General features: G+C 66.6%; 57 protein-coding genes and 1 pseudogene (2 of these 58 cut by a window edge). 28 read left to right on the forward strand and 30 right to left on the reverse strand.

From position 1 onward, the window contains the following. The 3 genes in view from mutA to meaB are tightly spaced (at most 1 nt apart) and all read left to right on the forward strand, a layout consistent with a single transcriptional unit that may run on beyond the window. Positions 1-1,856: the 3' portion of a methylmalonyl-CoA mutase small subunit gene (mutA, locus tag R4P95_RS10020; RefSeq protein WP_213572011.1), read on the forward strand. It extends 61 nt beyond the left edge of the window; 1,856 of the gene's 1,917 nt are visible here — the last part of the coding sequence; its start codon lies off the left edge, out of view; the stop codon is at positions 1,854-1,856. Then, the gene (scpA, locus tag R4P95_RS10025; RefSeq protein WP_109330158.1) at positions 1,853-4,117 is read left to right on the forward strand and encodes a methylmalonyl-CoA mutase; all 2,265 of its coding nucleotides are present in this window, start codon (positions 1,853-1,855) and stop codon (positions 4,115-4,117) included. The genes mutA and scpA overlap by 4 nt, the downstream gene beginning before the upstream one ends. A 1-nt stretch (position 4,118) precedes the next feature. Then, the gene (gene meaB, locus R4P95_RS10030; RefSeq protein WP_317744982.1) at positions 4,119-5,123 is read left to right on the forward strand and encodes a methylmalonyl Co-A mutase-associated GTPase MeaB; all 1,005 of its coding nucleotides are present in this window, start codon (positions 4,119-4,121) and stop codon (positions 5,121-5,123) included. 9 nt (positions 5,124-5,132) lie between these two features. Here the strand turns inward: meaB and R4P95_RS10035 are convergent, their stop codons facing one another. Continuing rightward, a complete protein-coding gene (locus tag R4P95_RS10035; RefSeq protein WP_317744980.1) occupies positions 5,133-5,912 on the reverse strand; it encodes a DUF899 domain-containing protein in 780 nt (259 codons plus the stop codon). Positions 5,913-6,129: 217 nt separating this feature from the next. On the opposite strand from R4P95_RS10035, the gene R4P95_RS10040 reads away from it, so the two are divergent. Further along, on the forward strand, positions 6,130-6,654 hold the full coding sequence (locus R4P95_RS10040) for a YceI family protein (protein ID WP_317744978.1): 525 nt from the start codon (positions 6,130-6,132) through the stop codon (positions 6,652-6,654). Between the two features lie 38 nt (positions 6,655-6,692). On the opposite strand, the gene R4P95_RS10045 is transcribed toward R4P95_RS10040, so the two are convergent. Continuing rightward, positions 6,693-7,382, reverse strand: a complete 690-nt coding sequence (locus R4P95_RS10045; RefSeq protein WP_213572015.1) for a hypothetical protein — start codon at positions 7,380-7,382, stop codon at positions 6,693-6,695. Between the two features lie 152 nt (positions 7,383-7,534). Here R4P95_RS10045 and R4P95_RS10050 point away from each other — a divergent pair, with 152 nt between their 5' ends. Next, positions 7,535-8,131, forward strand: a complete 597-nt coding sequence (locus tag R4P95_RS10050; protein WP_317744977.1) for a hypothetical protein — start codon at positions 7,535-7,537, stop codon at positions 8,129-8,131. Positions 8,132-8,355: 224 nt separating this feature from the next. On the opposite strand, the gene R4P95_RS10055 is transcribed toward R4P95_RS10050, so the two are convergent. Beyond that, positions 8,356-8,850, reverse strand: coding sequence for a polyketide cyclase (locus R4P95_RS10055; protein ID WP_397517634.1), 495 nt, complete (start codon positions 8,848-8,850; stop codon positions 8,356-8,358). Between the two features lie 205 nt (positions 8,851-9,055). On the opposite strand from R4P95_RS10055, the gene R4P95_RS10060 reads away from it, so the two are divergent. After that, a complete protein-coding gene (locus R4P95_RS10060) occupies positions 9,056-9,634 on the forward strand; it encodes a dihydrofolate reductase family protein (RefSeq protein WP_213572016.1) in 579 nt (192 codons plus the stop codon). 278 nt (positions 9,635-9,912) lie between these two features. Here the strand turns inward: R4P95_RS10060 and R4P95_RS10065 are convergent, their stop codons facing one another. After that, positions 9,913-10,530, reverse strand: coding sequence for a DUF1109 domain-containing protein (locus R4P95_RS10065; RefSeq protein ID WP_317744976.1), 618 nt, complete (start codon positions 10,528-10,530; stop codon positions 9,913-9,915). Between the two features lie 128 nt (positions 10,531-10,658). Between R4P95_RS10065 and lexA the strand changes: the two genes are divergently transcribed. Further along, on the forward strand, positions 10,659-11,297 hold the full coding sequence (gene lexA / locus R4P95_RS10070; protein WP_317745129.1) for a transcriptional repressor LexA: 639 nt from the start codon (positions 10,659-10,661) through the stop codon (positions 11,295-11,297). Between the two features lie 100 nt (positions 11,298-11,397). On the opposite strand, the gene R4P95_RS10075 is transcribed toward lexA, so the two are convergent. The 8 genes from R4P95_RS10075 to R4P95_RS10110 form a co-directional block, all read right to left on the reverse strand. Next, complete coding sequence (locus tag R4P95_RS10075) at positions 11,398-11,883, reverse strand: SRPBCC domain-containing protein (protein WP_213572019.1); 486 nt, start codon at positions 11,881-11,883, stop codon at positions 11,398-11,400. 3 nt (positions 11,884-11,886) lie between these two features. After that, a complete protein-coding gene (locus R4P95_RS10080) occupies positions 11,887-12,228 on the reverse strand; it encodes an ArsR/SmtB family transcription factor (RefSeq protein ID WP_213572020.1) in 342 nt (113 codons plus the stop codon). A gap of 345 nt (positions 12,229-12,573) precedes the next feature. Next, positions 12,574-13,134, reverse strand: coding sequence for a dihydrofolate reductase family protein (locus R4P95_RS10085; protein ID WP_317744974.1), 561 nt, complete (start codon positions 13,132-13,134; stop codon positions 12,574-12,576). A gap of 167 nt (positions 13,135-13,301) precedes the next feature. After that, entirely contained in the window at positions 13,302-13,916 is a 615-nt protein-coding gene (locus R4P95_RS10090; RefSeq protein WP_317744973.1) for a maleylpyruvate isomerase family mycothiol-dependent enzyme, read from the reverse strand. A gap of 55 nt (positions 13,917-13,971) precedes the next feature. After that, positions 13,972-14,103, reverse strand: coding sequence for a hypothetical protein (locus R4P95_RS10095; protein WP_283254007.1), 132 nt, complete (start codon positions 14,101-14,103; stop codon positions 13,972-13,974). 244 nt (positions 14,104-14,347) lie between these two features. After that, entirely contained in the window at positions 14,348-15,424 is a 1,077-nt protein-coding gene (locus tag R4P95_RS10100; RefSeq protein ID WP_213572023.1) for an ABC transporter ATP-binding protein, read from the reverse strand. 94 nt (positions 15,425-15,518) lie between these two features. Continuing rightward, complete coding sequence (locus R4P95_RS10105) at positions 15,519-16,448, reverse strand: glycoside hydrolase family 68 protein (RefSeq protein ID WP_249353729.1); 930 nt, start codon at positions 16,446-16,448, stop codon at positions 15,519-15,521. Further along, positions 16,445-17,569, reverse strand: a complete 1,125-nt coding sequence (locus tag R4P95_RS10110) for a LacI family DNA-binding transcriptional regulator (RefSeq protein ID WP_249353732.1) — start codon at positions 17,567-17,569, stop codon at positions 16,445-16,447. The genes R4P95_RS10105 and R4P95_RS10110 overlap by 4 nt, the downstream gene beginning before the upstream one ends. 102 nt (positions 17,570-17,671) lie before the next feature. Here R4P95_RS10110 and R4P95_RS10115 point away from each other — a divergent pair, with 102 nt between their 5' ends. From R4P95_RS10115 to R4P95_RS10135, 5 genes are all read left to right on the forward strand, one after another. Beyond that, positions 17,672-19,021 (forward strand): ABC transporter substrate-binding protein, encoded by a 1,350-nt coding sequence (locus R4P95_RS10115; protein WP_317744972.1) that lies wholly within the window; start codon positions 17,672-17,674, stop codon positions 19,019-19,021. After that, positions 19,018-19,965 (forward strand): sugar ABC transporter permease, encoded by a 948-nt coding sequence (locus tag R4P95_RS10120; protein ID WP_317744971.1) that lies wholly within the window; start codon positions 19,018-19,020, stop codon positions 19,963-19,965. Before R4P95_RS10115 ends, R4P95_RS10120 begins: the two co-directional genes overlap by 4 nt. Positions 19,966-19,967: 2 nt before the next feature. Beyond that, on the forward strand, positions 19,968-20,792 hold the full coding sequence (locus R4P95_RS10125; RefSeq protein ID WP_109335115.1) for a carbohydrate ABC transporter permease: 825 nt from the start codon (positions 19,968-19,970) through the stop codon (positions 20,790-20,792). Between the two features lie 51 nt (positions 20,793-20,843). Next, complete coding sequence (locus tag R4P95_RS10130) at positions 20,844-22,493, forward strand: glycoside hydrolase family 13 protein (RefSeq protein ID WP_317744970.1); 1,650 nt, start codon at positions 20,844-20,846, stop codon at positions 22,491-22,493. A gap of 1,194 nt (positions 22,494-23,687) precedes the next feature. Next, positions 23,688-24,038, forward strand: coding sequence for a hypothetical protein (locus R4P95_RS10135; RefSeq protein WP_317744969.1), 351 nt, complete (start codon positions 23,688-23,690; stop codon positions 24,036-24,038). A 296-nt stretch (positions 24,039-24,334) separates the two neighbouring features. On the opposite strand, the gene R4P95_RS10140 is transcribed toward R4P95_RS10135, so the two are convergent. Both R4P95_RS10140 and R4P95_RS10145 read right to left on the reverse strand, forming a co-directional pair. Continuing rightward, positions 24,335-24,775 (reverse strand): SRPBCC family protein, encoded by a 441-nt coding sequence (locus R4P95_RS10140; RefSeq protein ID WP_213572029.1) that lies wholly within the window; start codon positions 24,773-24,775, stop codon positions 24,335-24,337. Between the two features lie 230 nt (positions 24,776-25,005). After that, on the reverse strand, positions 25,006-25,251 hold the full coding sequence (locus R4P95_RS10145; RefSeq protein WP_317744968.1) for a hypothetical protein: 246 nt from the start codon (positions 25,249-25,251) through the stop codon (positions 25,006-25,008). Positions 25,252-26,023: 772 nt separating this feature from the next. Here R4P95_RS10145 and R4P95_RS10150 point away from each other — a divergent pair. From R4P95_RS10150 to R4P95_RS10200, 11 genes are all read left to right on the forward strand, one after another. After that, the gene (locus tag R4P95_RS10150) at positions 26,024-26,302 is read left to right on the forward strand and encodes a hypothetical protein (protein WP_317744966.1); all 279 of its coding nucleotides are present in this window, start codon (positions 26,024-26,026) and stop codon (positions 26,300-26,302) included. Between the two features lie 429 nt (positions 26,303-26,731). After that, the gene (locus R4P95_RS10155; RefSeq protein WP_317744965.1) at positions 26,732-27,439 is read left to right on the forward strand and encodes a hypothetical protein; all 708 of its coding nucleotides are present in this window, start codon (positions 26,732-26,734) and stop codon (positions 27,437-27,439) included. A 109-nt stretch (positions 27,440-27,548) separates the two neighbouring features. Next, positions 27,549-28,892, forward strand: coding sequence for a TIGR03118 family protein (locus R4P95_RS10160; RefSeq protein ID WP_317744964.1), 1,344 nt, complete (start codon positions 27,549-27,551; stop codon positions 28,890-28,892). A gap of 12 nt (positions 28,893-28,904) precedes the next feature. Continuing rightward, on the forward strand, positions 28,905-30,287 hold the full coding sequence (locus tag R4P95_RS10165; RefSeq protein ID WP_317744963.1) for a hypothetical protein: 1,383 nt from the start codon (positions 28,905-28,907) through the stop codon (positions 30,285-30,287). A 199-nt stretch (positions 30,288-30,486) separates the two neighbouring features. Next, a complete protein-coding gene (locus R4P95_RS10170) occupies positions 30,487-30,849 on the forward strand; it encodes a cupin domain-containing protein (protein WP_109335112.1) in 363 nt (120 codons plus the stop codon). 211 nt (positions 30,850-31,060) lie between these two features. Next, positions 31,061-31,645, forward strand: coding sequence for a biotin transporter BioY (locus R4P95_RS10175; protein ID WP_213572035.1), 585 nt, complete (start codon positions 31,061-31,063; stop codon positions 31,643-31,645). Next, on the forward strand, positions 31,642-32,763 hold the full coding sequence (locus R4P95_RS10180; RefSeq protein WP_317744961.1) for an AMP-binding enzyme: 1,122 nt from the start codon (positions 31,642-31,644) through the stop codon (positions 32,761-32,763). Before R4P95_RS10175 ends, R4P95_RS10180 begins: the two co-directional genes overlap by 4 nt. Then, on the forward strand, positions 32,760-33,887 hold the full coding sequence (locus R4P95_RS10185) for a thiolase family protein (protein WP_317744959.1): 1,128 nt from the start codon (positions 32,760-32,762) through the stop codon (positions 33,885-33,887). The genes R4P95_RS10180 and R4P95_RS10185 overlap by 4 nt, the downstream gene beginning before the upstream one ends. Next, complete coding sequence (locus tag R4P95_RS10190) at positions 33,884-34,564, forward strand: energy-coupling factor ABC transporter ATP-binding protein (protein ID WP_109330116.1); 681 nt, start codon at positions 33,884-33,886, stop codon at positions 34,562-34,564. The genes R4P95_RS10185 and R4P95_RS10190 overlap by 4 nt, the downstream gene beginning before the upstream one ends. Further along, on the forward strand, positions 34,561-35,163 hold the full coding sequence (locus R4P95_RS10195) for an energy-coupling factor transporter transmembrane protein EcfT (protein ID WP_317744957.1): 603 nt from the start codon (positions 34,561-34,563) through the stop codon (positions 35,161-35,163). The genes R4P95_RS10190 and R4P95_RS10195 overlap by 4 nt, the downstream gene beginning before the upstream one ends. Next, positions 35,156-36,550, forward strand: a complete 1,395-nt coding sequence (locus tag R4P95_RS10200; protein WP_317744955.1) for an AMP-binding protein — start codon at positions 35,156-35,158, stop codon at positions 36,548-36,550. The genes R4P95_RS10195 and R4P95_RS10200 overlap by 8 nt, the downstream gene beginning before the upstream one ends. A 4-nt stretch (positions 36,551-36,554) precedes the next feature. Here R4P95_RS10200 and R4P95_RS10205 read toward each other — a convergent pair whose 3' ends face one another. Together R4P95_RS10205 and R4P95_RS10210 are read right to left on the reverse strand one after the other, a co-directional pair. Continuing rightward, positions 36,555-36,716: a hypothetical protein gene (locus R4P95_RS10205; RefSeq protein ID WP_249353736.1), complete on the reverse strand. Its 162-nt coding sequence runs from the start codon at positions 36,714-36,716 to the stop codon at positions 36,555-36,557. A 32-nt stretch (positions 36,717-36,748) separates the two neighbouring features. Then, positions 36,749-36,913 (reverse strand): annotated as a pseudogene (locus tag R4P95_RS10210) (ABC transporter substrate-binding protein); the annotation flags it as partial. Positions 36,914-36,940: 27 nt separating this feature from the next. On the opposite strand from R4P95_RS10210, the gene R4P95_RS10215 reads away from it, so the two are divergent. Then, complete coding sequence (locus R4P95_RS10215; protein ID WP_317769430.1) at positions 36,941-37,219, forward strand: LysR substrate-binding domain-containing protein; 279 nt, start codon at positions 36,941-36,943, stop codon at positions 37,217-37,219. Positions 37,220-37,452: 233 nt separating this feature from the next. Next, complete coding sequence (rox, locus tag R4P95_RS10220) at positions 37,453-38,880, forward strand: rifampin monooxygenase (protein ID WP_317744954.1); 1,428 nt, start codon at positions 37,453-37,455, stop codon at positions 38,878-38,880. A gap of 232 nt (positions 38,881-39,112) precedes the next feature. On the opposite strand, the gene R4P95_RS10225 is transcribed toward rox, so the two are convergent. Both R4P95_RS10225 and R4P95_RS10230 read right to left on the reverse strand, forming a co-directional pair. Beyond that, positions 39,113-39,874 carry a MerR family transcriptional regulator gene (locus R4P95_RS10225; protein WP_317744952.1) on the reverse strand — a complete coding sequence of 254 codons (762 nt, stop codon included), beginning with the start codon at positions 39,872-39,874 and terminating at the stop codon, positions 39,113-39,115. Between the two features lie 57 nt (positions 39,875-39,931). Continuing rightward, positions 39,932-40,441 (reverse strand): DUF6194 family protein, encoded by a 510-nt coding sequence (locus R4P95_RS10230; protein ID WP_317744950.1) that lies wholly within the window; start codon positions 40,439-40,441, stop codon positions 39,932-39,934. A 244-nt stretch (positions 40,442-40,685) separates the two neighbouring features. On the opposite strand from R4P95_RS10230, the gene R4P95_RS10235 reads away from it, so the two are divergent. The 3 genes from R4P95_RS10235 to R4P95_RS10245 are packed head-to-tail and all read left to right on the forward strand — an operon-like array spanning position 40,686 to position 43,183. Further along, positions 40,686-41,552: a metal ABC transporter substrate-binding protein gene (locus tag R4P95_RS10235; protein ID WP_317745126.1), complete on the forward strand. Its 867-nt coding sequence runs from the start codon at positions 40,686-40,688 to the stop codon at positions 41,550-41,552. Beyond that, the gene (locus R4P95_RS10240) at positions 41,549-42,286 is read left to right on the forward strand and encodes a metal ABC transporter ATP-binding protein (RefSeq protein WP_317744948.1); all 738 of its coding nucleotides are present in this window, start codon (positions 41,549-41,551) and stop codon (positions 42,284-42,286) included. Before R4P95_RS10235 ends, R4P95_RS10240 begins: the two co-directional genes overlap by 4 nt. Positions 42,287-42,292: 6 nt before the next feature. Beyond that, positions 42,293-43,183 carry a metal ABC transporter permease gene (locus R4P95_RS10245; RefSeq protein ID WP_213572044.1) on the forward strand — a complete coding sequence of 297 codons (891 nt, stop codon included), beginning with the start codon at positions 42,293-42,295 and terminating at the stop codon, positions 43,181-43,183. On the opposite strand, the gene R4P95_RS10250 is transcribed toward R4P95_RS10245, so the two are convergent. The 12 genes from R4P95_RS10250 to R4P95_RS10305 all read right to left on the reverse strand — a co-directional run. Then, a complete protein-coding gene (locus tag R4P95_RS10250) occupies positions 43,149-43,355 on the reverse strand; it encodes a hypothetical protein (protein WP_317744947.1) in 207 nt (68 codons plus the stop codon). The genes R4P95_RS10245 and R4P95_RS10250 overlap by 35 nt on opposite strands. Before the next feature lie 80 nt (positions 43,356-43,435). Further along, a complete protein-coding gene (locus R4P95_RS10255; RefSeq protein WP_317744945.1) occupies positions 43,436-44,473 on the reverse strand; it encodes a nucleoside hydrolase in 1,038 nt (345 codons plus the stop codon). Further along, complete coding sequence (locus tag R4P95_RS10260) at positions 44,470-44,640, reverse strand: hypothetical protein (protein WP_317744943.1); 171 nt, start codon at positions 44,638-44,640, stop codon at positions 44,470-44,472. The genes R4P95_RS10255 and R4P95_RS10260 overlap by 4 nt, the downstream gene beginning before the upstream one ends. 61 nt (positions 44,641-44,701) lie before the next feature. Beyond that, a complete protein-coding gene (locus R4P95_RS10265) occupies positions 44,702-46,048 on the reverse strand; it encodes a CoA transferase (RefSeq protein ID WP_397517633.1) in 1,347 nt (448 codons plus the stop codon). Positions 46,049-46,077: 29 nt separating this feature from the next. Beyond that, the gene (locus R4P95_RS10270) at positions 46,078-46,986 is read right to left on the reverse strand and encodes a 3-methyladenine DNA glycosylase (protein ID WP_249353743.1); all 909 of its coding nucleotides are present in this window, start codon (positions 46,984-46,986) and stop codon (positions 46,078-46,080) included. A 2-nt stretch (positions 46,987-46,988) separates the two neighbouring features. Then, positions 46,989-48,077, reverse strand: coding sequence for a hemolysin family protein (locus R4P95_RS10275; RefSeq protein ID WP_109330098.1), 1,089 nt, complete (start codon positions 48,075-48,077; stop codon positions 46,989-46,991). Continuing rightward, entirely contained in the window at positions 48,070-49,431 is a 1,362-nt protein-coding gene (locus R4P95_RS10280) for a hemolysin family protein (RefSeq protein ID WP_213572047.1), read from the reverse strand. Before R4P95_RS10280 ends, R4P95_RS10275 begins: the two co-directional genes overlap by 8 nt. Positions 49,432-49,715: 284 nt before the next feature. Further along, positions 49,716-51,152 (reverse strand): GuaB1 family IMP dehydrogenase-related protein, encoded by a 1,437-nt coding sequence (locus tag R4P95_RS10285; protein WP_317744941.1) that lies wholly within the window; start codon positions 51,150-51,152, stop codon positions 49,716-49,718. Between the two features lie 3 nt (positions 51,153-51,155). After that, positions 51,156-52,034, reverse strand: a complete 879-nt coding sequence (locus tag R4P95_RS10290; protein ID WP_317744940.1) for a DMT family transporter — start codon at positions 52,032-52,034, stop codon at positions 51,156-51,158. 5 nt (positions 52,035-52,039) lie between these two features. Continuing rightward, the gene (locus tag R4P95_RS10295) at positions 52,040-53,431 is read right to left on the reverse strand and encodes a DEAD/DEAH box helicase (protein WP_317744938.1); all 1,392 of its coding nucleotides are present in this window, start codon (positions 53,429-53,431) and stop codon (positions 52,040-52,042) included. An 88-nt stretch (positions 53,432-53,519) separates the two neighbouring features. After that, positions 53,520-54,968 carry an NADP-dependent phosphogluconate dehydrogenase gene (gene gndA / locus R4P95_RS10300; protein ID WP_213572051.1) on the reverse strand — a complete coding sequence of 483 codons (1,449 nt, stop codon included), beginning with the start codon at positions 54,966-54,968 and terminating at the stop codon, positions 53,520-53,522. A gap of 152 nt (positions 54,969-55,120) precedes the next feature. Beyond that, a protein-coding gene (locus tag R4P95_RS10305) for a DEAD/DEAH box helicase (protein WP_317744937.1) crosses the window boundary here: on the reverse strand, positions 55,121-56,647 show its 3' portion. Its footprint extends 354 nt past the window's final position; 1,527 of the gene's 1,881 nt are visible here — the last part of the coding sequence; the start codon falls outside the window, past its right edge — the gene reads right to left on this strand; its stop codon occupies positions 55,121-55,123.

The raw sequence follows: 56,647 nt of genomic DNA on the forward strand, positions 1-56,647 counted from the left end.
TGGCGGGAGTCCTCGCGAAATCGCGGCGAGTCGACGCGGCAGACCTCGGTCCGGAACCCGAGAAGCTCCTCGAGACCACCACCTACGACGGTGTGACCGTCGCGCCGCTCTACAGCCCCCGGGACGAGCGTCCCGAGCAGCCGCTTCCCGGCGCATTCCCTTACGTTCGGGGCGTCGACGCCACTCGGGACGTCAACTCCGGCTGGCTCGTCAGCGCCCGATTCGGTGCGGGCGCCGATCCGGCGGACGTCAACCGGTCCATCCTCGACGCCTTGGAAAACGGGGTCAGCGCGGTCTGGCTCACCGTCGGTGAGAACACGCTGCCCGTCAGGTCGCTGGAGACGGCGCTCGACGGCGTGCTGCTCGACCTCGCCCCGCTCACCCTCGATGCCGGAACCGAGGTGACAGCCGCGGCCCGTGCATTGTTCGCCCTGCTCGAGGCGCGTGCGTCCGCCGGTGACGGCGTCACCGATCGCACCACGGTGCGCGTCCACCTCGGTGCGGCGCCGCTGACGAGTGCCTTCGCCGGTGTGACGGATATCGATCTCGGTGACGCGGTGGCACTGGCCACCGAGGCGTCGACCCGACCGGAACAGGTGCGCGCGATCACCGTGGACGGCACCGTCTTCCACGACGCGGGCGCCTCCGACTCGGAGGAGCTCGGTGCGTCCGTCGCCGCCGGGCTCGAGTACCTGCGGGCGCTCACCGCGGGTGGGCTGCCGATCGGAAAAGCGTTCGGCCAGATCGATTTCCGGTTTGCGGCGACCGATGACCAGTTCCAGACCATCGCCAAGTTCCGCGCCGCCCGGTTGGTGTGGGCCCGGATCGCCCAGGTATGCGGTGCCTCCGACTTCGGCGGCGCGCCGCAGCATGCGGTCACGTCCGCCGCGATGATGTCGCAGCGTGATCCGTGGGTGAACATGCTCCGCACCACCCTCGCCGCGTTCGGCGCCGGGGTGGGCGGTGCCGACGCGGTGACGGTGTTGCCGTTCGATGCCGCGCTGCCCGCGGGGGCGCTGGGGGTCTCGCAGACCTTCGCCGATCGGATCGCCCGCAACACCCAGTTGTTGCTGCTCGAGGAATCGCACCTCGGCCGCGTGCTCGACCCCGCCGCCGGATCGTGGTACGTCGAGGATCTCACGCAGCGGATCGCGGAGAAGGCGTGGGAATTCTTCCAGCAGATCGAGTCGGCCGGCGGATATCTCGCGGGCCTGGACGCCGGACAGATCACCGAGCGAATCAACTCGACGCGGGCGCAACGCGAATCGGACATCGCACACCGCAAGACCGCGGTCACCGGGGTCAACGAGTATCCCAATCTGGAGGAGGCGCCACTGCCTCCCGGTGCCGCGGACACCGGACGGGTGGCGCGATACGCCGCCGCCTTCGAACGGCTCCGCGACCGCTCCGACAGCTATCTGGCGGCCCACGGGGTCCGGCCCACCGCGTTCCTGGCTCCGCTCGGACCGGTCGCCGAACACAACGTGCGCACCACCTTCAGCACGAACCTGCTGGCATCGGGTGGCATCGCCGCAGTCAATCCCGGACCCCTCGCGGTCGGTGACGGCAGCATCGCGGCCGCAGCGGCACAGTCCGGGGCCGGTATCGCGGTGATCTGCGGTACCGACAAGCGGTACACCGCCGACGCCGCGGCCGCGGTCGAGGAACTGCGCGCTGCGGGTGTGGGCACCGTTCTCCTGGCGGGTCCGGAGAAGGTCGTTGCCGACGTGGACGGGGCAGCCCGTCCCGACGGATTCGTCACAGCACGCATCGATGCAGTCTCGGTCCTGTCCGATCTGCTCGACATCATCGAGAGCGCGGGGAACACCTCGGGCGACACAGGGAGCAAGAAGTGACTACTCGCGAGGTCAAGCACACGATCGGCAGCTTCGCCGACGTGCCGCTGGAGGATCCTCAGTTTCCGCAGCCGGCCGCACCGACCGCGGAACAGACGGACGCATTGATCGCCGCCGCCGCGGCGGCGAACCACTACACCCCGGAACAGGTGGTGTGGTCCACGCCCGAGGGAATCGACGTCAAACCGGTCTACACCAAGGCCGACCGCGACGCCGCCGAGTCCGAGGGTTACCCGGTGGGCAGCTTCCCCGGTGCCGCGCCGTTCGTGCGTGGGCCGTACCCCACCATGTACGTCAACCAGCCGTGGACCATCCGTCAGTACGCCGGATTCTCGACGGCCGCCGAGTCCAACGCCTTCTACCGCCGCAACCTTGCGGCGGGGCAGAAGGGTCTGTCGGTGGCGTTCGACCTGGCCACCCACCGCGGCTACGACTCCGACCACCCGCGCGTCGCCGGTGACGTGGGCATGGCCGGTGTGGCCATCGACTCGATCCTCGACATGCGGCAGCTGTTCGACCACATTCCCCTCGACAGCGTCAGTGTGTCGATGACCATGAACGGTGCCGTTCTGCCGATCCTGGCCCTGTATGTGGTGGCGGCGGAGGAGCAGGGTGTCGCTCCGGAACAGCTGGCCGGAACCATTCAGAACGACATTCTGAAAGAGTTCATGGTCCGCAACACCTACATCTATCCGCCGAAGCCGTCGATGCGCATCATCTCGGACATCTTCGCGTATACCAGCACGAAGATGCCGCGGTTCAACTCCATCTCCATTTCCGGGTACCACATCCAGGAGGCCGGTGCCACAGCCGATCTGGAGCTGGCGTACACGCTCGCCGACGGTGTCGAATACCTCCGCGCCGGGCTCGACGCCGGCATGGAGATCGACAAGTTCGCGCCGCGGTTGTCGTTTTTCTGGGCCATCGGCATGAACTTCTTCATGGAGGTCGCCAAGCTGCGGGCCGGTCGTCTCCTGTGGAGTGAACTGGTTGCCCAGTTCGAGCCGAAGTCGGCGAAATCGCTGTCGCTGCGCACACATTCGCAGACATCGGGTTGGTCGCTCACCGCCCAGGACGTCTACAACAATGTGGCCCGCACCTGCGTCGAGGCCATGGCCGCTACGCAGGGGCACACCCAGTCTCTGCACACCAACGCACTCGACGAGGCGCTGGCGCTGCCGACGGACTTCTCCGCCCGCATCGCCCGCAACACCCAGTTGTTGCTGCAGCAGGAATCGGGGACGGTCCGCCCGATCGACCCGTGGGGCGGCTCCCACTACGTCGAGTGGCTCACTCACGAGCTGGCGAACCGCGCCCGGGCGCACATCGCCGAGGTCGAAGAGGCCGGCGGTATGGCGCAGGCCATCAGCGAGGGCATCCCGAAACTGCGCATCGAAGAGGCCGCCGCCCGCACCCAGGCGCGCATCGATTCCGGTCGTCAGCCGGTCATCGGTGTCAACAAGTACCGGGCCGAAGAGGATCAGAAGATCGAGGTCCTCAAGGTCGAGAATTCGAGGGTCCGCAAGGAACAGCTCGAGAAGCTCGCACGCCTGCGTGAGGAACGCGACCCCGTCGCGGTGCAGGCGGCACTCGCCGAGCTCACCCGCGCCGCTGCCTCGTCGGAGGGCGGCATGGAGAACAACCTGCTCGCGCTCGCCATCGACGCTGCCCGTGCGCACGCCACCGTCGGCGAGATCTCCGACGCACTCGAGACGGTGTTCGGACGTCACCAGGCCGAGATCCGCACCATCAGCGGGGTGTACCGGGACGAGGCCGGGAAGGTGGACAACATCAGTAACGCAACGGAACTCGTCGAGAAGTTCGCCGAGGAGGAGGGCCGCCGCCCGCGTGTCCTCATCGCGAAGATGGGCCAGGACGGGCACGACCGCGGACAGAAGGTGATCGCCACCGCCTTCGCCGACATCGGCTTCGACGTGGACGTCGGACCGCTGTTCCAGACCCCGGAAGAGGTCGCTAACCAGGCGGCCGACAACGACGTCCACGTGGTCGGTGTGTCGTCGTTGGCTGCAGGTCACCTCACCTTGGTGCCTGCACTGCGGGATGCGCTCGCGGCGGTGGGGCGTCCCGACATCATGATCGTGGTCGGCGGTGTCATTCCGCCCGGCGACTTCGACGAGCTCTACCAGGCGGGCGCCGCCGCGATCTTCCCGCCCGGCACGGTGATCGCCGAGGCGGCCACCGGTCTGCTCGAGAAGCTGGCCGCCCAGCTCGGGCACGACCTGACGGGCACCCCGGAATAACATGGGGCGCCCTCCAGTCGACATCGATGCCCTCGCCCAGGCCGTGCGCGCCAACCAGCGCGCCGGCCTGGCGAAGGCCATCACCCTGGTCGAATCGACACGCACCGACCACCGGGAGGCGGCGCAGCGTCTGCTCCTCGAACTGCTTCCGGAGTCGGGCAACGCGCACCGGGTGGGCATCACCGGTGTGCCCGGCGTCGGCAAGTCGACGTTCATCGACGCACTGGGGATGTACCTGATCGGGAAAGGTCATCGGGTGGCGGTCCTCGCGGTGGATCCGTCGTCGACGCGCACCGGCGGGTCGATCCTCGGCGACAAGACCCGCATGGCGCGGCTGACCGTGGAGAAGGACGCCTACATCCGGCCGTCGCCGACCTCGGGCACCCTCGGCGGTGTCGCGAAGGCGACCCGGGAAACCATCGTGCTCCTCGAGGCAGCCGGTTTCGACGTCATTCTGGTCGAAACGGTCGGGGTCGGGCAGTCCGAGGTGACGGTTGCGAACATGGTCGACTGCTTCTGTTTCCTCACTCTCGCCCGGACCGGTGACCAGTTGCAGGGCATCAAGAAGGGTGTGCTCGAGCTCGCCGACCTCGTCGCCGTCAACAAGGCCGACGGCAAGCACGAACGCGAAGCGAAGGGAGCTGCCCGCGAATTGGCGGGTGCACTGCGGCTGATCTACCCCCACGACGCCATCTGGAAGCCGCCCGTCATCACGATGAGCGGTCTCGAAGGTGTCGGGCTCGAGGAGTTCTGGAACACCGTCCAGCATCACCGTGAGGTGCTCAGCGAGGCCGGACGATTCGAAGAGAACCGTCGTCGCCAGCAGGTCGACTGGACGTGGACCATGGTCCACGATCAGCTGCTACGTCGACTGGCATCGAACCGGCGGGTCAAGGACATTCGCGGGCAGGTCGAACAACAGGTGCGTGACGGTTCCCTGACAGCGGCGCTGGCCGCGGCCCAGATCCTCGACGCCTTCGACGGTTCCGACGCCTCCGTGGAATGACCGGGCAGGTCACTCAGGGCTCTTCGCTCCTGCGATCACGTCTGCTTCGTATTCGTCGTGGCGGCGCAGCCAACTCATGGCAGGGTCGTCGCCGCGGCGGGGTTGTTGTTCCCAGTCCTCCTGCCGGCCGCGGGCGGTGAGGTCGAGCCACTGGTAGGTGCCGAGGAGCGTTTCGGTCGAGCGCGCGTAGCCGGAATAGGTGTGGAAAATTCGATCACCGTGGCGGAGGAAGGCGCTGACACCGTGCTCTTCGCCGGACCAGCCCTTCCAGGCGGGGTTCGTCCGCTCCAGCTCGGCCTGATCCTTGTAGTTGTATTCCACCGGTGCGACCGCCGCGTCGAGGGTGACGTGGAAGTCGTAGTTGAAGTCGCTGCCGTGCGAGGAATACCAGGGGAGGGCCCAACTCATCCGCTGCCGGTAGCGCTCGAGCTCGAGCAGCGGTGCGCGTGACACGGCCGCGAACGAGGTGTCCCGGGCGTACAGGTGGCGGAGGTCGCCCACATTGTCCATCGTGAACGAACAGGACGGGCAACCTTCGTCGGCGTCGGGTTCGAACATGAAGTGGTAGATGAGGAGTTGACTGCGGCCGTCGAACAAGTCCTCGAGTTCGACCTTGCCGTGGGGACCGTCGAATACATACTCCTTGGTGATCTCGACCATGGGTAGCGCGCGTCGGGCGGCGTTGACCCGGTCGCGGTGTCGGGTCAGCTCCTTCTCCTGTGCGAGTAGCTCGCGCCGCGCGATGAGCCATTGCTCGCGGGTGGTGACCTGTGGATCGGACGCTGTCATCGTTCGTCTCCTCTCGTAGGACACACGTAATGGTCTCAGCCGGCACTCGGTTGCGGCTACCTCCAGAACTTCCACGAGACAGTCGGCCCCGCAGCTAGCATGCTTGCCAGAGGGTGTTCGTTGGGGATGGAGTCCAGCCGAGACCGATTTGTCGTGACGCCCCGGCGCTCTCGCGAAACCGTGTCTGGCTACCGATCATCACCTACCGGAGGTACACATGACATCTCCCATGGAGTCCGCCCCGCAACTGTCTACGCTCGCCGGGTCCTGGACTCTGGAACCTTCTCGGACCTCGATCACCTTCCACACGAAGGGATTGTGGATCTTCGGGGTCACCGGCAGCTTCCACACCGTCGAGGGCACCGCAACGGTCGGTGACGACGGAGGTATCACCGGAAGGCTGGTAGTCGACGCCACCTCGCTGAATACCAAGAACGGTAAACGCGACGAGCACCTGCGCTCCGCAGACTTCTTCGATGTCCAGAAGTACCCCACCATTGTCTTCACCGCGGCAGAATCGCGACCAGCCGATCCGGGACACGTACATCTCGACGGCGACCTGACCGTTCACGGGCAGACTCGACCGCTCACCGTGCCCGCAGAGGTTGTCGCCACCGACGACACCGCCACGGTCAGCGCCGAAATACTCCTCGACCGCAGCAACTGGGGCATGACCTACACGAAGAAGGGCTCGCGCCTCGCCACCCGTGTCGTGATCAACGCCGTCTTCGTCAAGTCTTGATTCACCGCGCCTTTCTCTCACTCGCGGGGCTACGCCCGTCACGTCGGCGGTCGACGAAAGGTGCCGTCGGAACTGGTCGGCGGTGAATCCGATTCCGGGCGTCTCGGCGCCTTTTCGGCGGATGCACCGATCGTGGACGCGAGTCGCCATAATCCGGCGGCGGCCAGAACGTGCCACAGCGCGTGTCCCTGAACGACACTGCTCGGCCGACAGATCGGCGTCCGGTCACCGAGGGCGCCGAGCAGGGCGCCGGACGCCAGAAGTACTGCCGCGACGACCGTCGCGCGCCGCAACTGCGGATGGACGCGCGCGCGTTCCATGCTCAGTCCGATAGCGAGCGCGGCGAGCATTGCCTGCACGATTGTGGATACAGTCGATCCGGCAGCCACGGTGGGAACCATCACGAGCGGCACAACGAGCCACCACCCGGGCGACAGCCGACGGCCGAACCTGTCGGACGCGGCCTCGGCGGCGACGTAGGCGAGCAGAGTTGCGATCGGCAAGTCGTGTGCGTAGGCCTGCCACGACGGGTTGGGTCCGTGCTGAACAAGTGACCCGGCACCGACGGCGACGACGAGCAGGCCGTAGATCACGGTCGGCGCACCGTTCCGACGGCGCGCGATCACCGCGACGCCGGCAACCACGAAGGCCAGGCTGGTGACAGCGGCCGCCGGCTGACCGATGAGGCCTGTGCCTCTATAGAGCTCACAGGCATTCGCCAGCATCATGAATCGGAGGTCACCTTCCACGTTGTTCGGTCGACACCTGTTCTTCGAGGTTTCCAAAGGGATCTTCCGACCGCAATCGCATTGGCACCGAATTTGAGCATTCGTCCAACGAAGCGCGGTCCGAGGACGGGGGAGCGGTGATACTTGGTGTCATGCTTGTTCCCGGCGTGGCGCAACCAACGGAGAAATACCGGCCGCGCCGCATCGGCCGTCGCGCGTCTCTCTCCATTCTCTCGATCGTCGTGATCGGAGTGTTGACGGCGGGCGGGTGTGGACAACACCGCACGGAGCCTGGTGGGGAATCGCAGCAGGACGCGACGACCTCCACCACGAACCTCGTGCCTCAGGAGGTCCTGGTCGGGCTGGAAGTCGTTCAGAAGTATTTCCCGGAGATAGATCGACAGGCCACGACCAGTGCGAACGACAGTGCTGCCGGTGTCCCCGAGGCGACGAGAATGGTGATCTACGAAGGCGCTGACGGCAGGCGGGTCACCGTGTCTGTCGATCAGTATTCGATCCCCGACTCCGCATCGACCGCATTCGAGCAAGCGATCGACAACAGCGAAGTGGTTCAGGGTTTCGTAGCGCTACCGACGCCATCCGGTGTGGGCGAGAAGGCGTTTGCCGGCGCCGTCACGCAGGGTGAAGAAACGCACATCGGATACGGCGCTCTCGCAGGCGAGTATGTCATCGGCGTGACCTCGGCCGGCTACCCGGCTAATGCCCGAGAACATCGGAAAATTGACTGATCTCACTCGTGACGCGGTCGAGAAGGCCGACACGGCATAAGCGCGGACGCCGGCATCTACCACTCCGATCAGGACTTGGTGTCGTACTCACCGCAACGTCGACGCCGTCGCGGCCACGGAGCGACGCCACTTGTTCTGCCGTCCGTCCCATGCAAGAGCGTTTCGGTATTCGCTGCAACTCGCCATCGACAGCCGGCCGACTTTACGGGGCGACCGGCAGATGCCTAGGCGTCGGGAGTGAGTACCGCCAGCTCTGCCAGGTGATGCAGCGAGTTGGTGAGGTGCTCGGGACCGAACGGCGGGAACTGGAGGTACTCCCGGATGTAGTGCGGCACCGCCGACCAATCGTAGATAAGCGTGACCTCGGTATCGGACGGACCGAGCGGCACCAGGTCGTAACGCCAGACCCAGCCGCCGAACTCCAGCTGACCGTCGTCCTTCTCCTGCCCGGTCCGCCAGGCAATGGCCCTCGGCGGGTCGAGCACCTGGACCTGGTTGGCCACTCTGTAGTCACCGTTCGGGTGGTTGGGGTGATACATGTCCATCCGAAAGATCTGCCCCACCTCGGTCAGCGGCGCCTGGTCGGCAGCGTCCTGCACCCAACCGGTGCCGTCGATCGCAGCATGGGTCCTCGGGTCGGCCAGCAGCGCGAACACCCTGGTGGCGGGAGCGGCAACAACCACGGTGGCGCAGACGTTCTCTCGGTCCACGGCGTTCACGCTCCTTGTCATCAGATCTCGAGCCTCCCACAGGTGCGGAAGGAACCTTCATCAATGCAGACTGCAAGACGAACCGGAATTCATCGGTCGGGTGGACGGAATAACGTCGCAGCGCGGACTTCCCGTGGGACAGAGCGTGATGAGTTTCGCCGAAAGTTCCAGTCTGTATCCACATGCCCGATCGACCGCACCCGAGGAGCGCATCATGACTGCCACCTACACCTTCGACGTCTTTTCCAGCCTCGACGGCTTCGGCGCCGCCAGCGGCAACTGGACCGGCTACTGGGGCAAGCAAGGCCCCGAGCTGCTCGACCACCGCCTCGCCTTGTACGGCACCGAGCAGCGGATGGTGTTCGGCGCCAATACTTACCGCGCGTTCGCGCAGATGTTGGCCTCGAGCACGGAAGAGTCCGAGGTTCGTGATCCATGGGTCACCCGGATGAGGAGTCTGCCGGCAACGGTGGTATCGACCACCCTGGAAGGACGGCTCGACTGGCCGGACGCGACTCTCGTGAGCGGTGACGCCGTCGACGTCGTCGCCCGGCTCAAGGAGGAGTCCGAGGTGCCGTTGCGCTCACACGGCAGTCTGTCGATGAACCGAGCGCTGATGGCCGCCGGTTTGGTCGACCGCGTCCAGGTGACGATCTTCCCCGTCATTACCGGTCAGACCGGGCTGGACCCGATATTCCAGGGTGCGGCCGACTTCGACCTCGAGCTGATCGAGAGCCGGACACTCGACGGCAACATCCAGGAGCTCATCTACCGGCCCACCCTGCATGCCTGAGAGGGTCAGCGGTCCACGCAGGAGTAGTACGGGGGTTCCCTGTCGGAATCATCGACGACGACCCGCGGGTCGGCCACGAGCCGATCGATCGCGTCCGAACCGGCTTGCGGACCAGGAGCTCGCCGAGCGCAGCTCCCTCGACGAGAATGCGTTTCTGGCGCTCGTCGGGAGCGAACGGTTGTCGAAGCCGGGCAGATGCCACGGTGACCGTAGTTCGGACGCTACCTGCCGGAAATCCTCGTCGCGAGGCTGGATACGATGTGGGACAGGGTGGGCGGTCAGGTTCGCCACACTGAAATAAACTTGTACCACGGCCCGCCCAGGTGAGTCGCAGTGGAATCATCGAACCCGGCGGGCACACCGCGCGGGCTGTACGCCCAACCGCTGCTCACCGTCAGTCCGAGTCCGCCGTCCTCGATGAAGTAGACCACGCCATCGTCGCCCGACATGGCGGTGCGAATATCGAACCGGCCGATCTCGAGATGGCTGTGGAGCGGCTCCGGATCTGCCAGCAACTCGAGCGCCACCCGCTCGAACTCTGCCCGGGTGTCGTCGAACGACGGCCGTGGTGCCAGCATCACCGTGACGACAGCGACGAGTAGGACCGCCGGCGCAGCCGCGATCCACCATGACCACCGCCGGTCTTGGCCGATGACATACAAGGTCTTCACTGCCCACACCGGCCCTAGGGCGGCGAGGATCAGCATCACCGCTGCACCGAACAATATCGGATCGGCCCAACTCGACGTGCCGTAGCGAGAGGGCCACCAGTCGTAGTAGATGCACACCAGGATCAGCAGTGAGGCAGCGGTCAGAGCCAGATGGATCGGTCCGGGAGGCTTGTTCGGCTTGACGTCACTCTGCGCGCGAACGGGCGGTCCGGCGGCACTGCTCATTGGTTCACGTTAGCCGTCGTCCGGCGTGGAAATGCGGCCGGAGCAATTAGGGAGAGAAGTAGAGGCCTTCGCGGCGATCAGTGGCCACCCCCTACCATTCTCCGGTGACCGATTACGACGATCTCGACATGTTCGGCGGCCTCGACGCCTCCACCCTGCCACCCCGCCAGCAGCGGATCCTGGCAACGATCCGGGACTGGGTGGCTGCACATGGATGCCCGCCGAGCACCCGGCAGATCGGGGATGCGGTGGGCCTGCGGTCGACGTCGTCGGTGTCCAAGAATCTGAAAAGTCTCGAGGAGAGGGGCTTTCTTCGCCGGGGTTCGGCCATGGCTCGGCAATTGGACGTGCGCCCGTTCCTCACCGAGGCGAAGCAGGGTCGCTCGTCCGACAACAATGTGACGGTACCGGTGGTCGGCGACATCGCCGCCGGCGCACCGATCCTCGCGGAAGAGCACGCCGATGAGACACTGACACTCCCTCGCGAGCTCGTCGGCTCCGGCACCGTCTTCGGCTTGCGGGTGCGCGGCGAATCGATGATCGACGCCGCGATCTGCGATGGCGATGTCGTCGTGGTGCGCCGCCAGGACGAAGCCCACTCCGGCGAGATCGTCGCCGCGATGATTGATGGCGAGGCCACAGTCAAGGTGCTCCGGCGCCGCGACGGCCACGTCTTCCTCGAGCCCCGCAATTCCGCCTATGCCGCGATTGACGGTGACGACGCAGTCGTCCTGGGCAAGGTGGTATCGGTGATGCGCCGCATCTGAGGTTCGTGCAACTTGAACGATGCAACTCGTGGTGCCGGCTCGTCGCCTCGCACGTGAAAGGCGAGGCGACGAGATCGGCCACTGTGGTGACCAGGCAGCCTCAACTTTTGATGAGGTCGTCGATCTGGCCGATCGCCTGCGAGGCACCCTCGACCACGCCCATGTCGAGCACCTGCTGGAGACCTTCGGCAGTTGCGTAGGTGCTCACGTAGGTGGCGATGGTGCTGCCGTCCTCCTCACGGAAGGAGAAATCGTTGGTGGACACTGGCATTGATTCGATCGGGCTGAAATCCGCATCGGCGAATCCGTCGGTGAAGCTGAAGCCGGTCGGCTCATCGATGGAAATGATATTCCAGTAGCCCGCATGCTTGTCGCCCTCGGGGCCGGTCATGTAATAGGTGACCCGACCGCCCGGGGTGAACTCATGGTCGACCACTGTTGCCGGGTACGTCGGCGGACCCCAAATCTTCTCGAGCTGGCGAGGATCGGCATAGATCTGCCAGATTCGCTCCCGAGGCGCCGCGAACTCGGCGGTGATGGTCAGGGTCAGTGCATCGATGTCGTGGCTGACATTGGTGACAGGCATCGTTCATTCCTTCCGTTGAGGTTGCGTTGCGATCAGTTCGTCGATGCGTGCGATCCGCCCACGCCAGACTTGTTCCAGCTCGACGAGCATGGACGACACCGCGCGCACTGCTTCGACATCGCCCCTGGCGAGTTGTTCACGGCCACTGCGTCGTTTCACGAGTAAACCGGACTTCTCGAGGACTGCGACGTGCTTTTGTACCGCAGCGAAGCTCATGTCGTACTTCGCTGCGAGTGCCGAGACGGAATGCTCGCCGGCCAGTACGCGACGCATGATGTCGCGCCTCGTTCGGTCGGATAGCGCGTGGAACAGGGCATCGGCCTGATCCTCGTCTCTTTCTGACACACTCGAAATATACAACCGATTGGTTGTATGTGCAAGGCGTGGTCGGTTCTCGGATGCGGGTAGGCGGGGGAGCGCCTTCCCATTTGCCGATCGGGGGCTTTCGCCGACGCGAGGCCGTGAAAGAGTGAGCCGTCCTGATCGCCGACCTCATCGCACTACCCGAACGATGTGGCACGGGGCTGGGAGCCAAACAACTCGAGCACCTCCAGGAACAAACCGGCCTTCGTGGCTGCGCCCAACTGCACCTGAACACCGGGCACTCCCGGCGTGCGGCTCACAAATCATTCTCGCGCAAAGGCTTCGACATAATTTGTCACCACCTGGCTTGGAACCCTCAGCGTTGACTCATGTCTTTACGGCATAGCGGAGGAAGACCATGCCGTTGCGGAACCGGCGTTCGTCGAGCAGTTCCAGCGAATGTCGGATGTCGTCCGGGAACATCCGCTTACCGCCACCGACCAGCATGGGCGCAAGGTACAGGTGGCACTCGTCGATCAGCCGTGCCTTCCATGCGGAGGCAGCAAGGGTGGCGCCGGACACGTTGAGGTCCTTCGCCGTAGTGGCCTTGAGGTCCCGCACCAGACCCGGGTCGAAGGTGCGTTCGATCCGCGTGCGTGTCGTGGAAACCGAGTCGAGACTACGCGAGAAGACGACTTTCTCGGCCGCCTGCCAAATCTGGGCGAACTCTGCGCTCATGGGTGACTGGGCGGCCACTGCCGGATCGTTCTCCCACCCAGTCATCATCTCGTACATAGTGCGGCCGTAGAGGTATGTCCCTACCTCCCGCTCGGCGACATTGATGAAGTCGAGTACGTCCTCGTCGGGGACGGCCCAATCGAAGGCGCCGGCACGGTCGGCGATGTAGCCGTCGAGCGACGCCAGGAACGAATAGATCAGCTTGCCCACGCGAGCAACGATAACGCCCACGAGCACGCGCAGCCGTCGTTCAGCCGAAACGCTCTGACTGAGAGACGTATTGGTCCGGAACCATCAGTGGGGCAACCAGGCCGACTTTGCGCGCGCGGACGGGTCGTTCCGCAGGCGGATTGGTGCTGAGGACGCCACGGGCGTGATCACTTCAGCGCAGGTACTCCGGGTCCGTCCAAGTCACCCAGCGCCGACTTGCGCCCCGATATCGCCAAGAGCAGGGAGAGTGCCGGGCCACAGACTTCTGGGCCATCACCGATCGTCACGTCTGCGTCGGTGGCCCGCAATCGGACGGGGGCAATGAGTTGTTTCGCCCCGCCCAGGGACACCGGGGTCCGCGCCTGGTACTGCAACGACCTGACGACCGCCTCCGACGGATAGGTACGGTTGATGCCCAGCGGCCGTCGGATGTCTTCGCCATGGACGACCTCTTCCACCAGTCTGCTGTCGAGCGGTGCCGGCGGCGTCGACGTGTAGTTGGCTACCTGCTGAAGTCGGGCGAGCGTCTGCTGGGGTGTGGCGCCGCGTTCACGTTCGACGCCCTGGGCGTTCTGGCGATTGAAGTCGAAACGCGCTCGGACCATGTTGCGCACGATGCCGAGTCGGGTGGTCTTCGCGTTGTTGATGAGGTGTGCGGCGACGTCGTGCACGGTCCAGTCGCCGCACAGCGAGGGCAGGGCCCATTGGTCGTCGGTGAGGTGGGTGAGGTCATCGATCAGCGCCGCACGCTCCGCATGCACCATCGGCCAGACAGCATTCATGAAGACAGTCTGGCAAAGACTGTCCGTTCCCGGCTGGCCTGGGCCCGTCGCCGTCCTACCAACCGTCGTAGACGATCCCTGTCGAGATCGGGAAGTCTTCGCCGACGGGGGCATCCGCTGGGTGCCTGCCCGCAGTCTGCTGCACGACGACACGCTCTCCCGTCGATCGGGCTGTCGGGCTACTCATGATTTTCTACGGCCACGTTCAGCCAGATCACCTCGCTCACCGACGATGACGGCTCCGCAAACAACAGCGTCGTGCGACTCCACCTCGGTCTGATGCCCCGGCGGGCGGCAGGGGCCGCCCGCCGGCGAGATCGACTGGTCAGTGAAGGTCAGTGCGGGAGACCAATGCTGGGCCGTCCACGTGCTGCGTTCGAAGTCGATGACGGTTGTGACGATGAGGCATGAAGCCCCAGTTGCGGCGTCTGCTATTTCGATAGCCGTGCACCGTCGGGGGTGGTGGCGAAGACGTGGGCGTGGGAGGCGTCGATGCGGGCGTGCACGACCTGGCCTTTCTCCGGGGGGTTGCGCCAGTCGACTCGGGCCACGATTGGTTCGTGCCGTCGGCCCACCCGAGTGCGTCCGAAGATGAAGGCTTCCGAGCCGAGTTCTTCTACTACGTCGATCTCGATTTCGTGCCCGGAGTCGGCGAGTTCGATGTGCTCGGGTCGGATCCCGAGGACCACCTCGCGGCCTGCGGCCGCCAGCGTGTTCCTGGGCACCTGAATGAGCTGATCGCCGAAGCTGATTCCCCCATCGGTAACGGGTAGCGTGAACAAGTTCATCGAGGGAGAGCCCATAAATCCGGCGACGAACACGTTCACCGGGCGCCGGTACAACTCGCGGGGGCTCGCGCACTGCTGCAGGATTCCGCCCTTGAGCACGGCGACCCTGTCACCCATCGTCATCGCCTCGACCTGGTCGTGGGTGACGTAGACGGTGGTGGTGCCGAGACGCCGCTGCAACTGTGCGATCTGGGTGCGGGTTTGTACGCGCAGCTTGGCGTCGAGATTGGACAACGGCTCGTCCATGAGGAATACCTGTGGCTGGCGAACGATGGCTCGCCCCATGGCAACTCGCTGCCGCTGCCCACCCGACAGCGCCTTGGGTTTGCGGTCCAGATAGTCGCGGAGGTCGAGCATGTCGGCGGCTTCCCCGACCCGCCTGCGGATTTCAGACTTGTCTGTGCCGGCGAGTTTGAGGGCGAAACCCATGTTCTCGGCGACGCTCATGTGCGGGTAGAGCGCGTAGTTCTGGAAGACCATCGCGATGTCGCGGTCCTTGGGTTCGGAATTCGTGACGTCGCGGCCACCGATCAGGATCCGGCCGCCGTCGACCTCCTCGAGGCCGGCGAGCATCCGCAGCGACGTGGACTTGCCGCAGCCGGACGGGCCTACGAGAACAAGGAACTCGCCGTCCTCGATATGCAGGTCGAGTTGGTCGACCGCCGGGACGTCGGACCCGGGGAAGAGTCTGGTCGCGCGGTCATAGGTGATTGTTGCCATGAGAAATGAATCCCTCCACCGGCAGGAACGTGCCGGACGATCCGAGTGAGTGAGGTGGGTTGGTGCGCCTGTAGCGCGTGGGGTATGGGTGGTGTCAGGTCGCCGGTGTCGGACTTTCTGTGTCGGTGTGCGGTAAGTAGCTCGAGGACGTGATGGTGCCGAATTGCGGCCCGTCGGTGTTGTCGAATCCCCAGGTCATCCAGTTGCCGTTTCGTGTCCGCCGCATCTGCACCGCGTACAGGTCCGCGGTATCGACATTCGTCGCGTCGGTGACTTTCCACGGTCCGAGCAGGGACTGTCCCTCGGCGATCCAGGTCCCCGCATCGTGCCCCGCGTGAAGGCTGGTGTTCTTGGGTGCGCAGGAAAACAACAAAATCGGCTTCCCGTTGACGGTGTGCGCCTGCAGGACTTCCATCTCGCCGAACCCGGCTGGAGTCGAGAGTGGGGGTTCGATGCGCCAGTGGCTCAGGTCGTCGCTGGTCGCGTGGCCCACGACGGCGCGGCCCTCGGGATCGCCGACATCGGCCCGGGCGGTGATCAGCATGTGCCACTGACCGGCATGTTCGAAGACATACGGATCGCGCCACGCTTCGTCCGGCCAGGTGCCCTCGCCGAGGAGTTCGTACCAGCGGCTGTCGGCCTCGAGGACGAGGTCGGGGTCCTTGGTCCAGCTCAGCAAGTCGGTGGAGGTCGCCCGGCCGATGCGTTGTTTGAGGCCGTTCTCGGCCCGGCTCACCCCGGTGTAGAACATGCTCCAGAGCCCGTCCGCGCCGCGGACGACGGAGCCGGTCCAGGTGGCAAGGTCATCGAAGGCCGGGGCATCGGAGGGCGCCAGCGCGTCGGCGGTGAGGGTCCATGCCTCGCCGTCCGGAGACGTCGCGTGACCGATGGTCGCGCGGTAGTGGCGGCGTTCGCGGTCCTGGAGGGCGCGCGAGGCCCGGAGAAAGAACAGGTGGTAATCGGTGCCGTCGTCGGTCATCCAACTATCCCAGACCCAGTGATCGGGAAGGGCGAGTCGCATCATGTCTCCTTGGGATGCCCGGGAACCGCGGGGCGGCTACCGGAAAGTTCGGGGTGTGGGTCGTCGGAAGAAGCCGCGAGTGACCGAGCGTGATCCGGTGCGGGTCCGGTGCTGCCGCGGACGACGAGTGTGGTCGGTGCGGTGACGGCGGTGGGGGCGTCACCGTCTGGAGTGGGGGCGAGTGTGTCGAGGACGAGTCGGGCGGCGATCTCGCCCTGTTCGCGGACGGATTGGTGCACGGTGGTGAGGTCGGTGAGTGCGGCGAGCGGATGGTCATCGATTCCGACCACGGAGACGTCCTCGGGAATCCGCAAGCCCCGGCGGCGCAGTGTTCGAATCGCTCCGAGGGCGAGTTCGTCGCTGTGCGCGAACACGGCGGTCGGGGGATCCTCCTGGGTGGCCTCGAGGATGTCGGCCATCGCCTCTGCGGCGTTGATACCGCCCCAGTCGACGTCGCGGACGAGCGCGTGGTCCACAGGGATGCCCGCGGCGGTCAGTGCGTCGACATACGCCTCCGATCGACCGGAACGTGCCGGCCACCCGGGCTGATCGGGATCGTGGGCGGCGATCATGGCGATCCGCCGGTGGCCCAACTCCAGGAGGTGGTCGACGGCGAGCCGCCCGGCGTGGTAGTCGTCGATGCAGACGTAGGGGTAGTCGGCGTTCTGGCCGCCGGCGGCGACGATACCGACGCCCATCAGTGCGAGCCGTTCGCGTTCGCGCTGGTCCACTGGAAACGCGACCACCACGACTGCGTCGACCTTCCGCCGAGCGGGCAACCGGGTGAAGAAGTCCTGGCGATCCTCGGGGCCGCCGACCTGGTACAGCAACAGGTCGAAGTTTGCTGATGCGAGCACCCTCTCGATTCCATTGACCATCTCGCCGAAAAACCAGCGCTCGATGTGGGGAACGACCAACGCCACCCGCCGGGTCGGGCCACCGGCCAGGCGCACCGCGTCCGGGGAGATGACGTAGTCGAGGCGGCGGGCGGTGGCGAGAACTTTCGCCTTCGTGGCCGCGGAGACGCCATACGAGTCGTTGAGGGCGCGTGAGGCTGTGGTCAGCGAGACCCCGGCTTCGCGGGCGACGTCACTGAGGCTCAAAGGTGCAGGTCGATCGGACACAAGGCTGATGGTAGCGCGAACGACCTTGATTTCGGAAGCGCTTCCGACATATGCTGCGGAAGCGCTTCCGAAATGTGATGCGCGTCTCAATGCGGAGGAGTTATGGACTCACACCACTCGACCCGGCCCCGGTGGGCGCGCAGGTTCGTCGCCCTAGCGGGCGCCGCGATGCTGCCGACTGTGGTGGCGTGCGCGCCGCCGGGCAGCGGCAACACCGTGACCGCACCGACCGACCCGATACCGGTGAATATCGATCTCGGCATCGACCCGATCGAGTTGACCTTGTACGACGGGGCAGGCTTGAAAAAGATCGATGAGGCGATGATCGCGGCGTTCACCGCACGCCATCCGAACGTGACCATCACGGCGCGCTACGACCCAGACGAGGTTCAGGCCGTCAACGCCCCGCGGGTGCTCGCGTCGGAGAATCCGCCGGACATCGCGCGGATCATCGCGCTGCCCGCCGCGGTGGCCAACCACCAGCTCACCGAACTCGATCCGTGGGCCGACGCCTACGGCTGGAACGAGCTACCGCAGGAGCAGATGGCCATGTACCGCGTCGGTGCGAACGGTGTGCGCGGCACCGGCCCGCAGTACACGATGGCGAGCGGGTTCACCCTGACGGGGCTCTACTACAACAAGGACCTCGCGACCCGCATCGGAATGACCTCACCGCCAACCACCGTCGAGCAATTCGAGCATGCTCTGGCGGCGGCGAAGACTGCCGGACTGATCCCTGTCATGGCCGGTAACAAGAGCGCGCAGGTCACATTCCTGGTGCAGATGATGCTGAACACCGCCCTCGGCCAGGACACGGTCAACGAGTGGGTCTTCAACGCTCCCGGCGCCACCCTCGACACCCCCGCCGGGGTCGACGCGGCTGCGGTCGTTGCCGATTGGGCGGAGAAGGGCTACTTCCCCAGCGACACCAACGGCACCGACGCCACCACCGCCGCCGGACGGTTCGCCGCCGGCGAAGCACTGTTCTACGTCTCCGGGAACTGGGATGCCGCGACCCTGCAGACGAAGATGGGCGAGAACGTTGGCTTCACCCTCCCACCCGCGCCTGCCGGGGCACCCGCCCTTGCCATGTCCGACCCGGTGTCGAACTTCGCGATTCCCGCGGGGTCGGACGACAAGAATGCCGCAGCGGCCTTCCTGAACTTCCTCCGCTCCGACGCCGGCCGGCAGGTCGCGGTCGACGCCGGCTTCGCCCCGTCCGGCACCGGCGAAGTCCCGGCCACCGCACCCGGCTCGCTGGGTTCCCAGATCCAGGTGGCCTTCAGCAGGTTGGTCGCCTCCGGCGGTCAGGTGCAGTTCGTCCAGAACGCCACCAACGGCATGTCTGGCACCTGGTTACCGCAGGTCCAGATGCTCGTCGCCGGACGAACGACGCCCGACGAGATGATGGCCGCCGTCCAATCCGCCTACGAGCAGGACCTCCTGAGATGACCTCCACAGCACATACCCCCCAGGCAGCCCCTGCCGGGGCGTTCCCGCACCGTGCAGCAACCCGGGCAAGGCGGGGCTCCCACGCCAAACGGGCACTGACCGGATGGCTGTTCGTCCTGCCCGCCGCGACGGTGTACACCGTCTTCGTGCTCCGTCCGCTCCTGACTACCATCTGGTACTCCCTCTACAACTGGGATGGGATATCTGTCGGCAGCTGGGTAGGGCTGGGCAACTACCGCCGCGTACTCACCGACCCGCAACTGCTGTCCTCGATCGGGCACGCGTTCTTCCTCATCGCATTCTTCACCGTCCTCCCGGTGATCGGCGGCCTTCTCGTCGCCGCTCTGCTCCAGGAAATCCGCATCCGCGGCCTCGGAACCCTTACCCGCACCATGCTTTTCCTGCCGCAGATCATCCCTGGCGCGGCCGCGGCCGTTGCCTGGGTATGGATGTTCTCGAGCAACGGCACCGTGAACCAACTGCTCTCCGCCGTCGGTCTGGGCGGACTCACCCGCTCCTGGCTCGGCGACTTCGACTGGGCACTGCCCGCTGTCGGGATCATCGGCACCTGGCTGGGACTCGGCTTCTGCACCATCCTGCTCATGGCGGGCATCGGCAAAATCGACATCTCGATCTACGAAGCCGCCCGGATAGACGGCGCCGGCTTCTTCAGCACCTTCCGATACGTCACTGTTCCCGCCCTCCGGGCCGAAATCGGCGTCTGCGTCACCGTCACCATCATCGCCGCTCTCGCCAGCTTCGACATCGTGTTCATGTCCACCCAGGGCGGACCCGGCTACGCGACCACCGTTCCCGGTGTCCTCGTCTACCAACTCGGTTTCACCGAATCCCGGGTCGGCCTCGCCAGTGCGCTCGCCGTCGTCCTTACCGGGCTGATTCTGCTGGTGATCCTGCCGATCCAGCGATTCTTCAGAGAGAAATGAGCATGAAAACCTCCGTTCGTGAACGCATACCCGGACTTGTTCTGCTGTTCGGCACCATGATCTTCTCGATCCTGCCGTTACTCAGCATGCTGACGGCGGCACTGCAGCCCCAGGGCACCGTCCCACTCGGGCTGTCGTGGCCGGCGAACCCGCAATGGCACAACTTCCTCGACGCCTGGCGCGTCGCCGAGGTGACCCCCCTTCTGGTCTCGAGCATCATCCTCGTCGCCGGCGTGGTCCCGGTCGCAGCTCTGTTCGCCGCCATGGCCGGTTACGCGCTCGGGCAGCTGAAGATCCCCGGCGGCACCGTCGTCTTTCTGCTCCTGCTGCTCGGGTTGACCCTCCCGAAGGAAGCAACGATCGTTCCCCTCTACTACCAGCTGCGCGAGATGAACCTGCTCAATACCCGACTCGGACTCATCCTGGTGCTGATCGGCACGTTCATGCCGTTCGCCGTCTTCTGGATGCGTGCCCATTTCCTGTCGATGCCGAAAGAGCTCACCGAGGCCGCAGACCTCGACGGGGCGGGCCCTTGGCAGGCCTTCCGGCACATCCAAATTCCGCTCGCCGTCCCGGCGCTGGCCTCACTGTGCCTACTGCTGTTCCTGTGGACCTGGAACACCTTCCTCCAAGCCATCGTCCTCATCGACGACCCCAGCAAACGCACCATGGCGGGCGCACTGCAGAACTTCGTCGGCCAATACTCCACCGACGTCGTCCTCCTCAACGCTGGATCGCTATTGATCATGGCACCAACTGTCGTGGTGTTCCTGCTGTTTCAGCGCCACTTCGTCAAGGCGATGATCGCAGGCGCCGTGAAGGGCTGACCGCCTCCGGATTTCGAACGCCCACTTTCACACACACCTTCAGGGGAAACCATGCCCACAACACGTCAGTGGTGGCACGACGCCGTCATCTACCAGGTGTACCTGCGCAGCTTCGCCGACGCCAACGGAGACGGGATCGGAGACATCAAAGGCCTCCAGGACCGCTTGCCCTATCTCGTCGACCTCGGCATCGACGCCGTATGGATCACCCCCTGGTACCGATCACCGATGGCGGACGGCGGCTACGACATCGCCGACTTCCGCGACATCGACCCGCTCTTCGGCACCCTCGACGACGCCGACACCCTGGTAACCGCCGCCCACGCCGCCGGACTCCGCGTCATCATCGACCTTCCCGCCAACCACACCTCCGACATGCACCCCTGGTTCCAGGACGCCCTGCACACCGCTCCCTATTCCCGAGAGCGCGCCCGGTACTTCTTCCGCGACGGGCGCGGCGACGAGGGCGAACTTCCTCCGAACGACTGGATCAGCGCCTTCGGCGGACCGGCATGGACCCGCACCACCAGACCCGACGGACAACCTGGCCAGTGGTACCTGCACCTGTTCGCACCCGAACAACCCGACCTCGACTGGACCAACCCTGAGGTCCGCTCCGAATTCACCGACATCCTGCGGTTCTGGTTCGACCGCGGCGTCGACGGCATGCGCATCGACGCCGTATCGGCCATGGCCAAGGTCCCCGGACTCCCGGACGCGGGCCACCCGCCCGGAGCCCGATTCGAATCCAGCACTTGGGTCGACAACCCACACTGGGACGTCGACGAAGTGCACAGCATCCTGCGCGAATTCCGCATCATCGCCGACACATACGGGCCCGACCGCATGTTCGTCGCCGAAGCGATCGTCCGCAGCCCCGAGCGCCTCGCCCGATACGTGCGCCCGGACGAACTGCACACCGCCTTCAACTTCGACTTTCCCCGAGCGGGCTGGAACCCGGCAGCGCTACGCGACGCCATCGACCGCAGCCGCAACGCGCTCCGCGAGGTCGGCGCGCCCGCCACCTGGGTGCTGTCGAGCCACGACGAGACCCGCCACCTCACCCGATTCGGACGCGCCGACACCAGCACCTTGCCCATGACCCTGATCGCCGGCACCGACTCCGACCTCGTTCTCGGCACCCGACGCGCCCGCGCCGCAGCACTTCTCATGCTCTCCCTGCCCGGCGGCGCCTACCTCTACCAGGGCGAAGAACTCGGCCTCGAGGAAGTAACCGATCTCCCCGAAGAGCTGCTGCAGGACCCCACCTGGGAACGCTCCGGGCACACCATCCGCGGCCGCGACGGATGCCGGGTCCCGCTGCCGTGGCACGGTGACCTCCCACCCTTCGGATTCAACAACAGCGGGACCCAACCGTGGCTTCCGCAGCCAGACATCTGGAAATCGAAGACCGTGGCCGCCGAATCCAACGACCCCGACTCGATGCTCACCCTCTACCGCACCGCACTTCACTACCGCCGCACCCTGCCCGCCCTACGCGGCAACTGCTTCGCCTGGCTACCCATGCCCACCGATGTCCTCGCCTTCGACCGCGGGCCGTCGTTTCGGTGCGTCGTGAACCTGTCTCGACAACCGCTTGCAATCGATCCGGACACCACTGTCCTGCTCGCCTCCGCCGACCTGACCGATGTCGGCTATTTGCCACCGGACACCGCCGTCTGGCTGCGCACACACCGATAGGGCGGTGACGCGCCCACACTACCGAAGAACGTGTCGGGCAGAGACAGCCCGAGACCGGACCAGGAAGGACCCGCGGTGAACCCACACCCCCGACCACACCCATCCACCAACCAGCCCCACGACACGGTGGCCGACAATCGCCATAATCACAGCACGCGCCGCCATCGTCGATGGCCGATCAGCTCAGCGTCACCACCACCGCTCGATCGGGAGGTTGAAGAGATCCTCCGCTTCGCCCGAATCTGGGCGCCATATGGTGGAGCCCCCGCCGAGGAGACATTCCACCACTTCGGCATGTCGACATCACGTTTCGTCGACAAACTGTGGGAAATCCTTCGTGGTCGCCGACGCCGCCCGTATGACGCAGACCAACTCGCCGCCGCCTTTCCGCCGCCCGCCACTCGGACAACGGCACGCCCGGAAAGACATCCCAGACGGTGACGAGCAAACACACACTGGCACAACGGCATACAACTCGTCGAACTATGCGCCCTCATTTTGCCCAGCGATCACCTCGACCTTCCAGGGCGGACGGAGACCGCACGTCCCATAGCCACCGGGGCAGCAGCACTTCAGCCACCTCGACGAACCGTTTATCCGACGAAAGGGACCTTCCCGTGATTGTTGTGGCGGATGCGCCGCCAACTCCGCGACTCAACGCCAGTCATCGATCACCTACGTGTCTGTACGGTTGTAGCCGGATTCGTTGGGGACGATGCATCGCCACAACCTGCAGTCCGGTCCGGTAACCGCGGTTGATCATGCGTCCGTAGGCGTAGGTGCGGGGAGGTTCATCCCCGCGTACACCCGATCGGTCAGCGCCCGGCACAACGCCAGGCATTCGGGGCTATCCCGGCGGGGACCGTGGCATACGTCGACGGCGGCGTGCCGCCCGGTCGGCCACGCGCTTGCCCATCACGGCCGTGAGGAACCGTGGCCAAAAGCCGTACCGGTGATACAACTCGAGCTGCTTCGGGCTGTGGGCAAATGTGAAGAGGCCGACATGGCGGGTATCCCACGCCTCGAATCGGCCCATGATCGGGTCCATCAGGTGTCGGCCGACTCCGTGGTCCCATAGATCCACGCTTTTCGTAGGGTGCGCGACGGTCACCCTCGGGTACCTGTCGCAGCTACCGGTTGTGCCGCAGGCTTGCTGCAGCGTCCACATGGCCGCCGAACCTACGGAGCCAACACATGATCCCCACCATCACCGTCCGTACCGCCGCCAACACCTCCTCCTCACGCTGGCGTCGAGTCGCGGCGAGCGCCCTGATCGCCACCGCCGCGACAGTCGGCTCGATGGCCGTGACCGCGCCCGCCGCCCAGGCAGCAACATTCCAGGAAACATGCGTCGCCCATCCCGGGGCATATGCCAGTGGGGCGGTGCTCGGCGTTCACGCGACTAAGAAGGTCGGCAACAACCGGGAAGAATCCTGCAAGGTGTACGACGCATCAAACAAGCTGCTCGGTACCGCGTACCAGACCACTTACGGGTTCTACGGAACGCCGTCGCAGGTAAGACCACCGGCTCAGTCGGCTCGTTGATCAACTGAGCGCGACCGCGACAGCCTTTGGTCGATGTCCGCGCCACCCGGGCCGGACACGGGCGCTGTCGGCTGCTGTCAGCGTTCACCACCGCTGAGCTGACCGTCCGAGCTGAGCAAACCGGCCGTACGCCCCCCTCTTCCTTAGTGATTCGCTTTTGCCAAACGCTGAGCGGGCATGTTTACCGAATCCAGGTCGCTGAGACTCGATCCGGAAGCGGATCCGCTTCGTGGGTGTGCCCACCATGATCGGTGCGGGCATCATCCGGTCTGTCGTGCGGTCCGGGCATTTGCGCGCTAATCTGCTGTGGTTTCGAGAAGGGCCTTGAGATTCCGGAGGTTCGCGGCGAATTCTCGGCGGAGGCTGGCCGCGACCAGCGGGTCACCGAGTTTGAAGAGGCCTTTCTGCTCCATCTGCATGCGGCATGTCAATCGGGTTCCCTCGGCAGTCGTATTGATCAGATACTCCGCCTCGAAACGACTTGGTCCCGAAGCCCCAGTGAAGGTGACCTTCGTGTTCGGTTCATAGTGCACGTACTCGTTCGTCAGCTCGAGCTTCCGCCCCATGAATTTGCGGACAACAACATGCTTGGTACCCACCCCCGGCGGTCCTTCTGTAACTCGGCGGACCTCCGACAGTCCCTCTTGCCATCGGGGAGCGTTGGTCTGGTCCGCTACAAAGGTGAACACTTCGCCGATCGGACGCGCGATAACGATGCTGTCCTCAACCTCGATCATGACGGCCTCCTGTGCGACCTCGCACCGTCGTGACATCAACTGGGCGCGGGTGATAACGACCAGTGTCTTGCACCCTACTCGAGGAACCTCGTGGCACGACACCTCGACGAGGGGCACTCGCAAAGGGGAGATATCGAGCAGACTGCCTCGTCGGTGCTGGCCCGGACCGATCTCGTTGATGGCCGGAATCACCAAACTCCGGCCATCAACGTACGGTGCAGTGTGCTGGGTTACTTGACCATCACGCTCCCGGTGAAGAAGAACGGCGCCGCATTACCGAAGCAGAACACGGTGGCATTGCCTTTCGCGAAACCGCTGAGCTTTCCGAGTCCCGCCCCGAACCCACCGGTCTTGAAATTGAAGGCTGAGTCGAACCCGAAACAGGTCGGTACTGCGGTGGCGGTACCCGCCCCGAATACCATCGCCGGAGCGATCACGGCCGACGCCACAGTCGTCGGCACTGCCATCTTCTTCATCGTGCCCACCTGGTCTCGCACATTGCCGACTCTGGGCGAGCGAGTAACGACCCCGAAGTTTCCATCGGGGCGTTCCCAGTCGCATGACATTCTCGAATTTCCCTGTAGACACGAGATCAAACACATATTCACTGTTTCCGGAACCGCGTATTTGCGCGCATTCAGCTAGTCGGACGTCCAGTAAATCTGGGCGAGTGTTCAAGAAAATTACTTCGAATGTATTTGCCGAAAGGTGAAACGTCCGGGACTGCTGATGGCGATAGAAGCAATAGGTTGGGGATCCACAGAGAACAACGTTCAACAGAAAGAGGTGACCCGATATGGGTTCTGCGGGAATTGACTTCAGTGTGGCTATCGACGCGTTCCTCAAGTTCCTGAGCATCGCGCTCGGGATCGACATCGGCGTGGGCTGACCAGGGATATCGAACGTACCCGAGCGTTTCGGCGCCTCGGAGTCTCCGGGGCGCCGAAACTCGTGTGCCCTAGACATTGCGTGCGTAGCTCGAGGATTGGAATAGCCGCGTACTGAACAAACGCCCATATCAATGGGATGCAAGGGCGGAATGGATTTGGACAACTGATCAATTTATCGAAGCAACCCAAAGTCGTCGACCGTCGGCCTCAGACCCTCGCGTCGACGGATACTGGTACTCCATTGCTCGAGCGATATCTCACGTAAACGGAACGACCCACAAAAATGGTGGGCCGACCGATTGGCTCCGAAATCGCCGACTGTGACGGGCGCCCGAATACGAGGAAGGTCGAGTTCGGTATGAACATGTTTTGGGTGATCGCGGTCCTCGAGGCCACGCTGTTCGTGGTCGCTGTGTCTCTTGCTGCCGCGGTCACCGCGGATGCGATCTCTCGACGCAGGCACGGGCCGGACGGCGTCGAGACTGCGACTGCACGCTCGAAGCCCCCGCTACTGACCATCGAGGTGGTCGACCGCGTTCGGGACTGGCACCGAGTCGCGGTACGGGCATTTGCGGTCTGCATCACTGGCTCTGTTCTCGTGGTCGCGGCCGTCGGGATGCTGCTGATCGTGGGATAAAACTTCTGGCACATCACGCCGACAGCCGTCGGAATCCGACGGATTGACGCTATTCAGCACGTCGCACTGCACATCATGACTGGTGTGACAGGTGCCACAACTGATTGACTTCGGCGAGCCGAAGATTTCTACTTAGCTCCCACAAACAAAGGGCAGCCTTAGCTACACCTGCGAACCGGTCGGGAGGAGTCGCGTGGCCACATCGGAATACCGTTTCTCGAAGGCGGCGCTACCACACCTGCGACCGGGCCCTTTCGTCGGCAGTCTGATCGTCTTTGCCACTGCAGCGCCCGAGCTTTGCGAGGTCTGACAGGAATCTCCTGACAGACCTTCCCATCACGGATTGGCGTCCGGGGCAGCGAGCGCCGACAACCGCACCCAGCGATGCGCGGGCGCTGTTGCGTAACTTCTCACCAGAACCGGATCCCGATGTACACCACCTCCTACGACCCGGCCGACGAGGCCGAGTCACCCACCGTGATCTCACCGGTCACCCCGATCGCCCCCCGACGGCTCCGCACCGACACTGTCTCTTGGGGACCGCTGCACGGCATGCCCCCGCGCGCACGCAAGCGCCTGCTGCCGATTCCGCCGGGCGAGCCGGCGAAACCGCTGGTACTGCACGATTCGTGGGCGATCGTGGGCGCAGCCGCGGTAGTCGCGTCGGCGGTGGTGGCCGCGTCGGTGTGGGTCTCCACGCATATCGACGTCGACCCAGTCCTCCACACTGCGGCGTTGTTCGTCCACCTCGCATCGCTCGTGCTGGGGTTCGGCGGGGTCCTGATCGCCGACTATCTGGTGCTGGTGTGGATTTCTGGCCGATCCACGCTCGCCGAAGCCATCCGGGGCGCGGAACGACTGCACCTGCCGATCTGGGTCGGTCTCGCCGGTCTCATCGGCAGCGGAGCGTTCCTCGAACCGAACCTGAACTCTGCGCTCACCCAGACGAAAGTCGTCCTGGTGTTGGTGCTGACCGTCAACGGCCTGCAGGCGCTGATTCTGAGTCGCCGCATTGCGCACAGCAACGCCCCGCACCTACCCCCGCAGCTGACCGTGTGGGGCGCGGCGACGGCGATGATTTCGCAGGTCTGCTGGTGGGGCGCCGTCTGGATCGGTTTCTGGAACGCCGAACACTGATCCCACTCTCACTGATCCCACTCTCACTGATCAGCACCTCCACTGATCAGCCCCACTTACCGCTCGATTGCTCTTTCCGCTCACCCCCTTGTAAGAAAGGCACCACTTGATGACCACGTCCTCCTTCCGTAGCGGGGTGGTTTGCGCCGCACTGCTCGTCACGGCGATAGCCTCGGCGACTGCCTGCGCTCCGGCGCAATCAGCGGACGTGGCGGCACAATCCGGACACGAAAACCGGTACACCACGGCGACGTTGGCTGCGAATGCCGACTCGCACGGTGCGCCCCTCGTGCTCGATGACATGGTCAACGCGTGGGGTCTCGCGATCCGCCCCCAGGGCGCCGGCGGGCACTTCTGGGTCGGCGCCGGCGGCGCCTCGTTCGAGTTCGTGGGTGATGTGACAGCCTCACCCGTCCCGGCGCTGCGCACGTTGCATCAAGACGAATTGCGGAAGGTCACCGTCCCCGGCGCAGACTCCGACACCTCCGACGCCGGTGGCGGGAAGACCACCGGTGTCGTGTTCAATCCCGCGCCCTCGACCTCTGACAGCTTCGTCGTCTCTGGCCAGCCCGTCGAGGTGGACGGCCACCAGCAGATGTTGGCGGGGTCGTCACGGTTTCTGTTCGCGACCGATTCCGGTCGTCTCTCGGCTTGGACCGAGCAGGGCGCCGACGGCCGGATCGTTCGGCACGACGGACCCGCGCTGGAAATGTTCAACGGCGAGCCGCAGGGCATGAACTTCTTCGGTCTGGCCCTCGCCCCGGGCCGCGACGACACCCTGTGGGCGGCCGATTTCGGGGTCGACCCGCAGATCCGGCAGTTCGACAAGACTTGGCATCCGGTCGTGACCGAAGGGTTCGCGAATCCTTTCGCCACGGGAGAGCTGATCGACCCAGCCGACCCGGGCCGGGGAAGGCATGCACGCCCCGGCGATCCGGCGCCGTTCAACATCGTTGCTCTCGGTGACCGCGTTTTCGTCACCTATGCAGTGACCAAGTCCGCCGAGGGATCGCCCGACGCAACAGAATTCGATGCGGGCGAGGAAGATTCGCTCGACGCTGAGCAAGAAGCCGCGTCCGGTGACCGGCCCGATCGGGGCAAGGTCGCCGAGTTCGATGCGGCCGGCACCCTCGTGCGTGTTCTCGACGACGGTGGGCGCCTCAATGCGCCGTGGGGAATCGCCCTCGCACCCGCCGACTTCGGTGATCTCGGCGGCACGATTCTCGTCGGCAACTTCGGCGGTGCCGGCCACATCGCCGCCTTCGACGATGCCACCGGTGCGTTCGTCGACTACGTCCGCGACGAGGCCGGTACGGTTCTCGGCATCGAGGGGCTGTGGGGGTTGCTGTTCGGAAACGGTGAGAGTCTCGGCGACAGCGACTCGCTGTACTACACGGCCGGACCGGCGGACGAGCGGGACGGTATCTTCGGCCGCCTGCGCGCTGCGAACTGAACGGTCTGGACCATGACACGAGGCCTCGGACTGAGCATCGGGTCTGCACGGGCTATCGCAGTGAGCCTGAGCGAAGACGGCACGTCGACGGTGTCGCGTCGCTCCACCTTGACGTTCGGTATCCAGTCGACGGTGCGACTGGGTGACGATCCTGGCGAGGGGGTGGTAGTGGAGTTCGCGCACCGCCCCGGCGAGGTGCTCGTTGCAGGAGACGGCTACCGCTACACGGGGGAGGATCTGATTGCCGCCGCCGCCTACTGCCTCGTGGCCGAGGCGAATCCGCCGGAGGACGTCCCCATTGTGCTCACCACTGCGGCGGCGCACCCTCGAAGCGCCAGGAACACGATTCGAACAGCGTTGGACCGTGCCGGGCTGGGCCGAGTCGGACTGGTCGCCGAACCCGTCGCCGCCGTTGCGTGCCTCGAGTTCGAACGCGGCCCACTCGGTGACGGTCTCGCCCTTGTCTGCAACGTCGACGCCGGCAGCCTGGACCTCACCGTCGTGGCGATCGGCACGGCGTGGAGGTCCGACCCCATCGTCGGGCGTCCGCTGCGGTTCGACGAGCATTGTGCGACACCACCCGTCACCAATGACCAAATTCCGACCCTAGAACTCGTCGCCGACTGTCTATCCATGGCCGAAGTGACCTGCGACGACCTCGACGTCATCGTCGTGTCCGGCGAGTCGGCCGCCGATCCCACAGTGATGCAGTCACTTTCGCAGTTCGGTAGGCCGATCCTCTCCTGTCCCGAGCCTGGCAGCATGGCCGCTCGGGGGGCGGCCGCTCTCGCAGCGGCGTCGTCCATGGACGATGTTCCCGCAGCGACGAGCCTCCGGAACCCGTGGCCCCGGCGGGTAGCGATCGCCTCGGTCGCAGCTGCCGTCGTGCTCGCTATGCCGTTGTTCACCCGGGGATCGGAACCAGATCCGGTCATCACCACCGCGACCAGTGGCGCACCCGGTCTCGGCGTACGGTTGGTCGAGCAGAGTGCACGACCGCACGTGCCGCCCCGGCGCATGACCCGCGACGCACCATCCCCTCCTGCCGCAGTGGAGGAATCCGTGCTGCCGGAACAGGGATTCGCGGCGGTCGTCCCGATCATCGTCCGCGCACCGGTCGCGGTAGTCCCCGCCGCCCTTGCTGCCTCTGCAGACACCCACCACCCTGACTCCGACAGCACGACCAGCACCACGGCGGCGGCACCGCCGAGACCGCCAGCGCCTGAATCATCGTTCGGCCCGAAGCCGGCACCGCATCCAGAGCAGCCGGTCGACCCCGATCCGACCACGCAACAGCCCGAACCCGATCCGACCGCAGCACCGGAAACACCGGAACCCAGCCCCACCGACGAGAGCGAACCGGATGCCGCGACCGCGGCACCGTCGACCCCCTGACACCCACTCGGCGTATGCGAGAAGGCGGAGGCATAGGGCTGCTCCGGGCGGACGCCGCCGCTCGATATTGCGGTGAACCCCGATCGCCGCTCAGAATTGGAAGTGCCAGGAATTCTGCTTCACCTATGGTTCCCTGCGTTTGCCAGGGCGAAGGTCCGTCGCATCGCGGGTGCCGCCACAACGACGTGGGAGGACAATGATGTCCGGTCTCATCCGTAAGAGTCTCGATTCACCCGAGGAAACCCGCCCCTTCGAGGATGACAAGGGCAAACTCGAACTCGTCAACGTCCCTTCCGGCGCTGTGGGTAGGGCCACCTTCCAGCCCGGCTGGCAGTGGTCCAAGCACGTCAAACCGATAGCAAAGACAGACAGCTGTCAAGCGGCTCACATGGGTTATGTCATCTCGGGTCGCATGAAGATCGTCATGGACGACGGCGAGGACATGGAGTTCGGCCCCGGCGATCTCATGGTCTGCCCGCCAGGTCACGACGCGTGGATCCTCGGCGATGAGCCCTGCGTGTTCATCGACTGGACCGGCGTCGCCGATTACGCCAAGCGGTAGCCGACAGCGCCGCTTGTCCGTGATGACGGTCCTCAGGGAAGGCGGGTACACGTAGGCGGCGACATCGCCGACGTCATCGGCTGAGAGGGCCCGCCAGTGGACGACGCGTGCGCCGGGCGTACGCCGAACCGGGTCGGGGGAGCCGGCCGCATCGTTCTCCGCGCCGACCTGCTACCTTGAACGTCGTTCAAGTTCAGCTGGAGGAGTCGTCATGACGGATGTCGGAAGTACTCGGGTGTCGAGGCTGGGTATTTCAGCGCGCGACATGGCGCAGATCGCGGTGTTCGCCGCGCTGATCGCGGCTCTGGGACTGCCCGGCGCCATCACGGTCGGCTTCAGCGGAGTGCCGATCACACTGCAGACACTCGGTGTCATCCTCGCCGGCGCGGTGCTCGGCGCGCGCAAGGGCACAGCCGCCGTCGCGGTCTTCATCGCACTGACCCTGATCGGCCTGCCCCTGCTCTCCGGTGGCCGCACCGGACTGACCGCACTCGCGGGCCCCAGCGCCGGATACCTCGTCGGCTGGATTCCCGCGACGCTGGTTATCGGCCTGCTCACCGCCCGGATCCTTCCGAAGTATCCGATCGCGCTCGGCCTTCTGATCAACGCCCTCGGTGGGATCGTCGTCATCTACGTCTTCGGCACCGTCGGACTCCTGCTCCGCACCGATCTGGGTGTCGGCGCCGCGATCACCACCAACTTCGCCTTCGTCCCCGGTGACCTGCTCAAGGTCGTCGTCGCGACCGTGGTCGCCAAGAGCGTGCATCGCGCATACCCCGGCCTCATCCGTACGTGAGTTTTGAACTCGGCGGCTCCGGCGATCAGCCAGCTCTCGACTTCCAGGACCGCACCTACACCTACGCCGAACTCGACGGTGCCATCGACCGATGGATCCTCGAGCACGGCCCGGGTACGCCTGCCTACGACGCGTCGACGCTGCCGGTCCCGGATGCGCTGATCTGCGTGTGCGCGGCGGCGCGGCAGGGGAGTGCGGTGATCGTCGAGGACCCCGAGGCGCGTCCGGACCGCTCGGTTATTCCACCGTCCGCTTTTCTGCTGGTCGCGACGTCCGGGTCCACCGGCAGGCCGCGTCCGCTCGCGCGCACCGCGGCATCCTGGTTTGACAGCTTTCCGGCGTTTACCGCGATCACCGGCATCGACGCGACCGACCATGTGCTGATCACCGGCCCGTTGCACGCCACGATGCACCTGTTCGGCGCAGTGCACGCACTATGGCGAGGTGCGTGCGTCACCGACGACCCGTCCCGGGCGACGGTGGTGCACGCTGTCCCCGCCGTCCTGCGGGACGTGGTCCGGAAGGCGCCGAAACTCCGCACGGCGATCGTCGCCGGCACCGCCCTGGACGACGGCGCCCGCGCGGTGGCGGACGGCATCGACATCGTCGAGTACTACGGCGCCGCGGAACTGTCCCTTGTTGCGGCGCGCCGGGTGCCCGAACCTCTCCGGCTGCTGGACGGCGTCGACGCCGACATCCGCGACGGTCTGCTGTATGTCCGGTCGCCGTACAGCGTGATCGGAGTCCCGGAGTGGTTCGGCGTCGGTGATCTGGCCGAACTCGGCGACAACGGTGAGCTGACAGTGCGCGGCCGGGGCGAATCCGCGATCAACGTCGGCGGCACCACGGTGGTCGCCGAGGATGTCGAGCGCATCCTCGAGACGCTCGACGGTGTCGCCGCGGCCGCCGTCGTCGGATCGCCGCATTCGGTGCTCGGCGAGACCGTCACCGCCGTGGTGGAACTCGACGGCACCGCGGAGATCGGGGAGATCCGTTCCCGCGCGCGCCGCACGCTGACGAAGGAAGCGCTACCCCGCCGCTGGGTGCCGATCGAGTCGATGCCGCGGACCGCCAGTGGCAAGGTCGCCCGAGGTCGAGTGAGAGACTGGCTGGCATGAGCTCTGTCCCTGTTCTGGTGGCGCCGCGTCGGACGCCGATCGGCAATGCCGGGCACGGGTTCGCCGATCTGACCACCACGGACCTGGCGGCCCCGGTGCTCCGCGAGGTTCTGGCGGCGCTGCGGGCGTCGGGCATCGATGCCGAGGTCGACGATGTCGTCCTCGGCAACTGCCTCGGGCCGGGCGGTGACCCGGCGCGGGTCGCGGTGCTGCAGGCGGGGATGGGTGTGGAAGTTCCCGGAGTTACCGTCGACCGGCAATGCGGTTCCGGCCTCGACGCGGTGATGCAGGCAGCGCTCCGTGTGCGCAGCGGCGCCGACGAGCTGATCCTGGCGGGAGGCGTCGAATCGGCGAGCACGGCGCCGTGGCGGTTCTGGCCGCCGGTGTCGGGCGCCGATCCGGTGCGCTACACCCGTGCTCCCTTTGCGCCGCACGGCTTTCCCGACCCCGACATGGGCGTCGCTGCCGACGATCTCGCGCGGATTCGCGGCATCAGCCGTGAACGGCAGGACGCGTACGCGGCGCGTTCCCACACGCTTGCGGCCGCCGCCGACTTCTCCGCGGAAATCGTCCCGATCGGTGACATCGTGCGGGACCAGCGTATTCGCGCAGGCATGACCGAGACCAGGCTCGCGCGGCTGCGCCCCAGTTTCAGTCCCGGCGGAACGGCCACGGCGGGCAACTCCTGCGGCATCTCGGACGGCGCCGCCGTGCTGGCGGTGACGACCGAGTCCCTGGCCGCCGGACTGCCTGCCCTGCGAATCCTCGGATCCGCCGTCGCGGGATCGGACCCGGCGCTGCCCGGACTCGGACCGGTTCCCGCGATCCGCAAACTCCTGAAGAGAATCGGATATGATGTGGCGGATCTGGGCATCGTCGAGATCACCGAGGCCTTCGCATCGGTGGTGCTGGCGGTGTCGGACGAACTCGGCCTGGACGAGTCGGTGATCTGCCCTCAGGGCGGCGCCATCGCCATGGGACATCCGTGGGGCGCGTCAGGTGCGATCCTGTTGGTGCGCTTGGCAAGTCAGATGCTGCGCGAGGACGGACCCGCGCTCGGGCTCGCGGCCTGCGCCATCGGCGGCGGGCAGGGCATCGCGATGCTCGTGGAGCGTGTGTCGTGAGTGAGATCGTCTTCGATTCGGTGACCCACGCCTTCGGGGACCGCCCGGTGCTGCGCGGCGTCGACCTGCGTTTCTCCGAGCGCCGGGTCGGCATCATCGGTTCCAACGGTTCCGGCAAGTCGACGCTGGCACGGATGATCAACGGGTTGCTGAAGCCCACCTCCGGCACCGTCACGGTCGACGGTGTCGACGCCGCCAAAAAGGGCGCCCAGGTGCGCCGCAAGGTCGGGTTCGTGTTCACCGACCCCGACACTCAGATCGTCATGCCCACGGTGTCCGAGGACTTGGCGTTCTCGCTGCGCCGCTCCGGTCTGAGCAAACAGGAGATCGCCGGCCGCGTCGAGGAAATCCTGGTGCGGTTCCGGCTCGACCAGCACGCCGACCACCCCGCGCACCTGCTCTCCGGGGGTCAGAAGCAGCTGCTCGCCATCGGCGCCGTCCTCATCCGCAGGCCCGAGGTGGTCATCGCCGACGAGCCGACGACGCTGCTGGATCTGCGGAACGCGCGCGTCGTCTCCGAAGCACTCGATTCGATGGACCAGCAGGTGATCGTCGTGACCCACCAACTGGCGCTGCTGGAGAGTTTCGAACGGGTCATCGTCATCGACGACGGTCTCGTCGCATTCGACGGCAGCCCGGACGACGCCGTCCCCGCGTATCGGCAGTTGGTCGAATGATCGGTCTGTACCGCCCGGGCGACTCACTCCTGCACAGGATGCCCGCAGGGCTGAAACTGCTGCTGTTGATCGCGTCGATCGTCACGGCCACAGTGTTCGTGCGCACCCCGCTCGAGGTCGGCGTCGTCGTCCTGGTGGTGGGTTTGCTGTTCGCGGTGGCCTCCATTCCGTGGCGGGTCGCCGTGGCGCAGTTGCGTCCGGTGGTGTGGATGTTGGTGATCATTGCCATCTTTCAGGTGCTGATCACGTCGCCCGCGCGGGCGGTCGTCGTGTGCGGGGTGCTGCTGATCTCGGTGGCGCTCGCCGCGTTGGTCACGCTCACCACCCGGGTCACAGATATGCTCGACACGGTGTCGCGCGCACTCGGGCCGTTGCGGAGGTTCGGGGTCGACCCGGACCGGATCGGGCTCCTGCTCGCGTTGGCGATCCGGTGTATCCCGCTGCTGACGGGGATCGTGCAGGAGGTGGCGCAGGCGCGGAAGGCACGCGGGTTGCAATGGTCGATGACAGCGCTGGCCACACCGGTTCTGGTGCGTGCACTCCGGACCGCGGATGCGATGGGCGACGCCCTCGTCGCACGGGGAGTCGACGATGACTGAACTGCTCGCCGAGCGTGTCGCCAGGCGGGCAGCCGAGAACCCGGAGACGACAGCGGTCGTGTCCGCACGCGAGACCGTCGACTACGGTCGGTTCTGGTCGCGGGTCACGCGCACCGCCGCCGGGCTCGACGGCATGAACCGGGTGGCGGTGCTGCCGACGTCGGATGTGGGGTCGCTAGTTGCAGTGACGGCGGCGATGCACGCGGGAGTCAGCGTCGTGCTGTTGCACCGACACCTCCTGCCCGCGCAGCTGACGCGGGTGCTCGAGCTTTCGAAACCCGGTGCCGTGGTGGCCGCGTCGCACCAGCACGCCAGGTTGCGGAGACTGGGATTCGACGGGACCGTCGAGACGGCGGAGAGCCTCGAATCCGACGGCGCCGCGGACCGGGCGCGTCCCGACACCGAACTGCTGGTCGGCATCACGTCCGGCACCACCGGTGAGCCGAAGCTGTTCGTGCGCAACCAGCGATCGTGGGCCACCACCCTCGACCGCTCGGACGCGACCTTCGACATCGGTCGCGGGGATCGTGTGGCGGTGCCCGGAGTCCTCGACCACACCCATTTCCTGTACGGCGCGCTGCACGGGCTCACTCGCGGGGCGACGGTGGATCTGCGACCGGTCGCGCACTCGCTGCGCGACGCGGCGACACATCTGTATTCGGTACCCACCATCGCCTGGGATGTAGTGCGGTCGGGGATCGGCCCTGTCGGCAGTGTCCGTGAGGTGCTGTCGTCGGCGGCCCGGTGGCCGCGCACCGGGCGTCAGGCATTGCAGGAGGTGCTGCCCAACGCATCGCTCGTGCACTTCTACGGCGCCTCCGAACTGAGCTTCGTATCGTTCGACCGGGGTCTCGGCGCCTCCGACGAGCATGCGGCAGGCGAACTGTTCGACGGCGTCGACGCCGAAATTCGCGAGGGCCTCGTTCACGTGCGCAGCGACATGCTGTTCGACGGCTACCTCACCGAAGACGGCGTGGTGAACGGCCCCGCCGACGGGTGGATGACGGTGGGGGACCGAGGCCGGGTGGCGGGCAACAGCCTGCAGTTGTTCGGCCGGGACAGCGACACGGTGATCCGGGCGGGACTCAATGTGGAACCCGCGGCGATCGAGGCGGCGTTGACCGCGCTTCCCGGGATCTCGGAGGCTGCGTGCATCGGAGTACCGGACAGCCGGATGGGCGAGGCGCCGGCCGCCGCGATCGTGGTGGACGGCAACGGGCCGAGTTCCACCGAGATCTGGCGGCATCTGCGCGCCACGTTACCCAGCCCCAGCATGCCGGTTCAGGTTCTCGCGGTCGACAGTTTGCCGCGCACACCGCGCGGCAAGCTCGATCGGCGGGCGCTCGCCGCCACCCTGGCGGCCTCTCGGAACCGGAATCCCGCGTAGCCGTTCAGATTTCAAGGTTCAACAGGTGGTAGCCCAGCGTCTTGCCGTGTCCGGCGAGCGCCGGTGAGCCCGTGACCCCGCGGCCGAGGACGCCGGGCAACTCGAACACCATCGCCATGAGGTTTCGGCTGACAGGTGCGCCGGGCCGGTCCGGTGACCAGCTCACCGTAGTGGGCGGCGACGACGTCCTCGGGTGTGGGCAGTGGTGTCCGTGTCGAGTCCGCGGAAAGCAGCACCGGCGCCGATGTATTCGACGGAGACGGAGCCCTCGGCGAAACCGTGTACCTCGACGAGACGTTCGGTGACGATGTCCGCGGCAAGCTGGGCACGGGGGTAGGCGCGTGGTCCCGCATAACTGAGCCGTTAATCGCGTTCGGACCCGAGAGCAGCATCGCGGCGCCCGTCCGCCGGGCCGTCGAGGACGCACGCATCGAACTGGGACCTGTCATGCAGGCGCAGAACATCGGCGCGGTAGCGGGATTGGCGGCGGCCGGGCTCGGCGTCACAGCCGTACCCGAACTCGTACTTCCCATGATCTCGTTCGCCGGTCTCGTCCACATACCGCTGCAGCCGACGGTCGAACGCACCATTTCACTCGTCCAGGTCGCCGGTCGACCCCAAACAGCGAGTTCCCGCAGTTTCGTGACCATGCTTCTCGCCGACGTATGACCTGACTCGACGTCCGGCATCCGCACCGGCTGTACACATGAGAACGGCAAGGAGTAGTTCACTCCTTGCCACTTCCAACATATAACGCACAGGGGGCCTTGTGGCAAGACCCGGGTAGTGCTGCAGAATCTCCGGTCGAAGCCGCGACCTGCGGAAATCGTGAAGGGTGTGCACTTGTGTGCACGAGCGGAGCGGCCGGCTTCGAAACCACTGTGGCGAAATGGGGGAGTGTCATGTTCGACGTCATCATTGTCGGGGGCGGCCCGACCGGGTTGATGCTGGCCTGCGAGTTGCGGCTGCAGGGCGTACACGTGCTCGTGCTGGAGAAGGAGGAGGAGCCGACCAGAGATGTTCGGTCGCTCGGCCTGCATGTGCGCAGCATCGAGGTGATGGATCAGCGCGGTCTGCTGGAACGGTTTCTCGCGCACGGCAAGCAGTATCCGCTCAGCGGCTTCTTCGCCGGCATCACCAAGCCGCAACCCGACCGGCTCGACACCGCACATCCGTATGTCCTGGGCATCCCGCAGCCCGTCACCGAACGCCTGCTGACCGAACACGCCACGGAACTCGGCACCCCGATCCGCCGCGGCAGCGAACTGGTCGGGCTGAGCCAGGACGAGCACCGGGTGACCATCGAGCTGGCCGACGGTACGCAGATGCGCTCGCGCTACCTCGTCGGCTGCGACGGCGGCCGCAGCACGGTGCGCAAGCTGCTCGGGGTCGGCTTCCCCGGCGAGCCTACGAGGGTCGAGTCGCTGCTGGGCGAAATGGAGGTCACCGCTCCGCCGGAGGCACTGGACGCCGTGGTCGCCGAGGTCCGCAAGACCCACAAGAATTTCGGCGCCGGTCCCACCGGGGACGGGGTGTACCGCGTCGTCGTGCCCGCCGAGGGGGTGGCCGAAGACCGGACGGTCCCGCCGACCCTCGAGGAATTCAAGCAACAGCTCCGCGTGTTCGCCGGCACCGACTTCGGTGTGCATTCACCGCGGTGGCTGTCCCGCTTCGGTGATGCCACCCGGCTGGCCGAACGCTATCGGGTCGGCCGGGTACTGCTGGCCGGCGACGCGGCGCACGTCCACCCACCGCTGGGCGGGCAGGGTCTCAACCTCGGCGTCCAGGACGCGTTCAATCTGGGTTGGAAGCTGGCCGCCGAGGTGGGCGGCTGGGCTCCGCAGGGGCTGCTGGACAGCTACCAGAGCGAGCGGCACTCGGTAGCCGCCGACGTGCTGAACAACACCCGCGTGCAGTCGGAACTGATGTCCACCGAGCCGGGTCCGCGGGCCGTTCACAGGTTGCTGTCGGAACTGATGGACATCGACGACGTGAACCGGTACCTGACCGAGAAGGTCACCGCGATCGGGGTTCGCTACGACTTCGGCGAGGGGCACCCACTGCTCGGCCGGCGGTTGCGGGACATTCAGCTGACGCGGGGGCGCCTCTACGCGCTCATGCACGGCGGCCGCGGACTCCTCCTCGACCAGACGGGCCGGCTCTCGGTGGCCGGCTGGGCCGACCGGGTCGACCACGTCGTCGATGTCAGCGAGGAACTCGACGTGCCCGCCGTGCTGCTGCGGCCGGACGGCCACGTGGCGTGGGCAGGCGATGATGAGCAGGAGCTGCTCAGTCAGTTGCCCCAGTGGTTCGGCGCTGCCGCCGGCTGAGTGCCGAATTCCTCGCGTCCGACACGCCCGTTCGAGTCAGGTTGTGAGCGCTTCGGCGGGCACACGTCGCGCAGTCGTGCACAATGGCGACGTCCGAATAGTGGATGCGAGCAGGGGGTGTCGACGATGTGGGAGTTGCCGATCGAAGGTGGGATTCCGTGGTTGGTATGGATCCTCGACCTACTGGTCAACGGTTCCTGACCAACCGAAAAGTCCGGTGGTCGTCGGGTCGTCAGCCGGAGCGGTCGGCGTTCGCCAGTATCGCGTCGTGAACGTAGTGCGCGAACCCGGGTGCCATCTCGTTCCAGTGCGCGGCCGCCGCCGGGTCGGAAAGGTAGAGCGCGGCCACGTCCCGGTGCTGTCGGTGGGTGCAGTCGAAGAACCACCGTGCGATGTGGGCACGGTGGTTTTCGGCCGCCTGCATCGCGACTGCGCCGGTGGCCGGCTCACCCGCGGCTATTGCGTCGACGAATTCCTGGATGTTGGCATCTGCGTCTGCCTTGATCGCCACCCAGTCGTCCTTGGTGTAGGCGACGACTCGCCACGGTAGTTCCTGGTTCCGATTCGACTCGGCCCACCGCTGCTCGGCCTCGCGCAGTCGTTCACCGAAACTGTCGGTGCTGAAGATGGCGAGCTGCTCTTCCGGGGACAGTGCCACCCCCATGTGGCGAGCGCGCATTTCCTTTCCGATGGCGTCGAGCAATTCCTCGGTGCGTGCCTGACGCTGCCGCAGGAGACGGTGCTGTCGGCGGAGGTGATCGTCGACGCGGGCGTGGGGCTCGGCCAACATGTCGGCGATCTCGTCGAGCCCGAACTGCAGCTCTCGATAGAAGAGTATGTGCCGCAAACGCTGCACGTCGTCGGGGGAGTACACGCGGTGGTTGGCCGCGCTGCGCCCGTGCGGCTTCAGCAGGCCGATGCTGTCGTAATGATGGAGGGTACGGACGGAAATGCCCGACAGCGCCGCCAGTTGCCCGACTGTGTACCCGTCCATCTCGCGATCATCCATCGTCGCGGCGCGGCGGGGGCGAACTCGGAGGGAAGACGGCGTTCATCGTGCGCTTCGCCGTGAGTGTCGCGCCCTCGCTCGGCCGTGCGCGAGGGCAAGTAACCCTGGCACGGAGTGCGCCGTCGCCACTCCCGGGTTCAGGATCGATACCCACGATTGGGCTGCGTAGTTCGGGTGGGGGAGCAGTCGGTCCGGTGCGCTGTAATCGATGCCGCTGCTGCGCTGCGCATGTTCGGCCGGTGAGAAGCCGAGTAGTTCGCGGAAGCGGTCCCGGCCGACCGAGACATTGAGACGAAATATGCCCTGCCGGTTCAAGTTCGAGGAGGTGTCCCACCCCTCGACGTCGTTCGTCACGATGGTGGCGAACGGGAAACGCTGCTCCGCCGGCGGGTCGTCATCAGGATTGTATGAGAAGAAGGTGTCTCCCCAGGAACTCCGTGGAGCGCCGCCCTCTTCACTGGCCGTCACCACCGTGACCCCAGGCAGTTCGAGAGCCACCGCAATGATGTGTTCCTGCGTGAGAGCTGATGTTTCCGGGTCGTTCGCGGTCATGCAGGCAACCGTAAAACCTCACGCTACGCCAGGTGCAACATCTCGGGACCGCTCACGGTGCGCGGCTCGGCGCAGTGACGATCGGCGCTCCGCCGCGTACCTTCCGCGGCGGGATGAGCCACACTTGTAGTTTCGGATGACCGAACATTATGATTCGACTGTGAAAACAACGGACCTCGGGGTGGGCAGGCGGCGACGGGCAACCACGGTCGCGGCGATACTGGCAGCGCTCGCCGCAACGCTGATGCTGTCCGGGTGCGCCGAGGGTGCGGCCGGGCCCGCCGACGGCAAACCGGTGGTGCTGACCACCTTCACCGTTCTCGCCGATATCGCGGAGAACGTCGGGGGGGAGCACCTGACGGTGGAGTCGCTCACCAAATCGGGCACGGAAATTCACGGTTACGAGCCGACACCGGGCGATATCAGGAAGGCGGCCGAGGCCGACCTGATCCTCGACAACGGGATGAATCTGGAGGCCTGGTTCGCCCAATTCGTCGAGGGACTGGATGTCGAGCATGTGGTCGTCAGCGACGGGGTCGAGCCGATCGGCATCGGCGAAGATGCCTACGCGGGCAAACCGAATCCGCACGCGTGGATGTCACCACTGAATGTGAAGATTTACGTCGACAACATGGTCACCGCGTTCAGCGACCTCGATCCTGAACACGCGAGCGACTATCGCACCAACGGTGATGCCTACAAGGCCCGACTGCAGCAGGTGCAGGACGAATTGGTCGCCGAGTTGAGCGCGTTGCCGGTCAATGAACGGGCGCTGGTCACGTGCGAAGGAGCGTTTTCGTATCTTGCGCGCGATGCGGGGTTGACCGAGAAGTACATCTGGCCGGTCAATGCCGAACAGCAGGCCACCCCCCAGCAGATCGCGTCGACGATCGAGTTCGTCAAGCAGAACCGGGTACCCGCGGTGTTCTGTGAGTCGACGGTGTCGGATGCGCCGATGCAACGCGTGGTGGAAGCCACCGACGCCGCTTTCGGCGGAACCCTCTACGTCGATTCGCTGTCGGAGCAGGACGGACCCGTGCCGACCTACCTCGATTTGATCCGGCACGACGCCGAGACCCTCACGTCCGCTTTGAACGGACAACCGCAGTGACTCCCCAGCCGGCCGTCGAGGTGCAGGACGTCACCGTCCACTACGGTGACGTTCTCGCCCTCGACCGGGTCTCCCTCTCCCTGCAGGCAGGACGGGTGTGCGGCCTGGTCGGGATGAACGGCTCCGGCAAATCCACACTGTTCAAAACGATCATGGGAACGGTCAAACCCGATACCGGCACGGTCCGCATCAACGGCCAGGCCCCGGCCGCCGCGCGCAAAACCGGTGTCCTAGGTTATGTTCCGCAGAGCGAGGAGGTGGACTGGGCCTTTCCGCTGTCCGTGCGAGATGTCGTGATGACCGGCCGCTACGGTCGCATGGGCCTGACCCGGCGGCCCGGGAAAGCTGATCGTTCGGCCGTCGACCACGCCCTCGAACGCGTGGAACTCACCGACTTGGCGGACCGGCAGATCGGGCAATTGTCCGGCGGCCAGAAGAAACGTACTTTCGTGGCCCGGGGAATCGCCCAAGAGGCAACGATCCTGCTGTTGGACGAACCGTTCGCCGGGGTCGACAAACGCTCCGAAGCCACCATCACCACGTTGCTGCGGGAACTCGCCGGTGCAGGTGCGGCCATCCTCGTCTCCACCCATGACCTGCACGCGCTGCCGGCGCTGGCGGACGAGGCGATCCTGCTGATGCGCACGGTGCTCGCGCACGGCGACCCGACGCTCGTTCTGCAACCGGTGAACCTGGCGTCGGCCTTCGGCCTCGACGTGATGACAAGGACCTGACACCCCATGAACGTGATCGACTTCTTCGTCGACCCGCTGCGTTACGACTTCATGGTCCGCGCACTGATGACCACCCTGATCGCGTCGGTGGTATGCGCGGTGTTGTCGTGCTGGCTGGTGCTGATCGGTTGGTCGCTGATGGGCGATGCCGTCTCGCACGCCGTCCTGCCCGGCGTCGTCCTCGCCTACATCGTCGGCGCCCCCTTCGCCCTCGGCGCAGTGATCTTCGGATTCCTCGCGGTGGCACTGATCGGGGTGGTCCGCGACACCAGTCGTGTCAAGGAAGACGCCGCGATCGGAATCGTGTTCTCCACCTTGTTCGCCCTCGGCCTGGTCCTGGTTTCGGTGACTCCGAGCCAAACCGACCTCAACCACATCATCTTCGGCAACCTGCTGGGCGTCAGCCGCTCCGATCTCGTTCAGATCGCGATCCTCGGGGCCGTCGTCTTCGTCGCTCTGATCGTCAAACGCCGCGACTTCACGCTCTACGCCTTCGACCGCACCCACGCCCACGCCATCGGTCTCAATCCCCGGCTGCTGGGGGCCGCGCTCCTGGGATTACTCGCGCTCACCGCTGTGGTGGCCTTGCAGGCGGTGGGTGTGATTCTCGTGGTGGCCATGCTCATCATCCCCGGATCCACGGCCTACCTGCTTACCGACAGCTTCCACCGCATGCTGATCATCGCACCCGCGATCTCGGCCGTCTGCGCGGTCACAGGGCTGTATCTGAGCTATCACCTCGACACTGCCAGCGGCGGCATGGTCGTGCTGTCCCAGGGTGCGGCTTTCGCCGTGGCGTACCTTTTCGCGCCTCGTCAGGGCGTCATCGGTCGCAGAATCACCGCGTCGCGGCGGCGGTCGCTCAGGGAAGATGCATCAGCTGCCCGGCAAGAGTGAACAGTCGGCGGCCGAGCTTCAGGACGGGGATCCCGAGCGGCAGCAGAATCACCGTCACGCAGAGCACCCCACCGACGAGCCACACTACGGCCGCGAGGATTCCCAGGACTGTGCCGAGCAGGGCCGTGAGAATCGCCGTCACCACGCCGAGCAGGCCATTGAGTAAGCGCATGATGACCTCCTGCTACCAGTCTGCGCGCCCGCGGTCCGGCGCGCACCCCCTTTCTGGCGGCACAGACGCGGCCGTCGGCGTCAGCCGACCGATTTGGCGTAGCGGCCGACCCGGTCGATGAGGTCGTCGAAGAACGTGGCCGGGTCGGTGCTCACCGCGATGTCCGCGTTGGGTTCCCGGTTCCAGTGGCCGACCCAGTCGGCGACCGTGGTGCCCCTGGTGAGGGTCCCATGGAGTTCGACGTCGACGGTGGCCGGACGTGTCCGGGCGAGGTCTGGGTTCAACGCCACCGCCGCAGCGAACGGGTCGTGCATGTGCGCGATGAAGCCCTGGTTGTGGCTACGGTGAAAATCCATGTAGAACCGGATGGCGTCCGACAGGTGACGGATCACCGGGTTGCTGGTACGTGACCGGATGTGCGGTGCATCCTCCGGTGAGATGACCTCGGCGGGAACACTTCCCGCCGCTTCGGCGAGACGGCGAACATGATCCGGTGTCATTTCGATGGTCTCGGTGATGTCGAGCCCGCAGAGAATGGGACGCCGGCCCTCCGGGAGCCCGGAGAACGCGTCGAACACCTCCTTCGCGGCCTCGGGGTCGACGGAGACGTTCCATTCGGTGGTGGGGGTGGTGTTGCCCGGATGGTTGTAGGCGCCGCCCATCACCACCAGCCGGTGCAGCAGCCGGGGAAGTTCGGGCTCCGCGCGGATCGCCAACGCCAGATTGGTCAGCGGCCCGGTGACGAGTCCGGTGACCTCACCGGGATGCTCGCGGACGAGTTCGACCCACATCGTGGTCGCGTCCCGCTCCGACAGGGACCGGCCGGAGTCGGGGAGGACGGCGTACCCGATGCCCTGCGGCCCGTGCGTGTCCTCGGTGGTCCGCAACGGGCAGTCGAGCGGCACCCGCGCACCGAGGGCCACTTCGATGTCGGGTGCACGGCACAGCCCGAGCCAGTTCAGATTGTTGGCTGCGACCTGCTCGACGGGCACGTTCCCGGCGGTGCTGGCGATCCCGAGGATCTCCGCTTCCGGGCTGGCCAGCAGATACAGAAGGGCCAGCGAATCGTCGATGCCGGTGTCGACGTCGACGATCAGGCGCTGCGTGGGGGCGCTCATCCGGCGACGCGGACGGTGGGGCGGTGGCTGACCGGGAAGTTGACCGACCGCGCGATGAAGCAGTGGGCATGGGCCCAGCGATCGCGGTCGTAGCTGCTCGGCCCGATAGTCCCCGACCCCCGGTTGCCCGTCCAGGTGACAGCCAGGGAGTAGCGATGTGTCTTCACGCGTCCATAGTGCACGGCGAGGACCGTGCGCGTGGATCGTGGTCTGTCTCCAGGGGACCGGTCAGGTGGTTGCTGCCCACACCGCTGGATCTTCGCCCCACGGGCGGGCAGGGAAAGGGTAGTCGTCGTACTCGGCCAGTGCCGGGCGGCTGGTGACCGAAGTCCCGTGTGACACCAAGGAGTTCGGTCCGGGAACGGCGGCGGCCGGCGGGTCGGTGGACCGGCCGGGTGCACTCAGCAACCACGAACCAGTGCGCGCGAGGGAGACGTCGACGGTCCGGCCGCAGCCGTCGGATCGGTGCGCGGTCAGCGCGTCGACGATGCCGGCGGCAAGCAGGTATCCACTGGCGTGATCGAGAGCCTGTGCGGGCAGCGCGCGGGGGGCGTGCCCACCCTCGACGAGCGAGATACCCGATGCGGCCTGGACGATGCTGTCGAAGCCCCGCCTACCCGCCCAGGGGCCGGTGCGGCCCCACGCACTCACCCTGCCCCGCACCACCTGTGCGGGTGCGCGATCGAGGAGGGTGTCGAGGGCGCCCGGACGGTAGCCGGTGACGACCACATCCGCGTCGGAAAGAAGCTCCTTCCACCGCCTGCGGCCCGCCACCGACGTCACATCGAGCAGCGTCGACCGTTTACCCTGCCCGGTGTCGAGGTGCTGGACGGCGATCTCGGGGAGAAACGGCGGGTCGATGCGCAGGACCTCGGCGCCCAGGAGCGCGAGCGTGCGGGTGGCGACGGGGCCGGCGATCACCCGGGTCAGATCGAGAACCGTGATCCCGCTCAGCGGTGTCGTCGCGGAGGCCTGCCCCGACCGCCGCGACCCCGGCGAATGACCGGGATGTACGAGGGTGGGGACCAGGTCACCCGACGCCGCGGCCGCACCCTGCGGGGTGGCCGCCCACTCTTCCTGCGTGCGGACGGCCGACGCCACGGCCTGCGCGGCGAACGCCCGTTCCTCGACCTCGGCCGCGGTGAATTCGCGGAGCCGGTCGGCTACCGCCTCCCGGCCGGCATCCTCGGCGAGATCGATCGCCCCGAGAAGCCGGCGACGGTGGTGCGGATAGTTGGCGTGGGTACGCACCCAGCCGTCGGAGACAGCAAAGAAGCCGGACAACTCAGCGAACCCGGACACCGGTGCGCCCGCCACCCGCAACAGCCGGTCGCTGGAGAACGCTGCTGCGATCCGCTCGGGGTCGAGCCGCCACGACCGCGGACCCCACCCGCAGGACACCCGGAATCTGTCGACGGCAGTGGCGACGGCCGCGAGCGACCCCGCCGCCAGGGCGAAGACGGGAAGCCGAGCGGCGAGGAAGGCGCCCGGGTCGGGGCACTCGATGCGGTGAGAGGCGGGCTGAACACCGACACTGCGCTCGTACTCGGCCAGCAGTCCTGGGAACCCGGTCACCGAACCCCCTCAGCCTCGAACGGCGAACTCTACGACAGCAGTCGACGGCACCGCTCGAGCAGGCCGGCGCGCAGCGGGGCGGCCCGTTGCGCGAGGTGCTGCTGCCGTCGTACGTATTCTGCACGCCCGGAGGGAGTCTCGATGGGCACAGGGGCGTATCCGTACTCGGACAGGTCGTAGGGGCTGGCCTGCATATCGAGTTCGCGTGCGGCGAGTGCCTGCTCGAAACAGTCCATCACCAGGTCCGAGTCGACGAGCGGCCCAAGTTTGTACGCCCACTTGTACAGATCCATGCCCGCGTGCAGGCAGCCGGGTTGCTCGCGGCGGATCTGGCCGTCCCGGTCGAGTGCGGACTCGTTGCGGGGCGCCGCATCAGGGGTGAAGAACCGGAACGCGTCGTAGTGGGTGCAGCGCAACGGCATCGATTCGACCACCGCGTCGGTGCCGTCGAACCCGAGGCGCAGCGGCACCCTGTGGTGGCGGATCGCCTCGGCGCCACCCCGGTAGACCATCGCCCATTCGTGCAGGCCGAAGCAGTTCAGGCGTGGAGTGCGGGCTTCGGTGGCCTCGAGAAGCCCGGCCACGAATTCAACGGTGCTTCGGCGATGCTCGAGCACCGCGGGGTCGACGGTGACAACAGGGTCTCCGTCGACGGTTTCCGACCGGTAGCCGGTGTAGCGGAGGTAGTCGTCGGACCCGGGACCGGTGAGCGCGGTCCCGTAACCTGGGTGCCATCGACGCAGCTGGTTGGGGCGCAAGCTGTAGTAGGTGAAGAGGAAGTCGTGCACCGGATGGCTGATTCCGGCCGCCTTGCGTTCCTGATACGGCTCGACGATTCGTGCCACCCGATCGCGGTGGCGGGTCCGTCGAGCCGTCCAGTCACCGGACGCCAGCACCGCGAGCGGGCGTCCGGTGACCGTGTTGTCCGGTGGCCGCACGGTCAACTCGTCCGCTGCCCCGGGTTCATCCCGTTCACCCGGTGAGTGCCGTCACGCACGGTGCCCACGTACTCCTCGACGAGGTCTTCGAGTGCGACGATCCCCACGATCCGGCCCGACGGGTCCGCGGCCGCACCGAGGTGGGAACTGGCCCGGCGCAGACCCGCGAGTGCCTCGGCGAGCGGTGTGGTGGTCGCCATGCGCGGCAGCGGACGAATATCGGAGCGGGGGATCACGGTGTCCGGGCCGGCGTCCTCGTCGAGGATGTCGTCGAGGACGTCCTTGAGGTGCAAATACCCGAACAGGGAACCGTCGTCGGCGCGGACCGGGTAGCGGGAGTACCCGGTTTCGATCACCGCTTCCTCGATGGCGCCGAGGCGGGTGCCGCCCGCCGACAGCGGCACGGTGCGGACCTTGTCGAGAGGAATCATCACCTCGCTGACCGTGCGGTCGGTCGTTTCGAGCGCCTGGGTGAGCCGACGGTGCTCCTCCGCGTCGATGAGTCCCTCCGAGCGGGACTCGCCGATCATCTCCGACAACTCCACGGCCGAGACGGTGACGTCGAGTTCGTCCTTGGGTTCGACGCGCATCAACCTCAAGGTGGCGTTGGCGCACAGGTTGTAGAAGGAAATCAGCGGCCTGGCCAGGGTGATGAACATCAGATGCACGGGCACCAGCAGCATCGCGGACCGTTCGGGTCCCGCGAGAGCGATGTTCTTCGGCACCATTTCCCCGAGCAGGATGTGCAGCACCACGACGAGTGCCAGGGCGACGGTGAACGCCACCGGATGCAGCAATCCGTCGGGCAGGCCGACGGCGTGGAGCGGCACTTCGAGCAGGTGTGCGATCGCCGGTTCGGCGACCTTGCCGAGCAGGATGGAGCAGATCGTGATGCCGAGCTGGGCGGCCGCCAGCATCAGCGACAGGTTCTCGCCGGCCAGGATCACCGTCCGGGCACGTTTCTTTCCTTGCGCTTCGAGCGCCTCGAGGCGGTCACGGCGGGCGGAAATGAGGGCGAATTCGGCGCCGACGAAAAACGCGTTGCCGGCGAGCAGCACGAAGGTGAGCAGCATTCCGAAGAGATCACTCATCGTCGGCCTCCTCCTCGTCCGTCTCCACGGGAACCGGTGTGAGCAGCACCCGGTCGATACGCCGTCCGTCCATGTGGGTCACCGTCGCGATCCACCGGCCGTCGGGGTACAACGCCGTGTCGGGTACGGGCAGTTCCACCTTGTCGCCGTCTACCGGAATCCGGCCCAGATGGGTGAGGACCAGGCCGCCGAGGGTTTCGTACTCGCCCTCCGGTGCGGTGTAGCCGGTGGTCTCGGACACCTCGTCGATGCGCAGCAGACCGGAGCACGACCAGCCGTCGCCGATCCGCTGGACGTCGATCTCCGGTTCGTCGTGCTCGTCGCGGACGTCACCGACGATTTCCTCGATGAGGTCCTCCATGGTGACCATGCCCGCGGTGCCGCCGTACTCGTCGACCACCAGCGCCACCTGCATTCCGTCGGAACGAATCCGCTCCATGAGGGCGTCACCGTCGAGGCTCGACGGCACCACCGGGACCTTCTGCGCGAGGGTGTTGAGGCGGGTGGTGCGGCGACGACCGGCAGGCACCGCGAACGCATGCTTGATGTGCACGATCCCGACGGAGTCGTCGAGGTCGCCGTCGACCACCGGAAATCGGGAGAAACCGGTGCGGGCGGCGGTGTCGATCAGATCGGCCACCGTGTCGGTGGTGGCCAGCGACTCGATTTTCACCCGCGGTGTCATCAATTCCTCGGCGGTGCGTTCACCGAATCGCAGTGAGCGGTTGACCAGCAACGCCGTTCCCTTGTCGATGGCGCCGCGCTGGGCGGAGGTGCGGACCAGGGAGCCGAGTTCCTGCGGTGACCGCGCCGACCGCAATTCCTCGGCGGGCTCGATTCCGAGGCGCCGGACCAGCCAGTTGGCCGTTCCGTTGAGCCCGTTGATCGCCCACTTGAAGATCAGGGAAAACGCGGCCTGCATTCCCGCAGTGGCCCGCGCCACCGGAAGCGGGTGGGCGATGGCCAGGTTCTTGGGGACCAGTTCACCGAACACCATCGAGAACGAGGTGGCGAGGACGAGGGCGATCACCAACGACGTTGCCGCGGCGGCGGATTCGCTGAACCCGACCGCGGACAGCACCGGGGTGATGAACCGGGCCAGGACCGGTTCCGACAGGTAGCCGGTGACGAGTGTGGTGATCGTGATGCCGAGCTGCGCGCCGGACAACTGGAACGACAGCGTGCGGTGGGCGTGCTGGACCTGCCTCGAACGCCGGTCACCGCCCCGGGCGTGCGAATCGACGGTGCTGCGTTCGAGTGCGGTGAGGGAGAATTCCGCTGCGACGAACAGTGCGGTGCCTGCGGTCAAGGCGAGGAAGCCGAGCAGAGCGAGAATGCTGAGTGCGATGTCCATCTGTCATCGCCACCAGGGAAGCGAGGGGAGGCCGCCGGGTTTGTCACCCGGCTCGCTAGAGGAGCCCTCCGAACCGGCGGAATCAGAATCTGATTCTGCTGAGGCAATGACAGGTGGAGCGCTTGCTGCGTGTGTGGGTGCCGCGGGCACCGGAGTCCTTCCGTTCGGCCTCGGCGTCCGGAGAAGTCCGGCACCGAGAACTGGTGTGGTTCAGCGACCCATGATACCGGTGGATGTCCGGTTCCGTGGAACAGGACATCCACCGGCACCTCACGGCGCTGCGGTCACCAACCGGCCGGAAGGGGGCGGCCCTCGGCGAATCCGGCCGCCGACTGCACCCCGAGCACCGCCTGGGCGTGCAGTTCCTCCAGGGTGCGGGCGCCGGCGTAGGTGCAGGTACTGCGCACCCCGGAGCAGATGTGGTCGATCAGGTCCTCGACTCCGGGGCGTTCCGGGTCCAACCGCATCCGGGAACTGGAAATACCCTCCTCGAACAGTCCTTTCCGGGCACGGTCGAAGGCGGTGTCGGTGGCGGTGCGCGCGGCGACCGCACGCTTGGACGCCATCCCGAAGCTTTCCTTGTACGCGTTGCCGGCCTGGTCGACGTGCAGGTCGCCGGGGGACTCATAGGTTCCGGCGAACCAGGATCCGATCATGACGTTCGACGCGCCCGCGGCGAGCGCGAGTGCCACGTCACGGGGGTGACGGACGCCTCCGTCCGCCCAGACGTGCGCACCCAGCGCGCGGGCCTGGGCGGCGCATTCCGCGACAGCCGAGAACTGGGGGCGGCCCACCCCGGTCATCATCCGGGTGGTGCACATGGCGCCCGGTCCGACACCGACCTTGACGATGTCCGCGCCCGCGTCGATCAGATCACGGGTTCCGGCCGCGGAGACGACGTTGCCCGCCACGAGCGGCACACCGAGGTCGGCCTTCTTCAGGGCGCCGAGCGCGTCGATCATTTTCTGCTGGTGACCGTGCGCCGTGTCGACGACGAGGAGGTCGGCGCCCGCGTCGACGAGCGCGCGGGCCTTCGCGGCGACGTCCCCGTTGACGCCGACGGCGGCGGCGATGCGCAGCTGCCCCGCCTCGTCGACCGCGGGCTGATAGATGCCGGCGCGGATCGTGCCGGTGCGGGTGAGGACCCCGGCGAGGGTGCCGTCGGGGTTGACGATCACGGCGAGCGAATCGTGCCGGCCATCGAGCAGTTCGAACACCTCGCGCGGGGTGGCGGTGACCGGGGCCGTGACGAAGTCGGTGAGCGCCACGGACCGCAGTCGGGCGAATCGGTCGACGTCCGAGCAGGCGGCCTCGGTGACCACGCCGACGGGCCGGTCGGTGTCGACGACGACGACCGCGCCGTGGGCCCGTTTGGGAAGCAGCGCGAGGGCGTCGGACACGGCGGCGTCCGGACCGAGCGTGACGGGGGTGTCCGCCACCAGATGCCGGCTTTTCACGAACGACACGGTTTCCGAGACCGCCGGGATCGGAAGGTCCTGCGGAAGTACGACGAGACCGCCCCGGCGCGCCACCGTTTCGGCCATGCGGCGCCCGGAGACGGCGGTCATGTTGGCCACGACGATCGGAATGGTGGTCCCGGTGCCGTCCGAGGTGGACAGGTCGACGTCGAACCGGGAGGTGACCTCGGTGCGGCTGGGCACCAGGAACACGTCGTCGTACGTCAGGTCATAGGGAGGGCGTTGCCCGTCGAGAAACTGCACGTCTCACGACGATACCGGGGAAGTTGCGGCGGTGCCCGCCGTGCGCTGCGCCTGCGACCGGGACAACCCGATGGTGGCGATCAGCATCACCGCGACCGCGCACCCGACCACGATCAGTCCGGGCCCGTCGACGCGCAGGCGTTCGTCGAGGACCGTCATGCCGAGGAAGACGGCGGCGAGGGGTTCGGCGATGGTCAGCGCCGGCAGAGACGCCGACAGCGGGCCCACCTGGAACGCGCGTTGCTGCAGGTACACCCCTACGAGTCCGGCGGCGACCAGTGACCACGTCTGCCAGCTGCTCAGGACCGTCCACAGTCCGCGGGGAACGAGTTCGACCACGTATTTGGTAAAGGCGACCGCAACACCGTAGAGGATGCCGCTCGCGGCGCCGAGGAGGAGGGCCCGCCACCCCGGGTCGATCTTCGTCATCCCAGCGAGCGCGGCGGCCGCCGCCACCGACACGACGATCGCCAGGGGAATGACCCATTCCCGGAACGGGGCGTCGATGTTTCCCTCGGTGGGATTACCGACGACGAGAAACACTGCGAGAGCGGCGGCCAGGGCGACGGCCAGAACCCAGGTGGTCCGGTTGAGCCGGTAGCCGGAGAATTTCGCCGACAGGGGGAGCGCGAACAGCAGGGCGGTGACGAGGAGAGGTTGTACGACGAGCACCGACCCGAGCGCCAAGGCGACGGCCTGCATGATGTAGCCGCCACCGTCACCCGCGACACCGGCCCACCACCGCGGGCTGCGCACCAGCGACGTCATCAAGCCCGCATCCTCGGGGACCGCGGACGCGGCGCTCTGCTGCGCGACCGAGGCACACGCGAAGAGTAGGGCCGCGACCAATGCGCACAGGACCGACGCGAGCGGCAGGGACATGCCTCTCAGTGTGCTCCGCGACTGCGGTGTCCGTGCGGAGTTGAGCCATGTCCGGGATTGCGCCCACGTCGGCTTCCGCCTCGGGCCGGCACCTCACCGACGCGGCCGCGCCGGGACGGGCGATCGCCGGTATCGGCGGCCCGGCGACCCTTCTTCGGGGTGTCCTGGGCGGGCGCCCGGGTGTCCGGTGCGGGCACCGGTTTGCCGCTGGGCCTGCGGGCGCCGGTGAGATCGGCCAACAGCCGGTCGCCGGGGCGCACCTGCACCCCCGCCACGTCGATACCCGCCGTGCGCGTCATCTGCTCGACGGCGGCGCGCTCGTCCTCCGTCACGAGAGTGACCACCACCCCGGCCTCACCGGCCCGCGCGGTCCGCCCGGCACGGTGCAGGTAGGCCTTGGGTTCGGCGGGCGGGTCGACGTGCACCACCAGGGAGATGTCGTCGACATGGATGCCGCGGGCCGCGACGTCCGTGGCCACCAGCACCGGGATCGTTCCGTCCGCGAACGATGCGAGCGTGCGGGTGCGATGGTTCTGGGTCTTGCCGCCGTGCAAGGCGCCCGCCGAGATGCCGGCGGCATGCAATTCGTTCGCCACCCGGTCCACCCCGTGCTTGGTGCGCACGAACATCAGAGTGCGCCCCAACCGCGCACCGATATTTGCGACCACCGAATACTTGTCGTCCCGGTCGACGTAGAGAAGGTGATGGACCATCGTCGTCACCGCGGCCGAAGCGGGCGCCGTCGAATGGGTGACCGGGTCGCGCAGGTAGCGCCGGACGAGGCTGTCCACCTCATCGTCGAGGGTGGCGGAGAACAGCAGTCGCTGCCCCCCCGCAGGTGTTTCGTCCAGGATCCGCACGACCTGGGGGAGGAAACCCATCTCGGCCATGTGGTCGGCCTCGTCGACCGTCACCACGGCAACGTCGTCGAGGGAGACCGAACCCTGACCGAGATGGTCGGCGAGGCGCCCGGGTGTCGCGACCAGAAGATCCACTCCCCGCGACAACACCTCCACCTGGCGCTTGATCGGGATGCCGCCGACCACCGTGGCCACCCGCAGTCCCATCGACAGTGCCGGTTCGTCGAGCGCCCGTTCGATCTGCAATGCCAGTTCCCGGGTGGGAACGAGGACGATTCCGCGGGGAAAGCCGCGGCGACTGGCCGCACCCGCGAGGCGCACCAACATGGGCAACCCGAACGCGAGCGTTTTGCCGGACCCGGTGGGAGCTCGGCCCAGCACATCCTTGCCGGCGAGGGCGTCGGGAATGGTGGCGGCCTGGATGGGGAACGGCGCGCGGATGCCGCTGCGATCGAGGGCATGGGTCATGACCGCGGGCACGCCGAGCCCGAGGAACGTCTCACCCACTGGTGCGGAGGTGTTCTCGTGTTCGGGCATGCCCAGAAGGCTACCGCCTGGGAGAAGGCCCTCCCGACGCCTCGACCGGGACGTCAGCGCACTGCGTCACGGCCGAGGCGGAGGAAGGTCAGGCCTGCACTTCGCTGCGGTCACCGCTCCACAGCGTGTGGAACTTACCTTCCGCGTCGGTCCGCTCGTAGGTGTGGGCACCGAAGAAGTCACGCTGCCCCTGCGTCAGCGCCGCGGGCAACCGCTCCGCGCGCAGGGCGTCGTAGTAGGACAGCGACGAGGCGAACGCCGGGACCGGAATACCGAGCAGGGTCGCGGTGGACACCACCCGACGCCAGCTGTCGATGGCGGTCTCGATGGCGTCCCGGAAATAGGGCGCGAGGATCAGGCTCGGCAGCGTCGGGTTCTCGTCGTACGCGTCCTTGATGCGGTTGAGGAAACGTGCCCGGATGATGCAGCCGCCGCGCCAGATGGTAGCCAGATCGGCGGGGTGCAGGTCCCAGTCGTATTCGGCGCTGCCCGCGGCGATCTGGTCGAAGCCCTGCGCGTAGGCCACCACCTTCGATGCGTACAACGCCTGGCGGATGTCCTCGGTGAACTGAGCGGCATCGGCGGGCTTGTCGGCGAGCTGACCGGACGCCAGACCGACGGCGGCCTTGCGCTGCTCCCGGGAGCCGGACAAGGCGCGCGCGAACACGGCCTCGGCGATCCCGGTGACGGGCACACCGAGGTCGAGAGCGGACTTGACGGTCCAGCGGCCGGTGCCCTTCTGCTCGGCGGCGTCGACGATCACGTCGACGAGGGCCTTGCCCGTCTTCGCGTCCTTCTGCTTCAACACCTCGGCGGTGATCTCCACCAGATAGCTTTCGAGATCGCCGGAGTTCCACTCGGTGAACACCTCGGCGATCTTGTCGGCGTCGTACCCGAGTGCGTCACGGAACAGGTTGTACGCCTCACCGATCAGCTGCATGTCGGCGTACTCGATGCCGTTGTGGACCATCTTCACGAAGTGCCCGGAGCCGTCGGGGCCGATGTGGGTGCAGCACGGGGTCCCGTCGACCTGCGCCGCAATCGATTCGAGCAGCGGTCCCAGCGCCTCGTACGACTCCTTGGGGCCGCCCGGCATGATCGACGGGCCGTTCAGCGCACCTTCCTCACCGCCGGAGATGCCGGCGCCGACGAAATGCAGGCCTCGCTCGCGCAGCGACGACTCCCGCCGAATGGTGTCCGTGTACAGGGCGTTGCCACCGTCGATGATGATGTCACCCGGCTCCATCGCCGCAGCAAGCTCCTCGATGACCGCGTCGGTGGGGTCGCCGGCCTTGACCATGATCAGTACGCGGCGCGGCTTCTGCAGCGCCGCCACGAACTCCTCGACCGTTTCGGTCCGGACGAAGTCGCCGTCGCCGCCGTGCTCCGCGATGAGCGCATCGGTCTTGGCGATGCTGCGGTTGTGCAGAGCCACGGTGTGCCCGTGCCGGGCGAGGTTGCGGGCGATGTTCGAGCCCATGACGGCCAGTCCCGTCACGCCGATCTGGGCGCGGGCGCCCTCGTTGGTGATAGTCATGGATACAGCATTCCCTCTCGCTCGGCGGTAGAAAAATCGGCGTACGACAAATGAGCCGTCCCAGACAAACATACGAAGGCCGGCCCGCGCATTCGCGCGGGCCGGCCTCGTGTCAACGATGTCGATGTTCAGTTGTGTCCTGCACGCACCGCTCAGCTGCGCTGTTCGCGACGAGGTCCGTCGAAACCGTCGTACGAGCGGCGGTCGGTGCGGCTACGGAAACCACCACTGGTTGCGGCGGGACGCCGGTCCGGCGAGGCCGCAGGACGGCGATCATCCCGGCGGAATCCGCCACCACGGTTGTCGCGGTCCGCGAAGTCGCGGCGGGGTGCGCTGCGGTCGAAGCTCCGCTCACCGGTACCGCGATGGCTCTCACCGCGGTCGCCGTAGTCGCGGCGCGGTGCGCCACTGCTGCTGCCGCCGAACTCACGGCGCGGCGCGCTGTCCCCGAAGTCCCTGCGCGGGGCCCGGTCGCCGAACCCGCGGTTGTCCCGGTCACCGCGGTAGCCGCTGCTCCGGTTGTCGCCACCACGGTTGTCGCCGTCGCGCTGGGGGCGGTCGCCCCGGTAACCACCGGACCGGGTGTCCGACTGGTCACGGCGGGGTCCGCGGTCGTCGAAGCTGCGGCCACCGGACGGGCGGTCACCGAAGCTGCGGCCGCCGGACGGGCGGTCACCGCGTCCCTCGGAGGAGCTGCGGTTTCCGCGGTAGCCACCTTCTCGGCCGCCGAACCCACTTTCACGGCGGGGTCCGCGGTCGCCGAAGCGACGGTCGCCACCACGGTCACTGCGGAAGGCGGGGTCTTTCACCGGTTGCCCGGTGGGGACCTTCGCGCCGGTGATGGTGGTGAGGACCTCGGATCCGGGTGCGACGGGCACTGCCGTGGCGTCGACCCCGGCCATTCCCGTCAGCTTCCGGAAGGTGCGCTTCTGATTCGGGAGCACGATCGCGACGACCGTGCCCTTCTCACCGGCGCGGGCGGTGCGGCCGGCACGGTGCAGGTAATCCTTGTGATCGGCAGGCGGATCGACGTGAACCACCAGGTCGATGCCGTCGACGTGGATGCCGCGCGCCGCGACGTCCGTCGCGACGAGCACAGGGGTGCGGCCGTTCTTGAAACGCTCGAGGACGCGGGTCCGCTGGTTCTGCGCCTTGCCGCCGTGCAGCGACTCCGCGGCGATCCCGACTGCACGCAACCGGTCGGTGATGCCCTCGCAGCCGAGCTTGGTGCGGGCGAACATGATGGTGCGGCCTTCGCGCGCACCGATTTCCGCCAGAACATTGTCTTTCTGGCCGCGGTCCACCAGGAGGACGTAGTGCGCCATCGTGTCGACGCTGGCGCGCCCGTCCTCGGTGGAGTGCTGCACGTGGTCGGGCAGGAACTGCCGGACCAGCGACTGCACCTCGCGGTCGAGGGTGGCCGAGAACAGCAGCCGCTGACCGTCGGCCGGGGTCTCACCGAGGATGGAACGCACCTCGGGCAGGAAGCCCATGTCCGCCATCTGGTCGGCCTCGTCGAGCGCGGTGATCTCGATGGAGTCGAGGACGCAGGTGCCCTGACGCAGGTGGTCACCGAGACGTCCGGGGGTGGCGACGAGGATGTCGACGCCACGGCGCAGCTGGTCGACCTGCTTGGTGAACGGGGTGCCGCCGACCGCCGGGCGCACGGTCAGACCGAG

Origin of the sequence: Rhodococcus sp. IEGM 27 (assembly GCF_033142305.1) — a bacterium.
GTDB classification, from domain to species: domain Bacteria; phylum Actinomycetota; class Actinomycetes; order Mycobacteriales; family Mycobacteriaceae; genus Rhodococcus_F; species Rhodococcus_F oxybenzonivorans.

What these genes read in the sequence shown, in the direction of transcription:
- meaB (WP_317744982.1), top strand. Translation starts at nt 4,119, where the DNA reads ATGGGGCGCCCTCCAGTCGACATCGATGCCCTCGCCCAGGCCGTGCGC.
- R4P95_RS10035 (WP_317744980.1), bottom strand. Translation starts at nt 5,912, where the DNA reads ATGACAGCGTCCGATCCACAGGTCACCACCCGCGAGCAATGGCTCATC.
- R4P95_RS10040 (WP_317744978.1), top strand. Translation starts at nt 6,130, where the DNA reads ATGACATCTCCCATGGAGTCCGCCCCGCAACTGTCTACGCTCGCCGGG.
- R4P95_RS10045 (WP_213572015.1), bottom strand. Translation starts at nt 7,382, where the DNA reads ATGATGCTGGCGAATGCCTGTGAGCTCTATAGAGGCACAGGCCTCATC.
- R4P95_RS10050 (WP_317744977.1), top strand. Translation starts at nt 7,535, where the DNA reads ATGCTTGTTCCCGGCGTGGCGCAACCAACGGAGAAATACCGGCCGCGC.
- R4P95_RS10060 (WP_213572016.1), top strand. Translation starts at nt 9,056, where the DNA reads ATGACTGCCACCTACACCTTCGACGTCTTTTCCAGCCTCGACGGCTTC.
- R4P95_RS10065 (WP_317744976.1), bottom strand. Translation starts at nt 10,530, where the DNA reads ATGAGCAGTGCCGCCGGACCGCCCGTTCGCGCGCAGAGTGACGTCAAG.
- lexA (WP_317745129.1), top strand. Translation starts at nt 10,659, where the DNA reads ATGTTCGGCGGCCTCGACGCCTCCACCCTGCCACCCCGCCAGCAGCGG.
- R4P95_RS10075 (WP_213572019.1), bottom strand. Translation starts at nt 11,883, where the DNA reads ATGCCTGTCACCAATGTCAGCCACGACATCGATGCACTGACCCTGACC.
- R4P95_RS10090 (WP_317744973.1), bottom strand. Translation starts at nt 13,916, where the DNA reads ATGAATGCTGTCTGGCCGATGGTGCATGCGGAGCGTGCGGCGCTGATC.
- R4P95_RS10095 (WP_283254007.1), bottom strand. Translation starts at nt 14,103, where the DNA reads ATGAGTAGCCCGACAGCCCGATCGACGGGAGAGCGTGTCGTCGTGCAG.
- R4P95_RS10100 (WP_213572023.1), bottom strand. Translation starts at nt 15,424, where the DNA reads ATGGCAACAATCACCTATGACCGCGCGACCAGACTCTTCCCCGGGTCC.
- R4P95_RS10105 (WP_249353729.1), bottom strand. Translation starts at nt 16,448, where the DNA reads ATGATGCGACTCGCCCTTCCCGATCACTGGGTCTGGGATAGTTGGATG.
- R4P95_RS10115 (WP_317744972.1), top strand. Translation starts at nt 17,672, where the DNA reads ATGGACTCACACCACTCGACCCGGCCCCGGTGGGCGCGCAGGTTCGTC.
- R4P95_RS10120 (WP_317744971.1), top strand. Translation starts at nt 19,018, where the DNA reads ATGACCTCCACAGCACATACCCCCCAGGCAGCCCCTGCCGGGGCGTTC.
- R4P95_RS10125 (WP_109335115.1), top strand. Translation starts at nt 19,968, where the DNA reads ATGAAAACCTCCGTTCGTGAACGCATACCCGGACTTGTTCTGCTGTTC.
- R4P95_RS10130 (WP_317744970.1), top strand. Translation starts at nt 20,844, where the DNA reads ATGCCCACAACACGTCAGTGGTGGCACGACGCCGTCATCTACCAGGTG.
- R4P95_RS10135 (WP_317744969.1), top strand. Translation starts at nt 23,688, where the DNA reads ATGATCCCCACCATCACCGTCCGTACCGCCGCCAACACCTCCTCCTCA.
- R4P95_RS10140 (WP_213572029.1), bottom strand. Translation starts at nt 24,775, where the DNA reads ATGATCGAGGTTGAGGACAGCATCGTTATCGCGCGTCCGATCGGCGAA.
- R4P95_RS10145 (WP_317744968.1), bottom strand. Translation starts at nt 25,251, where the DNA reads ATGAAGAAGATGGCAGTGCCGACGACTGTGGCGTCGGCCGTGATCGCT.
- R4P95_RS10150 (WP_317744966.1), top strand. Translation starts at nt 26,024, where the DNA reads ATGAACATGTTTTGGGTGATCGCGGTCCTCGAGGCCACGCTGTTCGTG.
- R4P95_RS10155 (WP_317744965.1), top strand. Translation starts at nt 26,732, where the DNA reads ATGTACACCACCTCCTACGACCCGGCCGACGAGGCCGAGTCACCCACC.
- R4P95_RS10160 (WP_317744964.1), top strand. Translation starts at nt 27,549, where the DNA reads ATGACCACGTCCTCCTTCCGTAGCGGGGTGGTTTGCGCCGCACTGCTC.
- R4P95_RS10165 (WP_317744963.1), top strand. Translation starts at nt 28,905, where the DNA reads ATGACACGAGGCCTCGGACTGAGCATCGGGTCTGCACGGGCTATCGCA.
- R4P95_RS10170 (WP_109335112.1), top strand. Translation starts at nt 30,487, where the DNA reads ATGTCCGGTCTCATCCGTAAGAGTCTCGATTCACCCGAGGAAACCCGC.
- R4P95_RS10175 (WP_213572035.1), top strand. Translation starts at nt 31,061, where the DNA reads ATGACGGATGTCGGAAGTACTCGGGTGTCGAGGCTGGGTATTTCAGCG.
- R4P95_RS10185 (WP_317744959.1), top strand. Translation starts at nt 32,760, where the DNA reads ATGAGCTCTGTCCCTGTTCTGGTGGCGCCGCGTCGGACGCCGATCGGC.
- R4P95_RS10195 (WP_317744957.1), top strand. Translation starts at nt 34,561, where the DNA reads ATGATCGGTCTGTACCGCCCGGGCGACTCACTCCTGCACAGGATGCCC.
- R4P95_RS10200 (WP_317744955.1), top strand. Translation starts at nt 35,156, where the DNA reads ATGACTGAACTGCTCGCCGAGCGTGTCGCCAGGCGGGCAGCCGAGAAC.
- rox (WP_317744954.1), top strand. Translation starts at nt 37,453, where the DNA reads ATGTTCGACGTCATCATTGTCGGGGGCGGCCCGACCGGGTTGATGCTG.
- R4P95_RS10225 (WP_317744952.1), bottom strand. Translation starts at nt 39,874, where the DNA reads ATGGACGGGTACACAGTCGGGCAACTGGCGGCGCTGTCGGGCATTTCC.
- R4P95_RS10230 (WP_317744950.1), bottom strand. Translation starts at nt 40,441, where the DNA reads ATGACCGCGAACGACCCGGAAACATCAGCTCTCACGCAGGAACACATC.
- R4P95_RS10235 (WP_317745126.1), top strand. Translation starts at nt 40,686, where the DNA reads ATGCTGTCCGGGTGCGCCGAGGGTGCGGCCGGGCCCGCCGACGGCAAA.
- R4P95_RS10245 (WP_213572044.1), top strand. Translation starts at nt 42,293, where the DNA reads ATGAACGTGATCGACTTCTTCGTCGACCCGCTGCGTTACGACTTCATG.
- R4P95_RS10250 (WP_317744947.1), bottom strand. Translation starts at nt 43,355, where the DNA reads ATGCGCTTACTCAATGGCCTGCTCGGCGTGGTGACGGCGATTCTCACG.
- R4P95_RS10255 (WP_317744945.1), bottom strand. Translation starts at nt 44,473, where the DNA reads ATGAGCGCCCCCACGCAGCGCCTGATCGTCGACGTCGACACCGGCATC.
- R4P95_RS10275 (WP_109330098.1), bottom strand. Translation starts at nt 48,077, where the DNA reads ATGAGTGATCTCTTCGGAATGCTGCTCACCTTCGTGCTGCTCGCCGGC.
- R4P95_RS10280 (WP_213572047.1), bottom strand. Translation starts at nt 49,431, where the DNA reads ATGGACATCGCACTCAGCATTCTCGCTCTGCTCGGCTTCCTCGCCTTG.
- R4P95_RS10290 (WP_317744940.1), bottom strand. Translation starts at nt 52,034, where the DNA reads ATGTCCCTGCCGCTCGCGTCGGTCCTGTGCGCATTGGTCGCGGCCCTA.
- R4P95_RS10295 (WP_317744938.1), bottom strand. Translation starts at nt 53,431, where the DNA reads ATGCCCGAACACGAGAACACCTCCGCACCAGTGGGTGAGACGTTCCTC.
- gndA (WP_213572051.1), bottom strand. Translation starts at nt 54,968, where the DNA reads ATGACTATCACCAACGAGGGCGCCCGCGCCCAGATCGGCGTGACGGGA.